This window comes from Nonomuraea sp. MTCD27 (assembly GCF_041950495.1).
In the GTDB taxonomy this organism is placed as follows: domain Bacteria; phylum Actinomycetota; class Actinomycetes; order Streptosporangiales; family Streptosporangiaceae; genus Nonomuraea.
This window is the reverse complement of sequence record NZ_JBGNUW010000036.1, coordinates 1-54,875: the sequence shown is the minus strand read 5'-3', so window position 1 is coordinate 54,875 and position 54,875 is coordinate 1. Positions and strand designations below refer to the sequence as shown.

The 54,875-nt window shown below is 68.3% G+C and carries 55 protein-coding genes and 4 pseudogenes (1 of these 59 running past the window's edge); 30 read left to right on the top strand and 29 right to left on the bottom strand.

Annotated features, from left to right (window positions below; all coding sequences use genetic code 11):
- Positions 1-569: the 5' portion of a sigma-70 family RNA polymerase sigma factor gene (locus tag ACBJ59_RS57620; RefSeq protein ID WP_375118467.1), read on the bottom strand. It extends 313 nt beyond the left edge of the window; only the first 569 of its 882 coding nucleotides appear in the window; its start codon is at positions 567-569; its stop codon lies off the left edge, out of view.
- 312 nt (positions 570-881) lie between these two features.
- Here ACBJ59_RS57620 and ACBJ59_RS57615 point away from each other — a divergent pair, with 312 nt between their 5' ends.
- From ACBJ59_RS57615 to ACBJ59_RS57570, 10 genes and pseudogenes are all read left to right on the top strand, one after another.
- Complete coding sequence (locus ACBJ59_RS57615; RefSeq protein ID WP_375118466.1) at positions 882-1,244, top strand: DUF2089 domain-containing protein; 363 nt, start codon at positions 882-884, stop codon at positions 1,242-1,244.
- On the top strand, positions 1,241-1,501 hold the full coding sequence (locus ACBJ59_RS57610) for a hypothetical protein (RefSeq protein ID WP_375118465.1): 261 nt from the start codon (positions 1,241-1,243) through the stop codon (positions 1,499-1,501). Before ACBJ59_RS57615 ends, ACBJ59_RS57610 begins: the two co-directional genes overlap by 4 nt.
- 11 nt (positions 1,502-1,512) lie before the next feature.
- Positions 1,513-1,935 carry a hypothetical protein gene (locus ACBJ59_RS57605; protein ID WP_375118464.1) on the top strand — a complete coding sequence of 141 codons (423 nt, stop codon included), beginning with the start codon at positions 1,513-1,515 and terminating at the stop codon, positions 1,933-1,935.
- Positions 1,936-1,944: 9 nt separating this feature from the next.
- Positions 1,945-2,250: an alpha/beta fold hydrolase gene (locus tag ACBJ59_RS57600; RefSeq protein WP_375118463.1), complete on the top strand. Its 306-nt coding sequence runs from the start codon at positions 1,945-1,947 to the stop codon at positions 2,248-2,250.
- Positions 2,247-3,050 (top strand): alpha/beta fold hydrolase, encoded by an 804-nt coding sequence (locus ACBJ59_RS57595; RefSeq protein ID WP_375118462.1) that lies wholly within the window; start codon positions 2,247-2,249, stop codon positions 3,048-3,050. The genes ACBJ59_RS57600 and ACBJ59_RS57595 overlap by 4 nt, the downstream gene beginning before the upstream one ends.
- 640 nt (positions 3,051-3,690) lie before the next feature.
- Entirely contained in the window at positions 3,691-4,533 is an 843-nt protein-coding gene (locus ACBJ59_RS57590; RefSeq protein WP_375118461.1) for a hypothetical protein, read from the top strand.
- Positions 4,530-5,495: a TRM11 family SAM-dependent methyltransferase gene (locus tag ACBJ59_RS57585; RefSeq protein WP_375118460.1), complete on the top strand. Its 966-nt coding sequence runs from the start codon at positions 4,530-4,532 to the stop codon at positions 5,493-5,495. The genes ACBJ59_RS57590 and ACBJ59_RS57585 overlap by 4 nt, the downstream gene beginning before the upstream one ends.
- Positions 5,492-5,782, top strand: coding sequence for a helix-turn-helix transcriptional regulator (locus tag ACBJ59_RS57580; protein WP_375118459.1), 291 nt, complete (start codon positions 5,492-5,494; stop codon positions 5,780-5,782). The genes ACBJ59_RS57585 and ACBJ59_RS57580 overlap by 4 nt, the downstream gene beginning before the upstream one ends.
- Before the next feature lie 821 nt (positions 5,783-6,603).
- A pseudogene (locus ACBJ59_RS57575) lies at positions 6,604-7,011 on the top strand (helix-turn-helix transcriptional regulator); the annotation flags it as partial.
- Between the two features lie 1,316 nt (positions 7,012-8,327).
- The gene (locus tag ACBJ59_RS57570; RefSeq protein WP_375118458.1) at positions 8,328-9,104 is read left to right on the top strand and encodes a phosphotransferase; all 777 of its coding nucleotides are present in this window, start codon (positions 8,328-8,330) and stop codon (positions 9,102-9,104) included.
- Positions 9,105-9,122: 18 nt separating this feature from the next.
- Here the strand turns inward: ACBJ59_RS57570 and ACBJ59_RS57565 are convergent, their stop codons facing one another.
- The 3 genes from ACBJ59_RS57565 to ACBJ59_RS57555 all read right to left on the bottom strand — a co-directional run bounded on the left by ACBJ59_RS57565 (position 9,123) and on the right by ACBJ59_RS57555 (position 10,049).
- On the bottom strand, positions 9,123-9,485 hold the full coding sequence (locus ACBJ59_RS57565) for a hypothetical protein (protein ID WP_375118457.1): 363 nt from the start codon (positions 9,483-9,485) through the stop codon (positions 9,123-9,125).
- A 49-nt stretch (positions 9,486-9,534) separates the two neighbouring features.
- Positions 9,535-9,783: a hypothetical protein gene (locus tag ACBJ59_RS57560; RefSeq protein WP_375118456.1), complete on the bottom strand. Its 249-nt coding sequence runs from the start codon at positions 9,781-9,783 to the stop codon at positions 9,535-9,537.
- A 68-nt stretch (positions 9,784-9,851) separates the two neighbouring features.
- Positions 9,852-10,049: an integrase core domain-containing protein gene (locus tag ACBJ59_RS57555; protein ID WP_375118455.1), complete on the bottom strand. Its 198-nt coding sequence runs from the start codon at positions 10,047-10,049 to the stop codon at positions 9,852-9,854.
- Here ACBJ59_RS57555 and ACBJ59_RS57550 point away from each other — a divergent pair.
- Positions 10,048-10,692, top strand: coding sequence for a hypothetical protein (locus ACBJ59_RS57550; protein ID WP_375118454.1), 645 nt, complete (start codon positions 10,048-10,050; stop codon positions 10,690-10,692). The two genes, ACBJ59_RS57555 and ACBJ59_RS57550, sit on opposite strands and share 2 nt — an antisense overlap.
- Before the next feature lie 955 nt (positions 10,693-11,647).
- Positions 11,648-11,956 carry a hypothetical protein gene (locus ACBJ59_RS57545; RefSeq protein WP_375118453.1) on the top strand — a complete coding sequence of 103 codons (309 nt, stop codon included), beginning with the start codon at positions 11,648-11,650 and terminating at the stop codon, positions 11,954-11,956.
- A 186-nt stretch (positions 11,957-12,142) separates the two neighbouring features.
- Here the strand turns inward: ACBJ59_RS57545 and ACBJ59_RS57540 are convergent, their stop codons facing one another.
- From ACBJ59_RS57540 to ACBJ59_RS57510, 7 genes are all read right to left on the bottom strand, one after another.
- Entirely contained in the window at positions 12,143-12,403 is a 261-nt protein-coding gene (locus ACBJ59_RS57540; protein ID WP_375118452.1) for a WhiB family transcriptional regulator, read from the bottom strand.
- 9 nt (positions 12,404-12,412) lie between these two features.
- Positions 12,413-12,865, bottom strand: coding sequence for a DNA starvation/stationary phase protection protein (locus ACBJ59_RS57535; protein ID WP_375118451.1), 453 nt, complete (start codon positions 12,863-12,865; stop codon positions 12,413-12,415).
- Positions 12,866-13,040: 175 nt separating this feature from the next.
- The gene (locus tag ACBJ59_RS57530) at positions 13,041-13,832 is read right to left on the bottom strand and encodes an MBL fold metallo-hydrolase (protein ID WP_375118450.1); all 792 of its coding nucleotides are present in this window, start codon (positions 13,830-13,832) and stop codon (positions 13,041-13,043) included.
- A gap of 23 nt (positions 13,833-13,855) precedes the next feature.
- A complete protein-coding gene (locus tag ACBJ59_RS57525) occupies positions 13,856-14,650 on the bottom strand; it encodes an alpha/beta hydrolase (protein ID WP_375118449.1) in 795 nt (264 codons plus the stop codon).
- A gap of 10 nt (positions 14,651-14,660) precedes the next feature.
- Entirely contained in the window at positions 14,661-15,488 is an 828-nt protein-coding gene (locus ACBJ59_RS57520; RefSeq protein WP_375118448.1) for an alpha/beta fold hydrolase, read from the bottom strand.
- Positions 15,489-15,500: 12 nt separating this feature from the next.
- Entirely contained in the window at positions 15,501-16,325 is an 825-nt protein-coding gene (locus ACBJ59_RS57515; RefSeq protein ID WP_375118447.1) for an alpha/beta fold hydrolase, read from the bottom strand.
- A 599-nt stretch (positions 16,326-16,924) separates the two neighbouring features.
- On the bottom strand, positions 16,925-19,714 hold the full coding sequence (locus ACBJ59_RS57510; protein ID WP_375118446.1) for an AAA family ATPase: 2,790 nt from the start codon (positions 19,712-19,714) through the stop codon (positions 16,925-16,927).
- Between the two features lie 134 nt (positions 19,715-19,848).
- Here ACBJ59_RS57510 and ACBJ59_RS57505 point away from each other — a divergent pair, with 134 nt between their 5' ends.
- The 3 genes from ACBJ59_RS57505 to ACBJ59_RS57495 all read left to right on the top strand — a co-directional run bounded on the left by ACBJ59_RS57505 (position 19,849) and on the right by ACBJ59_RS57495 (position 24,965).
- The gene (locus ACBJ59_RS57505) at positions 19,849-20,823 is read left to right on the top strand and encodes an alpha/beta hydrolase (protein WP_375118445.1); all 975 of its coding nucleotides are present in this window, start codon (positions 19,849-19,851) and stop codon (positions 20,821-20,823) included.
- A 90-nt stretch (positions 20,824-20,913) separates the two neighbouring features.
- Positions 20,914-22,203 carry an MFS transporter gene (locus tag ACBJ59_RS57500; RefSeq protein ID WP_375118444.1) on the top strand — a complete coding sequence of 430 codons (1,290 nt, stop codon included), beginning with the start codon at positions 20,914-20,916 and terminating at the stop codon, positions 22,201-22,203.
- A 494-nt stretch (positions 22,204-22,697) separates the two neighbouring features.
- Positions 22,698-24,965 carry a tetratricopeptide repeat protein gene (locus ACBJ59_RS57495; protein WP_375118443.1) on the top strand — a complete coding sequence of 756 codons (2,268 nt, stop codon included), beginning with the start codon at positions 22,698-22,700 and terminating at the stop codon, positions 24,963-24,965.
- Positions 24,966-25,246: 281 nt separating this feature from the next.
- Here ACBJ59_RS57495 and ACBJ59_RS57490 read toward each other — a convergent pair whose 3' ends face one another.
- The gene (locus tag ACBJ59_RS57490) at positions 25,247-26,023 is read right to left on the bottom strand and encodes an alpha/beta fold hydrolase (protein WP_375118442.1); all 777 of its coding nucleotides are present in this window, start codon (positions 26,021-26,023) and stop codon (positions 25,247-25,249) included.
- Positions 26,024-26,093: 70 nt separating this feature from the next.
- Between ACBJ59_RS57490 and ACBJ59_RS57485 the strand changes: the two genes are divergently transcribed.
- Together ACBJ59_RS57485 and ACBJ59_RS57480 are read left to right on the top strand one after the other, a co-directional pair.
- Positions 26,094-28,730, top strand: a complete 2,637-nt coding sequence (locus ACBJ59_RS57485; protein ID WP_375118441.1) for an AAA family ATPase — start codon at positions 26,094-26,096, stop codon at positions 28,728-28,730.
- Positions 28,731-28,811: 81 nt separating this feature from the next.
- A complete protein-coding gene (locus ACBJ59_RS57480) occupies positions 28,812-29,579 on the top strand; it encodes an alpha/beta fold hydrolase (RefSeq protein ID WP_375118440.1) in 768 nt (255 codons plus the stop codon).
- A 325-nt stretch (positions 29,580-29,904) separates the two neighbouring features.
- Here ACBJ59_RS57480 and ACBJ59_RS57475 read toward each other — a convergent pair whose 3' ends face one another.
- Both ACBJ59_RS57475 and ACBJ59_RS57470 read right to left on the bottom strand, forming a co-directional pair.
- Positions 29,905-30,090, bottom strand: a complete 186-nt coding sequence (locus tag ACBJ59_RS57475) for a hypothetical protein (RefSeq protein ID WP_375118439.1) — start codon at positions 30,088-30,090, stop codon at positions 29,905-29,907.
- The gene (locus ACBJ59_RS57470) at positions 30,057-30,233 is read right to left on the bottom strand and encodes a hypothetical protein (protein ID WP_375118505.1); all 177 of its coding nucleotides are present in this window, start codon (positions 30,231-30,233) and stop codon (positions 30,057-30,059) included. Before ACBJ59_RS57470 ends, ACBJ59_RS57475 begins: the two co-directional genes overlap by 34 nt.
- Before the next feature lie 111 nt (positions 30,234-30,344).
- Between ACBJ59_RS57470 and ACBJ59_RS57465 the strand changes: the two genes are divergently transcribed.
- Positions 30,345-30,569, top strand: a complete 225-nt coding sequence (locus ACBJ59_RS57465) for a Tn3 family transposase (RefSeq protein WP_375118504.1) — start codon at positions 30,345-30,347, stop codon at positions 30,567-30,569.
- Between the two features lie 70 nt (positions 30,570-30,639).
- On the opposite strand, the gene ACBJ59_RS57460 is transcribed toward ACBJ59_RS57465, so the two are convergent.
- The gene (locus tag ACBJ59_RS57460; RefSeq protein WP_375118438.1) at positions 30,640-30,771 is read right to left on the bottom strand and encodes a hypothetical protein; all 132 of its coding nucleotides are present in this window, start codon (positions 30,769-30,771) and stop codon (positions 30,640-30,642) included.
- A 725-nt stretch (positions 30,772-31,496) separates the two neighbouring features.
- Here ACBJ59_RS57460 and ACBJ59_RS57455 point away from each other — a divergent pair.
- Both ACBJ59_RS57455 and ACBJ59_RS57450 read left to right on the top strand, forming a co-directional pair.
- On the top strand, positions 31,497-33,431 hold the full coding sequence (locus tag ACBJ59_RS57455) for a PQQ-binding-like beta-propeller repeat protein (RefSeq protein WP_375118437.1): 1,935 nt from the start codon (positions 31,497-31,499) through the stop codon (positions 33,429-33,431).
- Between the two features lie 500 nt (positions 33,432-33,931).
- Positions 33,932-34,096 carry a hypothetical protein gene (locus ACBJ59_RS57450; protein ID WP_375118436.1) on the top strand — a complete coding sequence of 55 codons (165 nt, stop codon included), beginning with the start codon at positions 33,932-33,934 and terminating at the stop codon, positions 34,094-34,096.
- Positions 34,097-34,108: 12 nt separating this feature from the next.
- Here the strand turns inward: ACBJ59_RS57450 and ACBJ59_RS57445 are convergent, their stop codons facing one another.
- The 4 genes and pseudogenes from ACBJ59_RS57445 to ACBJ59_RS57430 all read right to left on the bottom strand — a co-directional run bounded on the left by ACBJ59_RS57445 (position 34,109) and on the right by ACBJ59_RS57430 (position 37,977).
- Entirely contained in the window at positions 34,109-34,753 is a 645-nt protein-coding gene (locus ACBJ59_RS57445) for a Tn3 family transposase (RefSeq protein WP_375118503.1), read from the bottom strand.
- Positions 34,654-35,384, bottom strand: a pseudogene (locus tag ACBJ59_RS57440) (Tn3 family transposase). Before ACBJ59_RS57440 ends, ACBJ59_RS57445 begins: the two are co-directional and overlap by 100 nt.
- Before the next feature lie 43 nt (positions 35,385-35,427).
- On the bottom strand, positions 35,428-37,170 hold the full coding sequence (locus ACBJ59_RS57435; protein WP_375118435.1) for a DUF4158 domain-containing protein: 1,743 nt from the start codon (positions 37,168-37,170) through the stop codon (positions 35,428-35,430).
- A gap of 411 nt (positions 37,171-37,581) precedes the next feature.
- Positions 37,582-37,977, bottom strand: a complete 396-nt coding sequence (locus tag ACBJ59_RS57430) for a winged helix-turn-helix transcriptional regulator (protein ID WP_375118434.1) — start codon at positions 37,975-37,977, stop codon at positions 37,582-37,584.
- 119 nt (positions 37,978-38,096) lie between these two features.
- Between ACBJ59_RS57430 and ACBJ59_RS57425 the strand changes: the two genes are divergently transcribed.
- Entirely contained in the window at positions 38,097-38,924 is an 828-nt protein-coding gene (locus ACBJ59_RS57425; protein WP_375118433.1) for an enoyl-CoA hydratase/isomerase family protein, read from the top strand.
- Positions 38,925-39,134: 210 nt separating this feature from the next.
- Here the strand turns inward: ACBJ59_RS57425 and ACBJ59_RS57420 are convergent, their stop codons facing one another.
- Positions 39,135-39,302 carry a hypothetical protein gene (locus ACBJ59_RS57420; RefSeq protein ID WP_375118432.1) on the bottom strand — a complete coding sequence of 56 codons (168 nt, stop codon included), beginning with the start codon at positions 39,300-39,302 and terminating at the stop codon, positions 39,135-39,137.
- Complete coding sequence (locus ACBJ59_RS57415; protein WP_375118431.1) at positions 39,299-39,601, bottom strand: hypothetical protein; 303 nt, start codon at positions 39,599-39,601, stop codon at positions 39,299-39,301. Before ACBJ59_RS57415 ends, ACBJ59_RS57420 begins: the two co-directional genes overlap by 4 nt.
- A gap of 103 nt (positions 39,602-39,704) precedes the next feature.
- Between ACBJ59_RS57415 and ACBJ59_RS57410 the strand changes: the two genes are divergently transcribed.
- Entirely contained in the window at positions 39,705-40,823 is a 1,119-nt protein-coding gene (locus ACBJ59_RS57410; RefSeq protein ID WP_375118430.1) for an IS630 family transposase, read from the top strand.
- A gap of 187 nt (positions 40,824-41,010) precedes the next feature.
- On the opposite strand, the gene ACBJ59_RS57405 is transcribed toward ACBJ59_RS57410, so the two are convergent.
- Positions 41,011-41,400, bottom strand: coding sequence for a MerR family transcriptional regulator (locus ACBJ59_RS57405; protein WP_375118429.1), 390 nt, complete (start codon positions 41,398-41,400; stop codon positions 41,011-41,013).
- Between the two features lie 78 nt (positions 41,401-41,478).
- Between ACBJ59_RS57405 and ACBJ59_RS57400 the strand changes: the two genes are divergently transcribed.
- From ACBJ59_RS57400 to ACBJ59_RS57385, 4 genes are all read left to right on the top strand, one after another.
- Positions 41,479-42,663, top strand: coding sequence for an MFS transporter (locus ACBJ59_RS57400; RefSeq protein WP_375118428.1), 1,185 nt, complete (start codon positions 41,479-41,481; stop codon positions 42,661-42,663).
- Between the two features lie 40 nt (positions 42,664-42,703).
- A complete protein-coding gene (locus ACBJ59_RS57395) occupies positions 42,704-43,582 on the top strand; it encodes an NADP-dependent oxidoreductase (RefSeq protein WP_375118427.1) in 879 nt (292 codons plus the stop codon).
- Between the two features lie 305 nt (positions 43,583-43,887).
- The gene (locus ACBJ59_RS57390; protein ID WP_375118426.1) at positions 43,888-45,390 is read left to right on the top strand and encodes an ISL3 family transposase; all 1,503 of its coding nucleotides are present in this window, start codon (positions 43,888-43,890) and stop codon (positions 45,388-45,390) included.
- Positions 45,391-46,140: 750 nt separating this feature from the next.
- On the top strand, positions 46,141-46,803 hold the full coding sequence (locus ACBJ59_RS57385) for a reverse transcriptase N-terminal domain-containing protein (protein WP_375118425.1): 663 nt from the start codon (positions 46,141-46,143) through the stop codon (positions 46,801-46,803).
- A gap of 139 nt (positions 46,804-46,942) precedes the next feature.
- Here the strand turns inward: ACBJ59_RS57385 and ACBJ59_RS57380 are convergent, their stop codons facing one another.
- Genes ACBJ59_RS57380 through ACBJ59_RS57365 form a run of 4 tightly spaced genes read right to left on the bottom strand, consistent with a single transcriptional unit; the run spans position 46,943 to position 48,862 of the window.
- Complete coding sequence (locus tag ACBJ59_RS57380; RefSeq protein WP_375118424.1) at positions 46,943-47,383, bottom strand: anthrone oxygenase family protein; 441 nt, start codon at positions 47,381-47,383, stop codon at positions 46,943-46,945.
- Positions 47,380-48,018, bottom strand: coding sequence for a TetR/AcrR family transcriptional regulator (locus tag ACBJ59_RS57375; protein WP_375118423.1), 639 nt, complete (start codon positions 48,016-48,018; stop codon positions 47,380-47,382). The genes ACBJ59_RS57380 and ACBJ59_RS57375 overlap by 4 nt, the downstream gene beginning before the upstream one ends.
- Entirely contained in the window at positions 48,015-48,464 is a 450-nt protein-coding gene (locus ACBJ59_RS57370; RefSeq protein WP_375118422.1) for a hypothetical protein, read from the bottom strand. The genes ACBJ59_RS57375 and ACBJ59_RS57370 overlap by 4 nt, the downstream gene beginning before the upstream one ends.
- Positions 48,464-48,862: a hypothetical protein gene (locus ACBJ59_RS57365; RefSeq protein ID WP_375118421.1), complete on the bottom strand. Its 399-nt coding sequence runs from the start codon at positions 48,860-48,862 to the stop codon at positions 48,464-48,466. The genes ACBJ59_RS57370 and ACBJ59_RS57365 overlap by 1 nt, the downstream gene beginning before the upstream one ends.
- A 294-nt stretch (positions 48,863-49,156) precedes the next feature.
- Here ACBJ59_RS57365 and ACBJ59_RS57360 point away from each other — a divergent pair, with 294 nt between their 5' ends.
- Positions 49,157-49,666 (top strand): integrase core domain-containing protein, encoded by a 510-nt coding sequence (locus tag ACBJ59_RS57360; protein WP_375118420.1) that lies wholly within the window; start codon positions 49,157-49,159, stop codon positions 49,664-49,666.
- Between the two features lie 225 nt (positions 49,667-49,891).
- On the top strand, positions 49,892-50,062 hold the full coding sequence (locus tag ACBJ59_RS57355; RefSeq protein WP_375118419.1) for a hypothetical protein: 171 nt from the start codon (positions 49,892-49,894) through the stop codon (positions 50,060-50,062).
- A 234-nt stretch (positions 50,063-50,296) separates the two neighbouring features.
- Here the strand turns inward: ACBJ59_RS57355 and ACBJ59_RS57350 are convergent, their stop codons facing one another.
- Together ACBJ59_RS57350 and ACBJ59_RS57345 are read right to left on the bottom strand one after the other, a co-directional pair.
- Complete coding sequence (locus ACBJ59_RS57350) at positions 50,297-51,202, bottom strand: NADP-dependent oxidoreductase (protein ID WP_375118418.1); 906 nt, start codon at positions 51,200-51,202, stop codon at positions 50,297-50,299.
- A gap of 116 nt (positions 51,203-51,318) precedes the next feature.
- Positions 51,319-51,760: pseudogene (locus ACBJ59_RS57345) on the bottom strand (transposase).
- A 26-nt stretch (positions 51,761-51,786) separates the two neighbouring features.
- Between ACBJ59_RS57345 and ACBJ59_RS57340 the strand changes: the two are divergent.
- A complete protein-coding gene (locus tag ACBJ59_RS57340; protein WP_375118417.1) occupies positions 51,787-51,957 on the top strand; it encodes a hypothetical protein in 171 nt (56 codons plus the stop codon).
- Between the two features lie 150 nt (positions 51,958-52,107).
- Here ACBJ59_RS57340 and ACBJ59_RS57335 read toward each other — a convergent pair.
- Positions 52,108-52,266: pseudogene (locus tag ACBJ59_RS57335) on the bottom strand (transposase); the annotation flags it as partial.
- 418 nt (positions 52,267-52,684) lie between these two features.
- Between ACBJ59_RS57335 and ACBJ59_RS57330 the strand changes: the two are divergent.
- Entirely contained in the window at positions 52,685-54,631 is a 1,947-nt protein-coding gene (locus ACBJ59_RS57330) for a hypothetical protein (RefSeq protein ID WP_375118416.1), read from the top strand.
- Positions 54,632-54,875 lie beyond the last annotated feature (244 nt).

Here is a 54,875-nt window from a genome sequence, read left to right as displayed (position 1 = left end):
CGCGCGGCGGCAAGAAATGCGTCGACCACGGCGCGCTGCCGCCGCGGCTCCTGCTCCGGCCGCGAGGTCCCCTGCACCTTGCGGCGGGCCCGGCTGGTGAGCATCTTGGTCGCGTCGGTGGACCGGCCGATGATCTCGCCGATCTCGGCGAAGGGCACCGCGAACATGTCATGCAGGACGAACGCCAGCCGTTCGGTGGGCGTGAGGGTGTCGAGCACCACCAGTAGTGCCAGCCCGACCGATTCGGCGAGCATCGCGTCGTCCTCGGGCGCTGGCCCGCCGTCCACCGTCACCACCAGCTCGGGCAGCCAGTCGTCGTACGACAGCTGAGCCCGGGTCGTGCGCGAGCGCAGCACGTCGATGCAGACCCGGCCGACCACCGTGGTCAGCCAGCCGGCCAGGTTGTCGATCGCGGCCGCGTCCTGCCGCGCCAGCCGGATCCACGCCTCCTGCACCGCGTCCTCGGCGTCCGCCCGCGACCCGAGCATCCGGTAGGCGACCGCCACCAGGCGCTCGCGCTGCTGTTCGAAGGCTCCCGCCAGTGCTTCGTGCGGACCTGACCCGGTCATGTCGTTACCTTTCTTGCGCAAACTCCGTCATGGTCATGACGGTCCCGAAGGCGCCGAGGTAACCGTTTGGGGTGCGACGGCCCAGGTGATCAGCTGCGGCCAACCTACTTGCCTTACGTGACTGACACGCGTCCAAGCGGCTGACCAGTTAGTTCGCTTGGCAACCCTAGATAACCATCGCAGCCCGCTCACCGACCCCTCCGTTCGTAGTTGTCGACCCTCGCGCGATTTGGTCGAGATCAAACAGGCTCCATCTTAAGAAAATTAAGATCAACATTGAAATAGTGAAGGTTCGTAGGGTATATCTTTGGAATGGATTGGCAGGAACTTACAAACCTGACCCAGGGCCAACCCTTCGTCGTCGAGCGGGTGCGCCTGGCAGGCAGCAGCGTCGCGATCGAGGGCGACTTCGAGCTACCGCAACTGGCTCAGCTCAACGTCGAGGATCAGGTCTTCATCACGGCGTTCGTACGGTGCCACGGCTCCATCAAGGAGATGGAACGCATCTTCGGGGTGAGCTATCCGACGATCAAGGCGCGGCTGAACCGGATCACACAGATGCTTGACTTCGTCGAGACCGATCCGGCGCCGTCGCGGGCCGACATCATCGAGCGGTTGCGCCGCGGCGAGATCACCGCACAGCAGGCACTGTCGGAGTTGGAAGGGCCCACATGATGCCGCAGTTGGTGACCGTACGGGTCAAACGCCCAGACCATCGTGCCATCCGGATCTGGGTGCCGATCCTGCCCGTGGTGCTCGTCCTGTCACCGGTCATGGTCCTAGCCGTTCTGGGCGCGGCCGTGGCCTGCCTCGTGTTCGGCATCAGCTTGGTGCACGCGCTCGACACCGGCTGGCGCATCGTCTCGGCGTTGCCCGGCACCCGGGTCGACGTCGAATACAGCCGTACGGCGGTGCTCGTATCCATCCAGTAGGAGAGGTTTCGATGAACGAACCGCGCAAGGACGTCCTCGACATGCTGGTCGAGGGCAAGATCACTGCAGAGGAGGCGGAGCGGCTCCTCGTCGCGCTCGAACGAGACCAGTCGCCGGCGGCTTCGCGCCTCGAGCCCCGGCCGAAAGGCAGGGCGAAGTACCTCCGGCTGGAGATGGAGTTCCTCGAGGACGGCGAGTCAGGGCGGCTCAACGTGCGGGTGCCGCTGCAACTGCTGCGAGCCGGTGTACAGCTCGTCGCCCTGATCCCGCCGCGGGCGCTGGATCGGGCCAACGCCGAGCTGGTCAAGGCAGGCGTTCCGATCGACCTGACCCAGCTCAAGCCCGCACAGCTCGAGGCGCTCGTGGAGCACCTCGACGAGACGACCGTGGAAATGGAGGCGCCCGATGGCCACCTGCGTGTCTTCTGCGAGTAAGGGGAAACCATGACCAGCCGGCAATCCACCTGGACCGACACGGTGCCGGTCGATGACACCGCGCTGTACGTGCGCGACACCGGCGGGCCCGGCCATCCCGTGGTCTCCCTCAACGGCGCCTATGCCGACCAGTCGCACTGGCGGTGCGTCATCGCTGACCTCGGCAGCGACTACCGGCACATCATCACCTACGACGAGCGCGCCCGCGGCAAGTCGAAGCGCTCGGCGGACTATTCATTCGAGGGCGCCGTCCGGGATCTGGCCACCGGCACCAGCCACCGTTCCCGATTCACTTCTGCGAAAGGCAGACCATGACCATCGAGCGATCCCCCTGGACCGGCATGGTGCCAGTAGACGATACGGCCTTAGCCGTCACCGACACCGACACCGGTGGCGGCGGTGTCCCCGTGATCTACCTCAACGGCCACGCCGCCGTTCAGTGGCAATGGCGGAGGGTCCTCGCCGAGTTGGGGACGCAGTGGCGGCACATCACCTACGACATGCGGGGGCGTGGTAAGTCGAAGCGTTCGGCGGACTATTCGTTCGAGACGAACATCCGAGATGTCGATGCTGTCCTCGCAGCCCGGGGTGTGGCCCGGGCGGTGGTGGTGGGATGGTCCTATGGAGCGTTTGTCGCGGCGCACTGGGCCAGCCGGAATCCGGCCCGTACCGTGGGCGCGGTCTTGGTTGAGGGCGCGCAGCCCTACGACTGGTTCGAGGAGTCCATGGAACCGGGGATGCGCAAGATATGGAAGCGGATCTGGTGGCCCATGCAACTGCTGCGCCCGTTCGGTATGGCTCCACGGATGACCAGCGACCAGCTGGCAGACAGCAACATCGAGGTCGGCAAGATCGCCCGCGAGCGTGACCTGGGCCCCGTGCTGGACAACATCACCGTCCCGGCGCGCTACGTGGTCGCTTCGGGGGAGTCGTTCGGAAGCCAGGGCGGGCACGAACAGGTACGCGCCAGCCTCCCTGCGGTGACTGCCCGCAATCCGAACATCCAAATCAGCGCGAAAGTCGCCAGCAACCACGGTTCGATCCTGCGTAAGGACTATCGCGCCATCGCCGAGGCCGTACGCGAGGTCGCCGCCCTCGACCACGAGGGGAACTGAAGACGCCGCCGTCACGGTGAATCCCGCACCGGAGCCAGCGGTCTACACGCCCTCTCCCTCCACCGTTTCCCCCGCCATTGGGCAGGTCGGGGATCTCGCCGAGCTGGCGCAGGCCTTCGGCCGGTGCGGAGAGGGAGATGGCATAGCGGCCCAGGACGTTGGGGTGGGCGTGGCCGAGCGCCGCCACATCCAGATCGGTGTTTGCCTCGGCGACTGCGTGCTGGCGGGACCGCTACAGCCTCAACCTCCATTAGCAATTTCGGTGGCGGATGCCGATGGACGGTTTCTGTCCGGGTCTTGTCCGGAGTGTGTACGGAAACCCAGCGGCCCGGACGCGCAGGCCCAGGAGCGGACGAAGGAGACAGCGCAGGCCCAGAGGTAGTCGGGCGTGCGACAACGCGGACCCGTTGCTCTGCCCGGATGCGCGGTGGGGCGGCCTTCCGCGCCAAGCTTTGAGTCCGAGAGCGACGGAATCTTTGCCTGTCGTCGTGTCCCAACTCGGTCCTCAGCGCCGGTATTTAGACAGGTGACAGGGACCAGGTGACCCGGATGATCGGGCCACACCATCGTGACAGCACCCACGCACTCCGACCGCTCCATCATTGTCCGCTCACGCGTTTCCGCCCGAACCGCTCATGAGGTGGACGCACGCCATCTGCCGTTGAGCGTCTGGCCGGCAGCCGCCGACACCGAAACCGTTTCCACTTGCCGCAGCGGTTGTTGCGTCCCGGTGAGCGGGCCGCTGGCCCGCCACCTGATCACTGCATGCACCCGGCTCGGCGACCTGGTGATCGACCTGGATGCCGCCGACCACCACGTCATCTCCACCGCCCTCGCTATGGGCTGCCAGGCCGCCGCTACCATCACCGACCCCGTCCGGGCCCGGGTTATCGGCAGGGCCCTGGCCATCAGCCACCCCGAGCACGATCTGGAGGTGGCCGACCTCCGGTTCACCCGCCCTGACACCTTGCTCACCGGCATCAGAGACCTGATCGGGGCTGCCGCCTTGGTCGTGCTCACTTACGCCTGCCCGTCTCGGAGAAACGAACTGGCGGAAACGTCGGACACGGCGGCCCAGCCGGCCCAGTCGGCCGACACACGCGGACATGAGCCGCTCGATCTGGCCGGATCGGCGGCGCTGCTGAAGCCCGGAGGACACCTCGTCGTCGTCACCGGCCTGCACCGCGGCGAGCAGAATCTCACCGACCCGGGCCCGGCCCTGATCGCAGAGACCCAACGGGTGGGACTGCTGTACCTGCAGCACATCGTCGCGCTGCGTACACCGATCAATGGCCAGCAGATGGAGCCACCCCTGACCTGGGGTGTATCGAGAGCGGGTGCCGCTGTTCCCGGCGTGCCCGTCAGCGCCCGCGTGCACAGCGACGTGTTCATCTTCACCAAACCGCGAACCGAGGACGCCGGCGTTCGAGGACATCATCCGATGCTGGGCGATCAGGCATGGCTGGAAGGAGAGCAGGCATGACCAAGGTGACGACATCGGTGTGGGCGACTGGCCAGCAGCCGTCCCGCTCCCAGCGGCAGAACCGGTACCTGCCGGAATCCATGAAGCACCCGGGCAAGATGCTGCCCGCCATCGCCGCCCAGGTAATCGGCACCTACACCCAGCCAGGCGACTTGGTGATCGACCCGATGTGCGGGATCGGCACCACCCTGGTCGAAGCCGTCCACCTGGGCCGCAACGCGGCCGGGGTGGAGTACGAGCAGGGCTGGGCCAAGCTCGCGCTCGCCAACCTCGCCCACGCCCGCCGCCAGGGCGCCACCGGTTCCGGCACCGTGCTCGTCGGAGACGCGCGCGGCATCGCCGGCCTGCTGCACGGCCTGGCCGGCTGGGCGGCGCTGGTGCTCACCTCGCCGCCGTACGGGTCGGCCACGCACGGCCACATCCGCTCCACCCGCGACAGCGGCGAGCCCGGCATCCGCAAGCACAACCAGCGCTACTCCCGCGACCGCGCCAACCTCGCCCACCAGCCTCTGCCGGTGCTCCTGGACGGCTTCGCCCAGATCCTCGCCGGCTGCACCGAGCTGCTGCGGCCCGGCGGCGTAGTCGCGGTGACGGTGCGCCCGTACCGGCAGCAGGGCGAGCTGGTCGACCTGCCCGGCCACGTACAGAAGGTCGCCGCGCGTGCCGGATTGGCGTTCGCCGACCGGATCGTCTGCCTGCTGTGCGGGCTGGGACGCGGCAGGCTGCTGAACCGCGCGTCGTTCTTCCAGATGCACGAGGCCCGCAAGGGTTGGGCCCGCGGGCTGCCTATCCACGCCACCGCTCACGAAGACTTGCTCATCTTCACCAAGCCGTTGAAGCCCGGGGGTTCACGGAAACTGAAGGATCTTCAGCAGGAGCCCAAGGGGTCATCGGGGGACACAGCACGAAACCCGTTTGGCCAAGGCCGGCACCTACCTGCCTGTCCTGAGGGCGGCCGATGAACGACCAGACGCGCACGATGGAGACTGGTCCTGAGGTGCTGCATCGGCCGGATCCGCGTGCGGTAGGGGCGGCGCCGAGCCAGCAACTCGTGGTGGGGCTGATGGAGGCCGCTCGGCTGCTCGGTATGGGCCGGACCACGGCATATCGGCTGGCCAAGACCGGCACGTTCCCCTGTCCCGTACTCCGCATCGGTGGCCGGTACGCGGTGCCGCTATCTGGGCTGCGGGCGCTGCTGGGCTATGACACCCAGCACAACCGAGAACCCCACGACGATTCGAAAGGATAAGTCGTGGAGCATCCAATTCCGTCTGCATCGCGCAGTGGAAGGCACGGCCGCCGGTAGGTGGTGAGCTCTTCGTCACCTACCGCCGGTCAACGTGGAGATCGCGCGCCAGAACCCGCGCGCGGAGTGGACCCCGGGGCATAGTTCCGGGGTCCACCGCACATGGGCCTCGTCTACTCCTGCCAGAGACCCAGAGTCTCGTTGTCATGCCTGCCGCAGTCCTCGGCGTGCTTGAGGAGCAGTTGAACCCAGATGGCACGGGCACGGTGATGAGGGCCTCGGGCGGTCTCCTCCCGCTCACCGACGTTGTTGTAGCGCAAAACCACATATTGGCCGCCTTGACAGGCGAACTCGTAGGCGTCGCAGCAGCAGACGCCGCGGATTCGAGGGGGTTGCCCCGTGGTGCTCTGATACGGCTCCCATGTGATCAAGAAGCCCCGCCAGGAACGTTGGCGCGCTGTTCGACACGGCTGGCCTGGATCTTCCCGAGCCGGTGGAGCAGTCGCGAAGCCGCTGGCAGAGAAGAGGCGGGCCAGCGCGGACGCACACCGCACGCGCCCTTGTCACGTGGTTGCGTGCCCTGATCGCGCTGTGTCCGTCCGCGTGGGGGAGGCGGGTGGCTGGGAAGGTCATCCACCCGCCTCCCGTGGCGCTGGCCAGCCGCGGGCGGCATCCGGTGCTCCTTTCATCTTGTGTCCCGAGTGAGCGCGGATGCCGCCCGTCGTCGGACCCTTCTTCACGGGGCAGGGAGCTCGCCCGGCCGGGTCGTCCGGCAACGGCCGGGCGAGGATTCCCGTTGGTCACAGTGCGGCGGGTGGCAGCCCATGTGGTCACGCACTGTGACGTCATCCATGCAACCGGACGCCGGGGGCTGTTGTGAACGTCGTGACCTGCGCGTTTGCCGTACCGGACGCGGCGTGCTGCGTGCGGGTGGTCGTTTGCTGGTCGTTTCGGCCGTGGACTGGAGTCATGGGTGTTGGCGATGCACACTGTGTGGTCCCCTAGACGCTGAGGGAGCGTGGCACGCGGTGAACCAGCCCCAACGGCACCACCAGGACGGCCGTCCAGAACTGGTGCGCGCCCGCAAGCGGCAAGGCCTCACCCAGGAGCAAGCCGCCGAACTGATCGGGGTGGCTACAACGACGTGGGCCCGGTGGGAGCGCGGCGAGCAACGCATGCGCCCCGTCTACCGCGCCCGCCTGGCCCAGGCATGGCAGGCCGAGCCGGCCGAGGTGGAGCGCTGGCTGGAGGCCATGCCACCAGCGCGCGACGTTCCCGACGAGGACCGCATCGATGACGTCGATCCGGCGGTCTTCGACAGGGCAGACGCCACGGATCGACTGTGGAGGTGGGAGATGGATGCCTCGCGGCGTCACCTGCTCGCGACACTGCCGTTCGTGCCCGCGCTGCTGGGGGAGTGGCTACTGGCCTGGCGCTACGACGCCACCCCCGGATCGGCCCACGGCAAGGCGGCCACGGCCGACAGTGCCCGGGTGGGCTGGTCCGACATCCGGCGGGTGCATGAGGCACACCGGGCCTTCATCCAGATGGACCACCAGTTCGGTGCCGGTCTCGTCCGCCCGGCCGTCATCGACTTCATGAACACCACGCTCGCCCCGCTGCTACGCGCCCGCTACAGCGAAGACGTCGGCCGCGCCCTGATGAGCGCCGCCGCGCGTCTGTCACGCACGGCCGGGTGGATGGCCTTCGACCTCGGCGCCAACGGCCAGGCCCAGCAGCACCTCGGCCAAGCACTCGAACTCGCCAAACAAGCCGACGACGACCTGACCAGCGCATGGATCCTGGCCGCCCTCGCCCAACAGGCCTGCGACCTGGACCACGGCCGCTGGGCCATCCGCCTGGCCGGCGCCGCCACCGAGGCAGGTCAACGCGGCCATGCCTCACCGCGGGTGATGTCGCTGCTGCACCTGCGCCGAGCCCGAGCCTTTGCCGTAGCCGCCGGTACCGAGCAACCCGACCAGTATGCCTGTCGCCAAGTGAGCACCTTGATCGCCGAAGCCGAAGACACCTACACGGCCACCACCGGTGATAACGACCCGGCTTGGATCGCGGCCTTTGGCCCCGCTGAACTGGCCGCCGAGGCGGGTTATTGCTGGCAGCGCATCGGCGAGCACCAGCGCGGCGCCGATCACGCTGAGCAAGCTCTGGCTGGCTTCGCCGACGGTTTTCTCCGCTCCATCCAGTTCAATCGCGTTCACGCCGCCCAAGCCCGGCTCGACTTGGGCGACCTCGATGGCGCCCTGGCCCACGCCCGCCCGGCCGTCCGTGCGGCTAAGGAACTCATCTCCGAGCGCGCTGTGGTGCAGGTGCGAGATTTCGCCACCCGGCTAGCCCAACGTCACCATCACGATTCCGAGGCGCGAGAGTTCGCCGACGGCGCCGCGAACTCGGCACCTGACCGAAGGCCGTTCGTCATGTCTTCCCTCCGCTCGCCCGCGCCTGCCCCCTGCTCGGCCTGGACACGCGCGATGCACGGCTCCTTCACCTGCGCGCGAACGCCGTCTACCACCTCCCACGCCCCAACCTCGTGGTGCGACTGCGCCACGCCCCCGGCAACGCGGCCGTCCTCGAGCGGGTCCGCGCCGCCCTACGGATCACCGCATGGCTGGGCAAGCACGGCTTCCCCACCGTCAAGCCGGCCGCCCTCGACCAGCCCCTCAGCATCGACGGCTGGGTCGCCACCGCCTGGCACTACGTCACCAGCACCACAGAAACCCGGCCACGCCCTCAACACCTCGCTCAGATCCTGCGCCACTTGCATCGAATGGATGCGCCGCTGACCGCACCCAAAATCCAGCCCCTTGGCACCCTCCGCGCTGACCTCGCCGCCGATGGCCACCACGGCCCGGCCGAGAGCGTGCTCACCGCAGCGCAGCAGGCCTGGCTGTTGGACCGCTGCTCCTCCGTCGAGGCCGCGTACGCCGAGCTGGATCCGCCGCTCGGGTACGGGCTGATCCACGGTGACGCCCACACCGGCAACCTGTTCGCCGACGGCACTCGCTGGCTGTTGGGAGACTGGGACTCCATCGCCAACGGCCCCCGCCTTCAGGACCTCGTCCCCACGATGATCGGGCACCGCCGCTTCGGCCGCCCCCACACCTTTTGTACCTCGTTCTGCCTGATCTACGGCATCGACCCCGACGTGGAACATCACCCCGCCGCACACATCCTGAGAGCCGCTCGCGAGATCCGATCCCTGGCCGCCTACATACGCTCCGGCGACCGACCCGACATCCGCACAGAACTCCAACATCGCCTGGGATCACTGATCGACGGAACCCCAACCCGGTGGCGCCCCATATGACTCACCCACTCCAACACGTCATCCCAGGTATCCAGCGTGTGAGACCCAGACTGATGGGCGGCAAGAGCCGTATTTCGCACCCTCACACAATTTGAAGACGGTGATGCGGCTGAAGAACGCCGAGTCCGAACCACAGCCCGAGCGCGCGCCGTTCGAATCGACCACGGTCCACTGCTGCAGGTACGTGGTGGCGTACTCCACCCGAACGGCACGACCGTCGTCACTCAAGTCGCACACCGTGATGCTCTTGCGGTCAGCCGACACCGTCACCGATCCCCAACCGGCATGGTCATGCCAGCCGTCCACAGATTGGGCGGCGGCGGATGCGGGCATCAGCATGACAGTGAGGGCGGCGGCCAGGATGGCGCGGCGAGCGAACATGGGCAATCCGTTCGGGTGAGAAGGTCAGAACGGTGCCACTGTGAACCTGTCACGTCTTCTGACCGCGCAGGTGAGAACCGTAATGTTGTGGCTTGGTGAACATTTGGCGGACCTCACACGAGGTTCGCGAACCGAGCACCGAGCCCCGGCGAGTGCGGAGGAACTCCGCCATTTCGTGACCGATGGGCTGGCAGGGTTCGTGCTCGCGCGACGCGACCGTCCGCTCGCCCTCCAGCACCATGCGGACCCCTTCTTCCTTGAACTCCGGCGAGAACTGTGCGCCTGCCGATAATTCCATCCGTGCAGGTCAAGCGGCATGTGAGTACTCGTGGAGGACGCCGCCGAGCCGGTCTCGTCGGCGTATGTTCAGGTCGGTGATTCGCTCGGGATCTGTGATCGTTTCCGGGACGGTGTCAGTGGGGCTGCTTGGTTCAGGGCTTGGTGGGCTCGGTGCTGGTTGTAGAAGTGTTCGTACTCGCGTAGGGCGTGCCGTAGGTGGTGTTCGTTCCAGAGGAGGCAGCGGTCGAGGAGTTCGTGGCGGCAGGACTGCACCCATCGCTCCATGATGGAGTTCATGCGCGGCATCCGGATGCCGGTGAGTACGGTGGATGCCTGCGTCGGCGAGGATTCCGTCCATGAGGGTGGGGAACTTCCCATCCCTGTCTCGGATCAGAAAGCGTGCTCGGCAGCCTGCGTCTTCCAGGTCCATCACGAGGTTCCTGATCGTCTGGATCACCCAGTCGGCGGTCGGGTGAGCGGTGGTGCCCAATACGCGAATGCGCCTGCTGGCGTGCTCGATGACGGCCAGGATGTACTGGCGTTGCCCGTCCAAGGTGACGGCCTCGATGAAATCGCAGGCGAGCAGAGCGTGGGCTTGGGAGCGCAGGAAGTCGGCCCATGTGGTGGATGCCCGCTGGGGTGCTGGATCAATGCCTTCTTGCTTGAGGATCTCCCAGACTGTGGACGGCGCGACCTTGATGCCGAGTGTGGCGAGCTCACCATGTACCCGCCGATAGCCCCAGCCGGGGTTCTCCCGAATCAGGCGCAGGATGAGGGCGCGGATGGAGCGGACCGTGGGTCGGCGCCCACGTCGGTTCGGCTGGCAGGTACGGGGGTGACGCCGTCGCATCAGGTCGCGGTGCCAGCGCAAGACGGTGTCCGGACGGACGAGAAGCCGCAGCCGGCGCGGAACCTCACGCGACAGTGAGGTCAGGAGAGCGGCGAGAAAGGCCCGGTCCTCGGGTGCGAATTTCACTCGGGTGTCGGCGCCGAGTTGGCGTTGGAGGACGGTGATCTGGTGGCGCAGGGCGAGTATCTCCACGTCCTTGTCCCGATCGCCCATGGGCAGCAACCGCAGCGCGGCGAACGTGTTCGTGACGGTGAGGTAGGCCAGGCGAAGGAGCACGACTGATCATCCTGCCGCACGCGTTTCCGTCTCCCGGGGTGGCCCTGAGTTCGCGCCGCCACGCGAAGGCCTCACATGGTCATGACCTGGGTGGATGTAATTGTCGGCAGGCGCAGTCTTGTGGGTCCGCAGCCTACGACCGACCTGAAGATCCGAACTCCGTACAGGCTCTAGAACGGCCTGTCGTTAAGGAAGCTGTCACCAGGTACACCCGAGCGCGTTGAGCCTGGTCAGTGAGGTCTTCATCGCCTACTTACGGATCTTTCCTGGAATCCGAGACGAGCGTGGTCGTCTACGGCCAGTATTGATCCGGTTTCGGGGGATTGTCCGCAGCGGTCAGGTGACCGCCAGCCCGCGAGAAAGCCGGATGCGCCGTGGTGCGTGTCGTCGATGAAGGCGAGTTGGTCGGGAACTGGACGCTCCTCGATGAGGAGATGCAACTGCTGGCAGGGCGGCGAGGGCCGACGAAATTAACTTTTGCGCTGATGCTCAAGTTCCACCAGCTGCACGGTCGGTTCCCCCCGCGGTCGGGCCGAACTGCCCGACGACGCGGTGGACTACGTCGCCAGGGCGGTGAAGGTCCCGGCCTTGGACCTGGCCTTCTACGAGTGGGACGGGCGCACCAGCGAGGATCATCGCACTGACATCCGTAAGTTCACCGGCTTCCGCGACTGCGGAGTGGAGGACGTCGGAGAAGGCTGCGGAGTGGCTGGCTGGCAACGTCTGTAAGGCCGAGCGGCGCCCTGACCGAATTCGGGTGGCGCTGTTGAACCACCTGAAGGAAGAGCAGATCGAGCCTCCGTCCAAACTCCGACTGCAGCGGATCATCGGCTCGGCGCTGGAGCAGGCGGAGAAGACCCTGACCTTGCGGATCGCCTCGCGACTCGAGACGGAGGTGGTCGAGCGCATGCTCACGTTGGTCGCCCCGCGCACCGGCCGAAGCGGTGATGACGCGAGCGATGATGACGCGGACGACTCCGATAGGGCAGGGTCCGACACTGTGGGTGCCGAAAATTGCATCATCGCTCTGACCGGGTACTTTCTCGATCCTTCGATCACTACCTGAGCGATCGCTCAAATGTGGTTGAGCAAACGCTTAAGCGGCTTGAGCGATTGCTCAAACTCGGTCTGCCGCTCGCCTAGACTTCGCAGCTCAGACGGGCGAACGGGATATTGGCACCCCACAGGCCACCGCCGGTCGAGGCAGCTCCCGTCCGGATGTGGTCGTTCAGCTGAGCTGCCGCGGCGAGGCTCAAGGTGGCAATGGTGCTTCACGGCGCTGATTCAACCGTGGTGGCTGACGGAGTCGTCGGCGTTCGCCTGGAGTCGTTCCGCCCCATACGCCTTCCGGCTCGCCGGCCTCCAGCGCCCACTCGAGGCAGCACCGCCGGACGAGGCAGCTGGAGCAGATGTGCATGGCTGCGTGGTGCTGGCCCTCCCAGGTGAGTGGGAAGAACAGGTCGGGGTCGGTGTCTCGGCAGGCGGCGCGGCTGGTCCAGCGCAGGTCAGCCATGATTGCCGCCTACCGCTGGGCGCGGGCGAACCACTGCTGGGCCTGGATGTCCCGGCAGAGGCTGGTGAGCAGATCAGCGGTCACCGGGTCATCTCCCATGGCCGGGCTCTGCAGCCACGACGTGGCGGCAGCGGCGATACGCTCCAGGTCGGCGTCCATGGCGGTGAGCGCCTGGCTCGTGGTGAGCCGGCCGAAGGGAAGCGACTCCAGGGTGTTGCGTTCGCTCAGCGTCTCGCTGCAGGCGTCCGGCCAGCCGCCCAGCGTGGCGATGCGCTCAGCCAGGGTGTCGGTGTAGGCCCGCAGCGTTTCGGCGAGTTCGTCCAGCCATCGGTGCACGGGCAGGAATGTCGTGCCGCGGACGTTCCAGTGTGCCTGCCTGGCCTGGGAGGCCAGCTCGGTGACGTCGATGAGCGCATCCTGTAACGCAGCGGTCGCCAGGTGGTCGAGTTGGGTGCTGGTCATGGTGTCGTCATTCCTCTCGATGGTGTCAGGGCGGTCGGCGGGGTACGAGCTGTCCGCCATTGCTTTGGGTGACGGGTAGCCGGCCTGAGGATCCCCGAGCCCCAGGCCGGAAAGTGATGTCACTCGGTGGCTACCGGAGCCGCAGAGGGCTGCCTGCCACAGGGGAGGGTCATATCTAGAGCTGCAGGTGTTCCGTCGATCCGGTGGGCAGCCAGCGAAAGCAGCTGCGGATCTGCTTCGGTGCCCGCCGCAGGTCGCGCTCGATGCCGTCGCGGTCCTGCCGGAAGTGCTGCCAGCCCTCGTAGTGGACCGGCAGGATCGTGTGCGGGGTGATGGCCTCGCACAGTCGTACGGCTTGCCTGGCGGTCATGGTGTAGCGCAGTGGTCCGGTGCGGGGGAAGCCGACGCCGCCCAGGTGAAGCAGGACCGTGCCCGGCTGTATCGCGGCGGCGGCCCGGCGCAGCGCTCGGTGGTAGACGGTGTCGCCGGTGATCCACAGCGGGCCGTGCAGCTGGTTGGGCCAGGTCAGGGCGAAGCCGATCACTTCGCCGGTGATCGGCCGGCTCAGCGGCGGCCCGTGCCGGCAGGGGGTGGCGGTGATCTCGATCGCCGGCCGGCCGGGCGCCTCCAGCCGCATGCTCTGCCCGGGCTTGAGCCCGCGGGCGGCGCCGCCGAGGCGGCGGGCGCCCGAGGAGGTGGTGATCGTGGCCGGGGCGATGGCCAGCAGGAGCCGTCCGGCCTCGTCGAGGTTGTCGCCGTGATGGTCGTGGGTGAGCAGGACGGCGTCCAGCGGCCCGAGCTTGGCCATGGGGAGAGCCGGGCCGGCGAGTTTGCGGGAGGAGGTCCCCCAGCCGAACGCGTAGGTCCGGCCGGGAGGGTCGAAAGTCGGGTCCGTCAGCAGCCGCCAGCCGCCGAACTCGATGAGGACGGTGGGACCGCCGATGTGGGTGAACCTGACATCCGACATGGAACACGCTCCCTTCGAGGGCGTCAGCTGTGGTGCAGTGCCCACGCCAGCGCGCGATCGGCGATCTCTTCCCAGCCCTGCTGGGCGGGCATCAGGTGAGAGCGGCCGGGGTATTCGATGACTTCGGTGATCGTGTTCGGCGCCTTGTAGTGCTTGGCGTTGGAGCGCTGGATCTTGGGCGGCATGAGGTTGTCGTGCTCGCCGGCGATGAACAGCAGGGGCTTGCGGTCGTCATTGTGGTAGTTGACGTAGTTGTCGTCCTTGCCGGGGTGGATGTTGGCCAGGGCGCTGCCCCAGAAGATGTGGCCGGAGGCGGGGATGTGGTAGCGCTCGTAGGCGGCCCGCGCCTCCACCTCCGGGAAGGTGTTGGTGAAGGCGTAGCGCCAGTGCTCGTAGTCGAGACCGACGGCCTTGTGTCGGTTGGCGGGGTTCTTCAGCACGGGGAAGGTGGCTTTGAGCTGCGACAGAGGGATGATCTTGACGCCTTCGGTGGGGGCGGAGTTGATCGCCACCCCGGCTGCGCCGTAGCCGTGGTCGAGCAGGATCTGGGTGAACACCCCGCCGGCTGAATGCCCGATGAGGATCGGCGGCTTGTCCAGGCCGCTGATCAGCTTTTCCAGGGAGTCGATGATCTGGGGGACGGTGACTTGCTCGATGGGGGTGGTGTCGGCGTTGAGCGACTCGACCTCCACTTCGAAGCCGGGGTAGGCGGGGGACAGGACGTTGAAGCCCTGGGCCTGGTAGTGGGTGATCCAGTGTTCCCAGCTGCGGGGTGTCACCCAGAAGCCGTGGATCAGGATGATCGTGTCGGGTTTCATGTCGGCTCCCCTATCGCGTGGTGGCGTAGGCGGACAGGACCACCGCGGTCGCGGCGGCGGGGTGGGACATCATCACGACGTGCGAGGAGTTGATCTCGCGGACTTTGCTGCCGGCGCGTTCGGCCATGAAGCGCTGGGCGGCGGGCGGGATCACGTTGTCCTGGGCGGGGATCAGGTACCAGGAGGGGATGGTCTTCCAGGCGGGCTCGCCGCTGCCGTCGGACAGGCCGGTGACGCTGCCGGGCCGCTGGGTGGCGGCCATCTGCCGGGTCTTGTACGCGGGCAGGTCGGCGGCGAACACCTCGCGAAACTTGTCGGCGGTGATGTAGCCGTCGACGCCGTTCTTGGTGCCGTCGGGCAGCGGGTAGTGCCGTGCCAGCAGCGCTTCGCCGAGCTTGCTGCCGGGGAACTGGCCGGTCAGCTGCAGGGCGCTTTCCCCTTGGTCGGGTGCGAACGCGCCGAGGTAGACCAGGGCCTTGACGTTGTCGTGGCCGCGGGCGGCGTTGGTGATGACGATGCCGCCGTAGGAGTGGCCGACCAGGATGACCGGGCCGGTGATGGTGTCCAGGACGCTGGAGACGTACGCGGCGTCACCGGCCACGTCACGCAGCGGGTTGGCCGGCGCGATCACCGGGAACCCGGCCGCCCCCAACATGGTGATCATGTCGTTGAAGCCAGAGGCGTCGGCGAACGCGCCGTGCACCAGGACTACGGTCGGCTTGGCACCGGAGGTTGTGGTGGCGGAGGCGGGGACGGTCGCTCCGCTCAGGCTGAGGATCAGGGCACAGCTCGTGACGAGGGTGCCCAGCAGGTGGCCGACTCGGCGTAAGGGGGTCATGCGCGATGCTCCTTAGGAGTTCAGGAAGGCGAGGAGGTCGGCGTGCAGGCGGTCGCGGTCGGTGTCGGGCAGGGCGTGTCCGCTGCCCTCGTAGACCTTCAGGACGGCGCCGTTGATCATTTCGGCCGATCGCTTACCCCCGACCTCGAACGGCACGATCTGGTCGTCGTCGCCGTGAATGACCAGGGTGGGGACATCGATCTTCGCCAGGTCCGGCCGGAAGTCGGTGGCGGAGAAGGCGGCGATGCACTCGTAGGCGCCTCGGTGCCCGCATGCCATGCTCTGCAGCCAGAACGCGTCACGGAAGCCCTGGGCGACGTCCTGCCTGCGGTTGTGCCCGAAGAACGGGCCGTCGGCCAGGTCGCGGTAGAGCTGGGACCGGTTGGCGACCTCGCCCGCGCGGATCGCGTCGAAGACCTCGATCGGCAGGCCCTCGGGGTTGTCCTCGCTGCGCAGCATCAGCGGCGGTACAGCGGACACCAGGACCATCTTCGAGACGCGGTCGCTACCGTGCCGGCCGAGGTAGTGGGCGACCTCCCCGCCACCGGTCGAGTGCCCGACCAGGGTGAGGTCTCGCAAATCGAGCTGCTCGATCAGGCAGGCCAGGTCGTCGGCGTAGGTATCCATCTCGTTGCCGTGCCAGGTCTGCGCCGAGCGGCCGTGGCCGCGCCGGTCGTGGGCGATGGCGCGGTGCCCGTGCTCGGCGAGGAAGAGGGCGGCCGCCTCCCAGGCATCGGAGTTGAGCGGCCAGCCGTGGCTGAGCAGAACCGGCGAACCGTCGGCGCCCCAGTCCTTGTAGAAGATCTGGGCGCCGTCGTTGGCGGTGATGTAGGGCATTTCCACTCCCTTACTGATGCGGACTCGATGTGCCTCGAAGCTAGGCTTGCGACCCCCGGCCGGTAATCGGTCAGATGACTGCACCGCAACGGAGGAGTGACGGTACTTACGGCGGTGAACGCGTAGACCCCGGTGACCGCGCGGGCCGTGAGCGACACCGCGACACCCATGACGATCACTGGGGGCGCGGGCGTCGAGCAGGCAGAACAGGGGGAAGGCGAAGGACCAGAAGACAAGCCGTCCAGCCGGACCGGGGTTCTGAGCCAACGCGGCCGACGAGTATGCCGGTGCCAACCAGCGCGGCCGTCAACGACGCCGACGTACTTCGCATGGCGGGGCAGAAGGCCCAACGGTCGCCGCCTGGGCCTGTCGATAAGCCCGGTCCCACCGGATGCATGGAATCGCACCTGGGACCTGGGACCTGGGATTGGTCCGGGTCGGTGCCGTTGGTATCAGCTTCGCTGGTCGCCGTGCGTGGTGGCGCGTCCTGGCCGACCGCTCGGCTGCTGACCGAATGCGCCACGGCCTGCCTGGTGGGGATTCTGTTCGCGCCCGAGGGACGTTGGTTCCCGCCGGTCGGCGTCCTCTGTCTTCCCTTCTCAGGACCCCCGTCTCGGTTGGTCAGTGATCTGGTTGGACTCTTCCAGCGGCTGGGCCGCTCCGTTGAGCTGGGGTGCTGCTCCGTCCAGAGCATCGCGTAACTGGCCTCGGGACGAGATGCCGAGTTTGGGAAAGATCCGGTAGAGGTGGGTGCTGATGGTCCGGTGGGAAAGGTAGAGCTGCTGGCCGATTTCACGGTTGGAGAGTCCCGCGGCGGCCAGCCGGGCGATCTGCAGTTCCTGGGCGGACAGGTGGTCGGCGGTCGAGGGGGTGCGCCTGCTGCTGGCCTCGCCTGATGCGCGCAGTTCCTGGCGTGCCCGCTCGCCCCAGGCCAGCAGGCCGAGGGTGTCGAAGAGGTCACGGGCCGTGCGGAGCGAAACGCGCGCCTCGCGGACGCGCCGCTGACGGCGCAGCCAGATGCCGTGGGCCAGCAGCAGCCGTGCCCGTGCGGTCGGCCAGCGGGAGAGATCGGCGTCCAGGGCTTGCTGGTAGAGCGAGTCGGCGTCCGTGTCGTCGGCGAGCAGCGCCCGCGCGTACTGCATTCCCACGTGCAGGAGCGGGGCAGGGGTCTGGGCCGCCGCTCCTTCCAGCTCCGACATCACCGCTTTGACGGTCTCCACCTTGCCGCTGCCGACTGCGGCCTCGGCCAGCTCGCTGATCAGCCATAGACGCCAGATGGGATGGTGGGCGGCGTCATGGGGGTCGAAGACCTTCCACAGGTGATCGAAGGCCTCGGCGTACTGCCCGGCGCACAGCGCGATCACGCCTTTGGCCTGCTGCAGCAGTGCCACGTTCGAGCTGATGGCCACGGTGCCGAGGACCCGCTCGCCCTCTGCGGCCAGGGCGTAGCCGGGCTCCGTCTCTCCACGCAGTCCGGCCAGGAGCGCGAGCCCGGCGTGCGCGGCCGAGTGCCAGCGCGCTTGTGCGGTCTCGCGGGCCAGCCGCTCGCATTCCTCCGCCAGGAGCTTGGCGGTGGCCCAGTCACCGCAGTAGATCTGCGCCCACATCTGCGATGTCAGCGACTGGACGAGCAGGCCGAGCCGCCCCTGCGCGCGCAGGGCGGCGATGGAGGCGTCCAAGAAGCCGCCGGCCAGGTCGAAGGCTCCTACCGTGGTCGCCGCCACCCCCAAGATCCGGGCCATCGCCCCGTCCAGAGGGGTGTCGTGCAGCCTGGTCAGGCGCTCCATGACGGTCGCCCCGTGCTCCAGCGGGCTCGCGGTGGCCAGTGTGAGCACCAGTTCCGGGTCATCCTCGGAGGATGCAAGCCGCTCAGCCAAGGCGATGAGCTGCCGGCGAATCTCCATGCCCGGATCGGCCCACCAGCAGCGGAGGGCCGCCGCGCGAACGAAGTTCAGGGCGAGCGCGCGATCGCCGGCCGCCTCGACAGCCTCCACTGTGGAGATCAACCGTCGTACCCGCGCCGGCCCCTCGTTGCGGCCCTCCTCCAGGACCTCGTTCAACCAGGCCAGCCTGGCCCGTTGCGGCGGGCCCAGGTCGGCCGGTTCCGTCTGCCGGAGCAGGTCGGCCACCAGATCGCCGCGGCCCAGTTCGAAGGCAAGTTCGGCGGCACGCAGCAGGCGTTCGGCGCGAACCGCAGGGTCCACGCTGATCTGGGCCGAGCGCTGCAGCGCCGTCACCGCGACCGTGATCGCGCCACGTCGACGCGCCCGGGCGGCCACGCCCTCCAGGTCGGCCGCCACGGACTCGTCCTGGTGGCCGATCGCCGCCCGGTGCCAGGCCCGGCGATCGGGGTCATCGGCGTGCACCTCGGCGAGCGCGGCGTGGGCCGCGAGGCGTTCGCCGGGCCCTGCCCGATGGTAGATCGCCGAGCGGACGAGAGGATGGCGGAAGCGGATGAACTGCTCGTGAAATTCCACCAGCCCCGCCTCGACGGCCGGAGCCAGCGTCGCCAGGCTCGTCCCGGCTCCGGTCAAGGCGGCGCCGGCGGCCAGCGTGCTCGCCAGGTCGTGGCCGTCGTCGGCGGCCGCGACCAGCAGGAGCGAGCGTGTGGGCGCGGGCAGCTCGGTCAGGCGCACGGCGAACGCGCGTTCCAGCCGCGCGGTGAGCGGAAGGATGCCCGTCTCCGTCGTCGACTGTTCTCTGCTGAGCGCCAGCGGCAGCTCGACCAGGGCGAGCGGGTTGCCCGCCGCCTCGGCCAGCACCCGCCAGCGCATGCCGATGCTGAGCTTGGGCTCCTGGGCGTCCAGCAGCGACTCGGCCGCTGCGGGGTCCAGCCCGCTCAGCGGCAGCTCCGCCAGCCCGCAGTCGTCGAGGCTGGTGGGATGTCCGTCGCGCACCGCCAGTAACAGCACGATGGGCTCGGAACGCACGCGTCTGGCCACGAATCCCAGCACCTCCATACTGGGCCGGTCCAGCCACTGCGCGTCGTCGACGACCACCAGGAGCGGCCGGTGCGTGGCCGTCTCGCTGAGGAGGTTGAGGACGGCCAACGCGATCAGGAAGGGTTCCGGTGTGGGCGCCTCACCCATCCCGAACGCGCTCAGCAGCGCCTCACGCTGGCGTACGGGGAGCTCGCCGGCGGTGTCGAGCATCGGCAGCAGCATGAGGTGCAGTCCCGCGAAGGGCAGATGCGTCTCACTTTGCACCCCCGATGCGCCCGCCACCGTCATGTCACGCGCCTGCGCCGTGGCGGTGGCGGCTCCGAGGACGGCGGACTTGCCGATTCCCGCCGCGCCTCGCACGATGAGCGCGTCACCGCGCTGGTGGATGTCGTCGAGGAGTTTCTCGACCGTGGCCAGCTCGCGCTCACGCCCGACCAGGGTGATCAACGGCGCGCTCCCCCCGGACTATTGGCCGTTTACGTGCTCGCAGTGTCTCAGAAAGCACGTCATCGGATGAATATCTGGCTTGCAACCGTCATGCAACGACACCGATGCCGTCAGATGACGAATGCCCGACAGTGATGCCCAGGCTTAGCGTCGGGGCGCCCCCGCACCTGTCGCCACGGAGAACATTCATGGTCAAGCCCGCGCTGGAACCGTACGCAAAAGCATTCGCGGACGCGACCGCGAATCCGCCTTATCTGTACGGCATGCCACCCGCCGAGGGTCGCCAGGCCATCCGAGATGCACAGAGCCCGCAGATCGAGGTCCCGGGGACCACGCGCGAGGAACCACCCGGGGCAGGAGTGATCATCTTCAGGCCCGAGGGGGCGCGGGGCCGGCTTCCGGTGATCCTGTTCATCCACGGCATGGGCTGGGTGCTCGGCGATGAGAGCACCCACGGCCGGCTGGCCCGCGAACTGGCCCTCGGGGTGCGGGCGGCGGTGGTGTTCGTCGGCCTCAGCCTCGCGCCTGAAGCCCGCTATCCGATCGCTGTCAACGAGAGCCGCGCCGCGCTGGAGTGGGTTCGCGCCCACGGCGAGGCGTACGGCTTGGACGCCTCCAGGGTCGCCGTGGTGGGCGACTCCACCGGCGCGAACCTGGCCGCTGCGCTCACCCTCACGACCGGGCGAGACCTTGCCGGGCAGGTCCTGTTCTGTCCGGTCACCGACGCCAACTTCGACACCGGCTCCTACCACGACTTCGCCGAAGGCTACTTCCTGCGCCGCGACGGGATGCGCTGGTGCTGGGACCAGTACGTCACCAGCGAGGCGCAGCGCACCGAGATCACCGCCTCCCCGCTGCGGGCCAGCACCCACGACCTGGCCGGGTTGCCGCCCGCGCTGATCATCACCGCCGAGGCCGACGTCCTGCGCGATGAGGGTGAGGCGTACGCCGCCAAGCTCCGCCAGGCGGGGGTCCCGGTCACCGCCGTGCGCTACCAGGGCGTCATCCACGGTTTCGTCATACTGAACGCCCTGCGCGGCACCCAGGCCGCAGAAGCGGCCATCGCTCAGGCCGTCACCTTTCTGACCAAGGTCCTCATCCGTCCCTGACCTGCCCACGTTCCACGCCAGTGAACCGCCTACGAGCCGTGACCACACGCCGGCAGCCATCCTGGCCTGTCCAAGGAGACTGGAGCACTCATGAGCAGTACGCGCGTCGCCAAGGCGGCCGTGACCGGCAGCATCATCGAGTTCTACGACTTCACCCTCTTCGGGCTGGCCGCGGCACTGATCTTCAACGATCAGTTCTTCCCCGCCGGCAGCCCCGTGGCCGGCACGCTGGGGGCGTTCGCCACATTCGCGGTCGGCTTCTTCGCGCGGCCGGTCGGCGGCTTCGTCTTCAGCCACTTCGGCGACCGGGTCGGCCGCAAACAGATGCTCGTCATCACGCTCATGCTGATGGGCCTGTCGACGGCGGGCATCGGCCTGCTGCCGACCTACGACTCGGTGGGCATGCTGGCCCCGGCCCTGCTGGTGCTGCTGCGGATCGCCCAGGGCTTCGGCGCGGGCGCGGAGTACGTCGGCGCGCTGGTGATGGTGAGCGAGGCCAGCGACGCCAAGAGACGCGGCCTGTGGGCCTCGCTGCCGGGAGCCGGCATCTTCACCGGCATCCTGCTGGCCACGCTGGTGTTCACCGGCGTGTCGGCCCTGCCGGGGTTCGAGACGTGGGCCTGGCGCGTGCCGTTCCTGCTCAGCCTCGTCGGGGTTGGCGTGGGCCTGTTCTTCAGGTTCCGGGTCGGAGAGTCGGAGGTGTTCGAGCGGGAGAAGGCTCGTGGCCTCAGCCGCTTCCCGATGCTGGAGGTCTTCAGGAAGCAGCCCAAGCATCTGCTGATCGCCTTCATGGCCAACGTGCCCAACGCCGCGATCGCGTACATCATCCAGGTCTTCGTGCTCTCCTACGTAACCAAAACCCTGGGCCTGCCCGCCACGATCGGTCTGGTCGCCAACGTGGCCGCCTCCCTGGTGTCGATCGTGGTCACTCCCTTGTTCGGCGCGCTGACCGACCGCGTCGGCAGGCGTCCCGTCTGGTTCGGCGGCGCGGCCTTCATGACGGTCTTCGCCTTCCCCATGTTCTGGCTGGTGGAGACGAAAATGCCGGTCCTGGTGATCGTTGCGGTCACGCTCGGCCAAAGCCTCGGGATCGCCTCCATGTTCGCCGCCCAGGCCTCGCTGTACGCCGAGCTCTTTGAGACCCGGTACCGCTACAGCGGCATCGCCATCGCCCGGGAGTGGACCGCGGCGCTGAGCGGGGGGCCCGCCCCCTTCATAGCCGCCGCTCTGCTGGCCGGCTCGGGCGGCCAGTCCTGGCCGATCGCACTGCTGCTGATGATCTGCGGCGCTATCTCCTTCATCGTCATCCTGTGTGCGCCGGAGACTCGCCACAAGGAGCTGGGCGAGCCTGTCCGCGTCGCCGAACCCGCGATGAAGTAACGCCTGAGCGACGGGGACGTCATCTGACGGACTCCCAGCACAGCAGGCCGGCCTGGGCGTCGGAGCACCACAGATCGGGAAAGGGCCGCCATGAGCGTCATCACCACGGGGAACACGGGCGCTCGTCAAAGGGGCCGGTCGGCGGGCTCGCCGTCGCCCAAGCCCCCGTAGAAGAGGCTCACGTCTGTCCCACCCGCAGTCGCGGCACCTGGCCGAAGGCCGTGGCGGCCGAGCGGAGCCATCGGTTACATGACCGCACTCGAGGAGTTGAGAGCACGTGGACATCGTCGGACATGAGCGGAAGCCGGCCGCGCTGCGGCAGGCGCTCGCCAGGCAGGCGGCGCAAGCCGCACCTGTCGTGGCGATATCTGGGCGTGCTCGCGCTTCAGCGCCCTGCACCCGAGGTTCCCGGCATGTGAGACAGCCGGACCAGCCGCGCCGCCGCCGTGTGATGATCACAGCTTCGTCGGGTCGTCGTCGTGAGGATGGGCGAAGTGGCTGAGCGTGAGTTCGGTTCCCTGCTGCGGGAGCTGCGGGCGGCTGCGCGGATGACGCTCGAGGAGCTGTCGGACGCTTCAGGGGTGAGCGGGCGGGCGATCGGCAACATGGAGCGGGGCAAGGTCGGCTCACCTCAGCGCCGCACTGCTGAGGCGCTGGCCGATGGCCTGAAACTAAGCGACCAGGACCGGGCACGATTGCTCGCCACGGTTAAGACACGGCCGAGAGCGGGAGCCTTGGCCCAGCTTCCGGCTGATCTGCCGGTGTTCACCGGCCGCCGCGCCGAGCTCCAGCAGGCCCTCGCTCTCTTGGACGAGCAAGGACGGCAGGCACGAGCGGTGGTCATCGGCGCCATCGGCGGGATGGCCGGGGTCGGCAAGACGACGCTGGCCCTGCACTGGGCCCATCAGATCACCGACTCCTACCCCGACGGGCAACTGTGGGCAGACCTACGCGGGTTCGACCGCAGCGGCCAGGTGCTCGACCCCGGACAGGCCCTGGGCGGATTCCTGCGCGCGCTGGGCGTCACCGACAGCCGCATGCCGGCCGGCATCGACGACCGGGCGGCGCTGTTTCGCAGCAAGCTGGCCGGCCGCCGCGTGCTGATCGTCTTGGACAACGCCCGTGACAGCGAGCAGGTCCGCCCGCTGCTGCCCGCCACACCAGGGTGCCTGGCGATCGTGACCAGCCGCAACCAGCTCACCGGCCTGACCGCCACCCATGGCGCGCGCACCCTCACCTTGGACGTGTGGACCCCCGCCGAGGCGACAGAAGCGCTCGCCCTCCGGCTCGGTGCGGCGCGGGTGGCGGCCGAGCCGGAGGCGGTGGCCCAGATCCTGCAGCTGTGCGGGCATCTACCGCTGGCGGTGGCGATCGTGGCCGCCCGGGCCGCCGCCCGGCCGTCGTTCGCGCTCGCCGACATCGCCACCGAACTGCGCGAGGCGTACGGCACGCTCGACGCCTTCCACACCCTTGACGGCGCCGACGCGCGTGCCACCTTCTTCTGGTCCTACCAGACGCTCAGCCCGGCAGCCGCTCGCCTGTTCCGTCTGTTAGGGCTGCATCCGGGCCCCGACATCACGTTGCCGGCCGCCGCCTCCCTCATCGCGTTGCCCACCCGCCGGGTGCGTGCCCTGCTGGAGGAGTGCGGCGCCGCTCATCTGGTCACCGAGCACGCGCCCGGCCGCTGGCGCCTGCACGACCTGCTGCGCGCCTTCGCCGCCGAGATCGCTGAGGAATATGACGGGCCCGCCGAGTGCAGGCATGCCTTCCACCGCCTCCTCGATCATCTGCTGCACACTGCGCACGCCGCCGACCAGGTCCTCTACCCCGTGGTCTCCACACCCATCGAGTTGGCGCCAGCGCAGCCAGGTGCGGTCATCGAGGTCTTTGCCGACAGTGAGCAGGCGGTCGCGTGGCCTGCCCGTGAGCTGCAGGTGGTCTGGGCAGCTCAGCGGCAGGCCGAGACTCTGGGCGGGTTCGACCGCCAGGTGTGGCAGCTCGCCTGGACGATCGTGGAAGCCTTCGTCGATCACGAGTGGACCCTCGGCCGGGAATCGCTCGCGTTCCTCACCCGCGCCGCCGAAGCCGTGCAGCGCGATCCCGCTGGACAGAGCTACGCCAGCGCCGTCGTGGGCTGGGTAGCCAGGCAGGAACATCGGCTCGGCCGGTCGCAGGAGGCCAAGGGGCGGCTCCTGGCATTTGTGCGACAGCCCGGCATGCGCGCCCGGCCGCTGGATCAGGCCCGCGTCCATCACGATCTCGGCTGGCTGCACGGCGTGCTCGGCGAGCACGACGAGGCGTTGCATCACGCTCTCGCCGCGCTCGTCCTCTACCAGGACGCCGGAAACCTGGTCGGCCATGCCCGGGCACAGGCCTCCGTCGCCTGGTACCACGCCCTTCTCGGGCACTACGACGACGCCATCGCCGTCGGCGAACAGGCCATCGCGTACTTCGCCGAGCAGAAGATCGCGGCCCAGGAGGCCCCGGCATGGGACACCTTGGGTTACGTCCACCACCACCTGGGCGACCACCACCGCGCGATCGTCTGCTACCAGCGTTCCCTCGACCTCTACCGTGGTACCGGTCGCACCCACCTGGAGGCCGAAGTCCTGGAGCACCTCGGCGACACCCACCACGCTCTCGGAGACGCCGCAGCCGCTGCCGCCGCCTGGCAGCAGGCCCTCGACCTGCTCATCCCGCTCGATCACATCGGCACCGACAAGCTACAGGGGAAACTCTCCAGCTCTCCGGCAGCCGGCTGATCAGGCAGCGGTCCAGCCGCCCGCCTCATCGCCGGTCCGTGGCGAGGCCGGAGATCCCTCCGGACCAGGGCATCGCGCGCCCGGGCGTGAGCCGCGTTGACGATGGCGGCAGGCGGCCGGATCAGGCGCGCCTGTCGTGCGGTTTTCTTCCTCCGATGTTCCTGGAGTACGGCGTGGCCTGCTGCTTGGCTGGTCACAGCTGCCTGCGGTGACCTCGCAGGCAGGCGTCGAAGGGAGAGCCGGTGAATCCGGTGCCGATCGGGTGTTCCTCGCCGGGGTTCTCATCCGGCGATGAACTCCAGCACGACCTGGTTCCACTGCTCGTGGTGGGTGAGCGGCGCGGCGTGCGGCGCGGCAGGAATGGTGGAGAGCACGCTGCCCGCCACCGCTCGCGCCACACGCCGGCCGCTGTCCTCGGGCGGCACGAACGCGTCGGCCTCGCCCTGGACGATCAGAAGGGGTACGGAGATCCGGGCCAGATCGAGGCTCAGATCCGCGGACTCCCAGACGCTCAGGGACTCCACGGTGGCCCTGGCAGAGGCGTCGGCGGCCAGCCGCAGCAGGTACAGGCGCGTCTGCTCATCGAGCGCACTGTGCCCGTTGACGGCGACGAACCTGCGCAGCACGTCGTCGAGCATGTGGATGCGGTGACCGGCCGCGGCCCTCCTGAGCTCGCGGGCGATCGGGTCGGGGTACACCACCGGGCTGCCCAGCACCAGCCGTGCCACCCGATCCGATCGGGCGGTGTAGCTGACGGCCTCGGCACAGCCGGTGGAAAAACCCACCAGCGTCACCCCGCTCAACCCGAGACTCTCCACCAGCGCAGCCAGATCGCCGGTGAAGGTGTCGTGGTCGTAGCCGTTCCAGGGCTGCGCCGAGCGGCCGAAGCCGCGCCGGTCGTAGGAGACCACCCGGCGACCGGCTGCCACGAACGCGCCGACCTGCGCCTCCCAGAACCGCTGCGACAGGGGCCAGCCGTGCACGAGCACGACCGGCTCGCCATCGCCGAAGTCCTCATAGAAGAGGCTGACTTCCGTTTCCACCTGCAGTCGTGCCACCCGTTCAGCATGTCGGGCCGCGCGATCACGGCAATCGGTCAAATGACTGCACCCGAGGAGTTGAGATCACGTGGACATCATCGGACGTGAGCGGGAATTGGCCGCACTGCGGCAGGCGATCGACCGCGCGCCCGGCGTGCTGCCGAACGTCGTGCTGCACGGCGACCCGGGCGTCGGCAAGTCCGTGCTGCTGCAAGCCAGCATCGCCTACGCCGGACAGCGGGGCATGCGGGTAGTGGGCGGCAGCGGCTTCGAAACCGAGGCGCAACTCGCCTACGCCGGGCTGCACCAGCTCTTCGCACCCATCATGGAGTACCTGGACCGGGTGGAGCCCTTCCACCGGGACGTGCTGCGCCGGGTGCTGGGCCTGCAGGACGGGCCGGCACCCGACCGGCTGGCGATCTCGGTAGCCTCCCTGGTCGTGCTGGCCACCGTGGCGAAGGACGGACCGGTACTGCTCGCCGTGGAGGACGCGCACTGGGTGGACCACCCCACGCGCGAGGTGATGATGTTCATCCTGATGCGGCTCAGGCCGTACGACCTGCGGGCCGTCTTCGCCCGCCGGCCACTGACCGCCACCGAGCGCGTCACGCCCGGCATCCACATGCTGGAGGTCGGGCCGCTCGACGACGAAGCGGCCGGGCAGCTGCTGGACCTGCTCCATCCGAATCTGCCGCCGCCGGTGCGCGAACGCGTGCTCGCCGAGGCCGCGGGCAATCCCCTGGCGATCACAGAGCTGCCACAGACGTCCGTCGGCGTGGAGCTGCTGCCCGCCGGCGCGTCCCTGCGCACCCGTCTGGAGACCGGCTTCGCGAGCCGGCTGCTGGAGCTGCCGCCGCGCATTCGTACGACGCTGCTGGTGGCCGCCCTAGACGGTGACCGGCTCCACCATCGGGCCGAGCTGTCGCCGTACGAGCTACTGGAGGCCGAGCGCGCGGGCCTGGTCACCCGCGACTCGACTCCGTCGGGTCTGCGTTTCCGCCATCCGCTGGTCAGGTCGGCGATCATCAAGACAGCCTCACCGGAGGAGATACGCGGAGCGCACGCTGTGCTGGCCGAGCAGCACCAGGCCAACCCGGAGCTGCGCATGTGGCACCTGGCGGCCGCCACGGTCGAGCCGGACGAGCAGGTGGCCGCAGAGATCGAGAAGGCCGCCCGCGCAGTGAGCCTGCGGGGTGGCAGCGGGCTGGCGGTCAAGGCGCTGCAGCGCGCGGCCGACCTCACCCCAGATGCCGCGGCCCGCGCCGCCCGGCTGGAGCACGCCGCTGAACTGGCCGGCGAATCCGGGCAGCTCGACCTGGCCCAGCAGCTGCTGGACGAGGCGCGCCGCGACCTGGACGATCCGGCCAGAGCCCTGGCCGTCCGGGCGCAGATCCTCATGCTGCGCGACGGCGACCTGGACGCCGCCCGCCGCCTGCTGCGCGGCACCCCCGGCGCCGGCCCGCTGGTCCGGGTGATGGCCGCCTCCTACGCCCAAGACTCCCAGGAGTGGGCGGAGGTCACCGACGTTGTCGCCGGCTGCGACGACGAGCACGTACACCTGCTGCACGACGTCTTCACCGGCACCGGCACAGCGGAGCGCGTGCGCACCGCGCTCGACGAGCTGCCCGGCGACGCCCCGCCCGGCCGGGTGGCCGCGTTGTGCCGGGCGGCTACCTGGATGGACCTGCTGCCCGACTATCGCGAGCGCATCCGCGCGCTGACCGAGGGCGAGGCCGGCCAAGGCGCGGTGACGCACGCAGCCAGCGGCTACTGGCTCGCCGCACACGACCACTTCCTGGCCGGGCAGTGGGAGGCCGCCGAGAACTCCGCCAACGCCGGGCTCGATCTGTGCGTCCGCCACGACCTGGAACTGCTGGCCCACGACCTGCGCTGCAGCCTGGGCTGGATCGCCGCCGCCCGAGGCGACGCCGACAGCGCCCGCGCCTACAGCAGGACCGTCGAGCAGTGGGCCGCACCGCGCGGCAGCGGCCTGCATCTGTCCCTGTCGGCCCGCAACCTCGCGCTGGCCGCGATGGCGCACGGCGACTACGAGACCGCCTACGCGTACTGGACGAGTATCAGCCCGCCCGGCGTCATCCCCCCGTACGTGGCCTTCGCGCCGTGGGCGGTCTTCGAACTGGTGGAGTCGGCGGTGCGCACCGGCCGGACCACCGAGGCCAGGGCGCACGCCGCTGCCGCGGCCGACCTGGCCGACCGCGCGCCCCGGCTGCGTCTGCACGTCATGGCCGCCCAAGCGCTGGTGGCGCCCGAGGAGGAGGCGGTGCCGCTGTTCAAGGCCGCGCTCGCCCTGCCCAGAACCGAACGCTGGCCCTTCGACCACGCCCGGGTCCGGCTCGCGCTCGGAGAATTGCAGCGCCGCCGCCTGCAACCGGGCGAGGCGCGGCCCGAGCTGCGCCGGGCCGGTGACCTGTTCGCCTCGATCGGCGCGACCGCCTGGCAGCAGCGGGCCGAACAGGAACTGCGGGCCACCGGCGTGGCCGTGACCCAGCGCCTCAACGCCGCCCACGGCCTGACCGCCCAGCAACTGGAGGTGGCCCGCCTGGCCGCCTCCGGGCTGAGCAACAAGGAGATCGGCGAACGGCTGTTCCTGTCCTCGCGGACCGTCAGCGCCCACCTGTACCGGATCTTCCCCAAGCTCGGCATCACCTCCCGTGCCGCCTTACGCGACGCTTTGGAGGGCGTGGAGGGCGATGCAGTCAACTGACCGATTCGCGTCCGCGCCCCGGCGGCCGATGCTCGTGCCGTGATCAACGCCTCACCGGCACGAACCCGAGGAGAGCCCGTCATGACCATCCGCTCCCAGCGCCGCGGCCTGAGCCTGCTGCTCGCCGCGCTGACCCTGACGCTCGGCCTGACCGGAACCGTCGCCCCCGCCTCGGCGGATCAATCGGCGACGGCAGCCACCGCGGGTACGAGGGCCAAACCCACCGTGGTCCTGGTGCACGGGGTGTTCGCCGATTCCTCCGGCTGGAACGCCACCATCGCCGCGCTGCAGAAGGCGGGTTTCCCGGTGATCGCCGCCGCCAACCCGCTACGCGACCTGGAAGGCGACGCGGCCTACGTCTCCAGCATCATCGACACCATCCCCGGCCCGGTCATCATGGTCGGCCACTCCTACGGCGGCGCGGCCATCACCAACGCCGCCCGCGGCCACGACAACGTCAAGGCCCTGGTCTACGTCGCCGCCTTCGCCCCCGACGAGGGCGAGACCCCGTTGGAGCTGGCCGGGAAGTACCCCGGCAGCAAACTGCCCGCCGCCCTTGTCGTGCGGCCATACCCGGGCGGAAAGGACGGCTACATCGATCCCGCCAAATTCCGGGACGTGTTCGCCGCCGACCTGCCCGCCTCGCAGACCCGCCTGATGGCCGCAACCCAGCGGCCCAGCAGCGTGGGCGGACTGTTCGGGCACAGCGGCGTCCCTGCCTGGAAGAGCGTGCCGTCCTGGTTCGTCATCCCCACTCAGGACAACGTGATTCCGCCGGCCGTGCAGCGCTTCATGGCAAAGCGGCCGGCGGCAAGGTCAAGGAGGTTTCCGGTGCCTCGCACGTGGTGATGATGTCCCGCCCCGACACGGTCGTCCGGCAGATCCTCTCCGCCTACGCCGCCACCCGCTGAAGTTGCGCTCGAAGGCCCAGCCCTGCGCCCGGGCTGGGCCTTCCCGATCGGCTACCGTCCCTGTCGGCGGCTTCTGGCTCGTCCCTCTTCCTCGGTCTGTAGGCCGCCAGCGCTTCACAAGCGACCACTTATGAAACGCCTCGCGCGGGCCGTGTCCCGGAAGAAGTCGCCTCGGCGGCCGACGTGATCGGGCGCATGCCCACGGTGCCGCCGGGCTGGAGGGGTTGGTGTGGCTCATCGAGGCGGCCGAGCGGGCTCGGCGTTCAGCCGGGGCGGCTGGCCGGGGCGGGCGCCGCGGTGGCTTGCTCCTCGCGTCCTGGGCGGCTGCGGCGCAGGGCATACCAGCAGGCCGTGGCTGTCGCTGTGGCGCCGCACAGGATCCACGCGGTGACCTGGTTGCTCACCTCCAGCAGCTTCAGGGCGGAGGCGAGCAGGACCACGGCGAGCATGGCGCGGATGATGGCGGCGGGGCGCGGGAGGAGATGCGGGCGCCGAGGTAGACGCCGGGGATGGAGCCGAAGATGAGAGAGGCGGTGAGGTGGAGCTGGAAGTCACCATAGAGAAGGTGGCCGAGGGCGGCGGCGGCGACCAGGGGGACGGCCTGGACCAGGTCGGTGCCGACGAGCTGGTTGGCCCTTCAGCGTGGGATAGAGGGCGAGCAGTGCGACGATGATCAGGGAGCCGGCGCCGACCGAGGAGATGCCTGGCGCTGGCGCTGCACCCCCTCGCCGCCGCCATCACCTACCTCAACACGCACCTGATCCAGATGGTGTTGCGCGATCCTGCCTGGAACAAGCAGTTGAGCGCGGCCGACCGGCGGGGGCTGACCGCCCTGTTCTGGTCGCATCTGAACCTGTACGGGCGCTTCGAGCTCGACATGAACCGCCATCTGGAACTGGACACCGCGGTCGCCGGTCCACCCCAGTGACCGGCGCGACGGGCGTACGCCACCGACCGGCCAGGCTCCGGCCGGTGAGCCCACCGCCGGCGCCGGGCAGTCAGAAGCAGAACTTCAGGTAGCTCTGCAGGTCGCCGAGGATGCGGGCGACGCCGTCGCGATCGCCCCGATACAGCACCTTCTTGCCGCCGCGGCGGGAGGTGACGATGCCGACGCGGCGTGGCGCTGGCACGGGCGGGGCCCACATCTCCACCCCATCGGTCTCCGTCGGCGCCAGAATTCGAAATTCTTCCGGGACCGACAAGCATCTCCAGCCACATGAGGTGGGATTGCACATGTCACGCGACCCCTTCAACAGCTTGAGCAGCAAAATTCGTGTTCGCCATTCAAGCCACAAGTCAGGGCGAATACTCCATCGGCTGAGGCGTCCAGCCAGGGTAGGGGGTCGCGGACGTCGTGCACCTCGGGATGACTGGCAGACCCGCCTCGTCAGCAGACTCGCGCAGCTGATCCACGCCAGCGTTGGCCAGGTGGCGGCGAGCCCGAGGGGGCTGCATCCCACACTCCTACCGGCGGCGGCGCGTCCCGCCGGGCCGCATCTACTTGCCTCACGTGCCTGACACGGTTTCAACCGGCTGACCTGCAGGTTTGCTCGACAACCCAAGATAACCATCGCCCGGTCACGTCGTGGGGCGTGGAGCCGGAGCAGGTCTTCCACTGTCAAGTTGGAGCTGCGAGTGCACTCATGGGGCCGGCGGTGCGGAATGTGGGCAATGATGCTCCCCCCACGGGTTCGACTGGCATGGGGGTGCCGGACGGCCGGTGTTGACGGTGGCACGCTCACAAGATTACGGTCTGGACCAAAACTTTGCAGCTTTGAACATCATGGAGGTGCGGCCCGTGCCGCGAACCTGTCTTGCGTTGCTCATGGTCATGTCCGCCTTATCGATACCGGCCTTGCCGACAGCGGCCGCCGCACAGGCGACGGCCGCACCGAGCTGCGGCACCCCGGCCGTCACCACGTACGGCCCTGCCTCCGTCACCGGCGCGATCGTCGGCGCCACCGTCCACGAGGGCAACGCTTACGTGGTCTCCCGCGGGCCGAAGCCTCCGGTCGTCGCCGAGATCGACCTGGCCACCCGCAAGGTGACGCGTACCGCGACGCTGCCGGACGGCCCCAAGGCAGGCGAGCCGGAAGGCGGCTGGGCCACCGCCGTCGCCGGCGGCAAGCTGTACATCGGCACCTACCCCGTACCCGACCTGTACAGCTACGACCTGGCCACGGGCCAGGTGGCGCACCTGCACTCCTTCGGCGCGAACGGCGGCTTCGTCTGGAGCATGGCCGCCGCGCCGGACGGCACCCTCTACCTCGGCACCTCCTCCGACGGCCGACTCTGGGAGTACGTCCCCTCGACGGGCGCAGTCCGCAGGTACGGTGTGCTGGCCCAGGGCGAGCACTACGTCAGGGCGGTCGCCGTCGATGAGACCACCGCCTACGTCGGCCTGCTGGAGAAGGCCAAGCTGATGGCCGTCGACCGGGTCAGCGGCGCGGTCAGGGAGCTGGCCCAGGGGCCCCAGGCCGTCGGCACGGTCTTCCTCTATGGCGACCGGGTGCTCGCGGCGAGCGGGAGCACGCTGATCGACGTGCGCAAGGACGGCACGGACCGGCGGCAGTTCGAGGCCGGGGTGGGCGTCATCGACGCGTTCGAGGTGGCCCCCGACGGCACGGTCTACCTCACCTCGCGCCCCGACGGAGCCGTCTACAGCTACCGCACCGGGCAGGACGCGGTGACCAAGGTCGCCGACCCGCCTTCGCCGGGCGAAGAGACCCGGGCACTGAAGTTGGACGGGCAGCGGCTCATCGGCTTCGCCGGCAGTGGCGGCATGTGGTGGCTGGACCTGCCGAGCAAGATCTCCGAGTTCGTCGACCTCATCGACGCGGGCTTCCCGACCGGCGCCGAGCGCACCCAGAGCATGCTGCTGGTGCCGAACCGGGCCCTGTACATCGGCGGCCACTTCGCCGTGGAGGTGCGTGACCTGCGGACCGGGCAGGAACGCAGAATCCGCGTGGTCGGCGAGCCGAAGGCCATGGTGCGGCGGGGGAACAAGGTCTACGCCGCGCTGTATCCGAGTGGCCAGATCATCTCCATCGACCTACACACCGACGAGGTACGCGGCCTCGGCTACATCGGGCATGACCAGTCGCGGCCGTGGGACATCGAGCACGACCCCGTCACCGACACCATCCTGGTGGCTTCCGCCCCGACCGGCGCGAAGCTGCAGGGCGCCCTGACGGTGCTCGACCCCGACACGGGGACGATGGACGTCTACCCGAATGTCATCCCCGACCAGAGTCTGATGAGCCTGAGCGTCGACCCCGAGCGCGGCATCGTCTACCTCGGTGGCGACGTGCTTGGCGGAGGCGGCACGCCGCCGACCAGGACGACGGCCTCGATCGCCGCCTTCGACCTGAAGCAGCGCAAGGTGGTATGGCAGCTCGATCCGCTTCCCGACCACCGCACCTTCCAGGACCTCAAGGTCCACGAAGGGCTGCTGTACGCGGTGTACAAGCGCGTGGTGGGCGCCTGGATCGCCCTGGACCCCGCCACCGGGACCATCAAGCACCAGGGCCTGCTGTCGGGACACGGCGAACTGCAGGTCCACAACGGCCGGGTGTTCACCTCCACCTTCTTCGGCGGCGGCAACGCCTACGAACTCGGATCGGAGGCCAGGCTACTCGCGACCGGGCTGGGCGACGAGTGGCACACCGATCCGCACCTGCAGTTCGAGCCCGGCTCCTTCGACGCCTGGACGATCGTCGGCCGGGATCTGGCGAAGGTGCGGCTCGACCCGCGCTGCCCGCCTGTGACGATCCCGGAGTCGCAAAACTAGTTCCGGCCTGCACCGGAATCCGATCAATCCGCATACGTACGCAACGGATGAGGGAGTTGGCGCGGCAAGGCGGATTTTCGGTCAAGGCAAGGCAAAGGGCGCCAGCCCGGTTGGCGGGCGCCCTTCGTCGTGGGTCGCTAGTAAGGCGGATGGCGTGTTCGACCTTGGAGGTGATCCGGGCCTGCCGATCACGGTGAGCCCAAACCCGGCTCGATCATCTCGGCCGGGTCGGGCTCGGTGTGCTCGTCCGCGAGGATCTGGGCGGCGTCGTTGACCACGTGCGTCTCGTAGTCGGTGAGGATGGCCTGCCAGTAGGAGTGGAACGGCCAACCGGGCTTAGTGTCACATGTTTTGACACCATGGGCCTGACCAGGGCAGGCTTGCCTGATGGCGGGTTCTGAGGGTGTGGCGTTCCTGCGTGCTGATGTTGATCGTTTTGCCGGGAGATCGTTGATCTCGCGCCCGCGCTGCGGCTGCGGCGGCTGTCGGAGCTGCGCGCGATGCTGGAAGAGGTGACCGGCGCGGCATTGATCGCGGCGATGGCGGACGCACGGGGCGAGGGATGGGGCCTGCGCAAGATCGGTACGAGCGCCGGGATCTCGCATGAGCAGGTACGCCGGATGCTCGCCGATGGCCTTCCGGTTCGGGAGCATCCGGCGCACTGAACGCGAGGGGGGTTACCCGGCGGGCGGAGGGGTGCGCAACGGCCGCAGCTGCCCGTCGCGGACCAGTTCGGGCAGAGAGAAACTGTAACGGCCGAGCATGTTGAAATGCTCAAAGCCCAGAGGCGATAGCCGGACGATGTCGGCGGCGGAGATTTTCTTACCCTCGGCTCGCATTTCTTCCAGGGCTCGGGCCGTATAGACCGTGTTCCACAGAATGCAGACGTTGGTCATAAATCCCAGCGCGCCGAGTTGATCTTCCTGGCCTTCTTTATATTTCTGCCGGAGTTCGCCTTTTTGGCCGTGGAAGATTTTGCGGGCCAGGGTGTGGCGGGATTCTTGCCGGTTGAGCTGGGTGTTGACCCGGCGGCGTAGCAGCTCGTCGTCGTAGTAGCTGGCCAGGTAGGTGGAGCGATCGAGCTTGCCCAGCTCCATCAGGGCGCGCCCGATGGGGGTGGGGGTGCCGCCGCCGGCGAAGTAGCGAAACAGCTCGCTGGCCTTGACCGCGCCGGTGAGCAGCGATCCAGTTACTCGTAGCAGATCATCCCAGGAGTCGTTGATCAGCTTGATGTTGACCCGGCTGCGGACCAGGGCGTCGATGGACCCGTAGCGGGCGGCCGGGTCGGCGCGGAACAGGGTGGCGCTGCCGACATCGGCCAGGCGCGCGGGGAGAATTGCCAGCCCATCAGCCGGAAGATGCCGAACGCGATTTCGGAGGCGCCCTCGGTGTCGGAGGTGATCTCGGTGGGCTTCAGCGACGTTTCCTGATCCAGGAGCCCTTCCAGGATGTAGTACCAGTCCTTGGGGGTGCCTGGGATGACGATGCCGTGAAAGCCGGTGAATTGGTCGGAGGTGAAATTGTAGTAAGTGACGCCCTTGGCGCCCTTTCCTTTTCCGAAGTATTTGGTGTTGGGTCCGGCGTTGATGGTTTAACCGGGACCACGAACCGCAGCCCGTCGGCGGAGGCGAGTTCGCCGCCGCCCCAGGCTTGGGCCAGTTCCAGGCCGGCGTGGTGGTCGACCAGGGCGGCGTTGGCGGCGGTGAGGGTGGCGGCGCGCAGGTAGTTCTGTTCCACCCAGTACAGCCGGTCCAGGGCGAGGGCCGGTTCGCCTTCGGCGGCCATCGGCCGCATGCCGACGTTCATGGCTTGGCTGACCAGGACGGCGGCGATCGAGGTGGTCATGTCCCTTTTGCGGGAGGGCGCGTCCCCCGACACGTGGGTGAAGTGGTCGAGGCAGCCGGTCCAGGAGTGCACCTCCAGCAGAGCTTCGGGCAGGTCCACGATGGGCATGCGGGCGTCGATGTCGGCGCGCAGCGTGGTCAGGGAGGCGGGCTCATTCAGGCGGTCCAGGCCGGTGAGCACCAGGGGGTCCTTGCCGGTCTCGTCTTTGGCCAGGCGTACCCAGTCGTTGCGGCCGTCGTCTTCGCCGTACAGGCCGGCGGCGAGCTGGCGGTACGAAGTCGAGGGTGGCGGCCCAGCGCTCCACGTCGGTGCCGGGCTCCGGAGACAGGTTCAGCTCATCGCAGATGCGGGGGCGTGCCCGCTCCCACTCGGCGCCCTTCAGCAGCCCGGCGGTGGGGTCGCCCCACTTGCGCAGGCCCGGCACGAACACCTCGTGGCGGCGTAGCGACTCGCGTAGCCGCTCGACGGCCGCCACGGTGTACGCGCTCTTGTTGAAGGTGCCGGCCAGCTCGCCGCGCTTGGGGAAGACGCGCCGGTGCCAGGCTGAGGACAGCAAGTCCGCGGGAACCTCGCTGGGGTCGATGTCGGTGCGGCGGCGCTCGATCGCTTTGAGGAAGTCCAGTGCCTGCAGCACCTCATGGCCGCGCCGCACTCCTTGCCCGGGCGTCTCGGCGGCGCCGGCGTCGAAGTCGAGGTGCTTGAGCAGCTTGGGCAGGAAGCGTCGGATGGTGGCGTAGCGATCCAGCAGTTCTTCTTGGAAATCTTCATCCGGTTCGCGAGCGATGTCGCCGATGACGTCGGCGGCGGCGTGGATGGCGGCCAGATCCATCTCATCGAGGGCGGCGCGGATGCCGCCGTCGGGGATCTCGGCGACGGAGCGGATCTTCAGCCACACCTCACGCAGCACGATCGCCGCGGTGTCGAGGTCTTTGAGGGTGCGCATCCGCTCTTTGGTCGCTTTGAACGCCGAGGTGCGCAGCAGGTCTCCGACCGCCAGGTCGAACACTTCGATCGCCTCGTCGGCCGACTGGGGGGCCATGGTCGCGGCGAAGGCCACCAGGGTGGCGAGTTTGCGGTCGCCGGCCAGTTCGTCGACGGCCTGGGCGCGGGCGGCGTGGGCAAAGCGGGCCAGTGCGGCGATCTTGCCGGGCGGCACCGCGCTCAGGTCCCAGCCGGCCGCGCCCAGGCCGCGCAGTTCCACATGCCGATCCAGGGCTTTGACCAGGCCGGTGCTGCTGACGTCGGTGGGGCTTTTGCGTAATCGGTCCAGCCGGGAGACGCGCCGGCCCTCCTCGACCTTGACCAGGTTCTCCAGCACGGCGGCCTGATTCGGGCTGGGGGCGGTGGCCATCAGCGCGTGCTGGCGGGCGGCGACGCGTTCGCGCAGCGCGGCGATCAGCCGCTCCAGGGTGGTGACGCCGGGCAGCAGGATCTTGGCCTCCACCAGGCGGTGGGTGGCCAGGTCGAACAGCACGATCGGGCGTTCGTTGGTGGTCCAGGCGCGTTTGTAGAGCCAGCAGGCCAGCGCGAACCACTGCTCGCCCGCAAAGGCGGTGTAGCCGTAGCCGGTGCGGATCTGCTCCTGATGAGCCCAACGGGCCTCCTTCTCGCCGTACCCCTTCAGGTCGGCTGCCTGCAGGCCGAGCTGCTCGGCGACGTAGTCGACCACCGCGGCGGGAACGTCCTCGGGATCGTCCAGGAAGCAGTTCAAGAACCGTGCGGTGCCGAGTTGCAGGGACCAGCCGAGCCGGTTGCGGGCGCCGTTGGCGGCCATCGCCCGGCGCCGGTCATCGGCATCGAGGTGGAAGAAGGCGCCAAGTTGGGCGATGTCGGGGACGGCGTTGAAGACGCCGTATCGGCTGCGTTGCTCGGCGGACAGGAAACTGACCGGCAAGGGGGGCCTCCAGGCATGCGAGGGCGCCCCCACCTCGCACAGCGCGGCGGGGGCGCCCTCGGATATCAGCAGCGGTCAGGTCAGATGATCAACGTGACCGATTACGTGCTGAATTGTGTCAGTCTCACGCCTATCGTGATCATCGCCGTCATGCCCGCGCAGGCCGGGTGAGACGCAGGAAGATGCGCTCGTCGGCGCCGGGCTGGATGCGGGAGTGAACGCCGAAGACGACTCACAGGTCGATCGGGGCGCCGGCGTCACCGACCTCGAACCCGGCTCGCCGGTAGAAGCGTCCACCCCGAGTGTGGGGGGCATCTGCCCGTAGAGCAGCGGGTAGCCGCACCGGTCGTAGATCTGCGTGCAGGCCTTGAGCAGGGCGGCGCTCGCTCCGGCCTGGCTTCGGCTCCGGTGTCAGCGCTGAGCGCGCTGGTCGAAATCGCGCTGGCGTGCTTGGATCTCGGGCGCGTTGGCGACTGTCCAGTCGTAGAGGCGGCCGAACGGCTCGCGCAGGGTCTCGCCGAGCGGGGTCAAAGAGTATTCGACGCCGACTGGTGAGGTCGGCAGCACCCGGCGCTCGACCATCCCGTTGCGTTCGAGCCGGCGCAGGGTCTGCGTGAGCACGCGCTGAGTCACGCCCTCGAGGCGGCGCTTGATCTCGTTGAACCGGCGCGGCTCGGCCAAGACCGCCATCACCATCATCGACCACTTGTCGGCGATCTGATCGAGGATCGGCCGGCTCGCACAATCGGACCGGAACACAAGGTCCTGCTCGGCGATAGCCCGGTAAACGGTCTCAGAAGTGGCCATGGCGGTATCCTCCACGATCCCTGGGATGCCTGAAGTGCGTTATTGACGCAGCTCATCATCGGTTTCACAGTAGGTATACAACAGGAACCAAGATCCTGCCAGATACCTACGGAGACAAGATGAACCACGACGCCTACCGGACTCTGCGGGTCAGCCGGAACGACGGGGTCGCGCACGTCACGATCGACAACCCACCGATCAACGTCCTCGGCGTCGCCGTCATGACCGACCTGCGGCGCCTGCTCACCACGCTGGCCGGTGACGACACCGTACGCGTGATCGTGTTCGACAGCGCCGACCCAGACTTCTTCCTTGCCCACGTCGACATGACCCTCACCCCGGAGGATCTCGCCGGGCTCATGGCCGACCTGCCGGAACACGTCAATGTCTTCCAGGCCGTAGGGGAGCAACTACGCCACCAGCCCCAGGTGACCATCGTCAAGCTCGCCGGCAAGGCGCGCGGCGGCGGAGCCGAGTTCGTCGTGGCCGCCGACATGGCGTTCGCAGCGATCGGCAGGGCCGGGCTCGGCCAGATCGAAGCCCTCATGGGCATCGTCCCCGGCGGAGGCGCCACGCAGTACCTCACTGAGCGCGTCGGCCGCAACCGCGCCCTGGAAGTCGTGCTCGGCGCCGACCTACTCGACGCCGAGACCGCCGAGCGGTACGGCTGGGTCAACCGCGCCCTCCCCGCGCACGAGCTCGACGAGTTCGTCGACCGCCTCGCCCGCAACATTGCCGCGCTACCGGACGGCGTCGTCGCGGCGGCCAAGCACGCCATCATCCCCAGCGATCATGCCGATGGCTTGGCACGGGAGAACGATGCCTGGGCCGGGCTCGTATTCCGCTCCGCCACGGCGCAGCTCATGGGCGCAGGGCTGGCCCGCGGCGCCCAGACCCGTGACGGCGAACAGGACTTCGAGGGCCTGTTGCGCGGCCTAGCCGGGTAGTCAGATCCGCTCGGCTGCCGAGACAGTGGCGTTCGCGGAGAAGCGCCGTGGCCCCGATGATCTGGAGCCCCAGCAGGAGTCCGTCCGCGTCGAAGTCGAGCACGATGTCGCCTCGGCCCGCACGCTCCACGACGACTTGCTCCACGGCAGCGCCACCACCCTCGTGGCCGGCCACGTAGACCACCTCGATGATCCGCTGCAGGGACAGACTCACCTCGAGATGATCCGTCGCGCGCGGGCGAGGTTGGCCATCAGTTCGGCACGGGTCTGGTGCTCGTGCGCGACCCACGCGGGTTGACCGGGACCGCTGCGCCACGACTCGCTGAGCGGGCTGTTGTCGACGGTGTCGAACCCGAACTGGTCATACAGTCGCGTCACGAGTTCCAGGCTTCGGGAAGGTCGCTCGAGGCCGACAACGCCACACGGCCGGGGGTGCCCGCCGCTTTGCCCGCGGTGGTGATGCGGGGAGCTTGGATGTGGGTGAAGGCCTTGACGACGCCGCAGCTCGACGCGCGTAGCTGCACGTCGGCCTCGGCGAAGCCGGCGAAGGCCGTCCACGGGTCGGGCTCCTGGCGGGCGCGGATCGCCAGGTCGGTCATCTTCGTCAGGGTGTCGATGAGGATGGCGGCCAGCAGCGCCTGGAGCGACGGAACGCGTGTGACTAGTGCGGTGACCACATAGGTTCACCGGGCCGCGGACACACCCGACGGCTTGCGCAGGCTTCGCCGGATTCTGCTTCAGTGTCGTATCGACATGCACGATGACGGCAGGAGGATCCGTATGGCCGAACCTGTGCGAGCACGGCGGTTGTCCGATCAGGAGGGACAGACGCTGCAACGACTTGTCCGGCGAGGCCGGCACGAGTCGATCCGGGTCCGGCGAGCGCTGATCATCATGGCCTCGGCCAGTGGCACGCCGGTTGCGGCGATCGCGCAGTTGGTCGCGGCCGATGAGGACACCGTGCGAGACGTCATCCATGCCTTCAACGAGCGGGGGCTGTCCGCGCTGGACCCTAAGTGGGCGGGTGGCCGTCCCCGCCGCATCACCTCGGGCGATGAGGACTTCATCGTCGCGATGGCCAGGACGCGCCCGGAGAAGCTGGGCCGGCCCTTCACCCGGTGGAGCATCCGCAAACTCGTCGACTACCTGGCCGACAACCCGGTGCGGACCGTGCTGGTCGGGCGTGAGCGGCTGCGGCAGTACTTACGCGAGCACAAGGTCTCCTTCCAGCGCACCCGGACCTGGAAGGAGTCCACCGACCCCGACCGGGACGCCAAGCTGGACCGGATCGAGGAGGTCACCACGCGCTTCCCGCAGCGGTGCTTCGCCTTCGACCAGTTCGGGCCACTGTCCATCCGGCCTCAGCCCGGCTCCGGCTGGGCGCCCGAGGGCAAACCCGAACGACAACCGGCCACCTACACGCGCACCCATGGCGTGCGCTACTTCCACGGCTGCTACAGCCTGGGCGATGACCAGTTGTGGGGAGTCAACCGTGAGCGCAAGAGCGGCGCCAACACCCTGGCCGCGCTCAAGAGCATCCGCCACGCCCGCCCGGACGGCGCACCGATCTACGTCATTCTGGACAACCTGTCGGCCAACAAGACCCCCGCCATCCGCGCCTGGGCCGCCGCGCACAAGGTCGAGCTGTGCTTCACCCCGACCAGCGCCTCCTGGGCCAACCCGATCGAAGCGCAGTTCGGACCGCTGCGCACCTTCGTGATGAGCAACTCCGACCATCCCAATCACACGGTGCAGACCCGAAAGCTCCAGGCCTACCTGCGCTGGCGCAACGCCAACGCCCGCCACCCCGACGTCCTGGCCTCCCAACGCCGCGAACGCGCACGCATCCGCAGCGAAAAACAGCGCCGCTGGGGACGACCTGCCGCCCAAGCCGCGTGATCAACCACCACTCCGGTGAACGTTCGTGGCCACCCCACTAGGCGAACTCGCGGTGTTCGGCGACGTATGCCGCGTAGTCCTTCGCGATGATGGCCTGGGCCAGGCTGAGCCTTGTCCGGGGCCGTCTGGTTGGCGCCGCAGAGATCGGATCGCTGGGGCGCGAGATGACCGATGACGGGCACGTCATTCAGCGATCGAGCGTGGCGAGTGCACGGCGTGTGACATCGGGCGGGGCTGCCGCGATGACCCTGTCGAGTGCGCCCAGGGACGTCTGCAGGTCTGTGATCGACTGTGTGATCCTTTCCCGCTCTCGGTGAAGATCGGCGAGAAGATCGGAGCACGTGGGGATCAGCCGGTCGCCGTCATCGCGTAGGCAAGGGAGGATCGTGGCGATGGTGGAGGTGTTCAAACCGGCGGCCAAGAGGCTACGGATGCGGCGGACGGTGTCGATGTCTTCGTCGCTGTATTCCCGGTAACCGCTGGGGCGCCGCGCTGGGTGAAGCAGGCCCTGCTCTTCGTAGTAGCGCAGCAGGCGCTCGTGAACGCCGGTCCGTCGTGACAGGTCACCGATACGCATAGCGCCTCCTTTGTGTGCCGCGGGAGATCGTCGCACGACTTGACTCTCACATCCATGTGAGACTCTAGCGTCCTCGCTATGAGAAAGACCTTCGCGACACTCGCTGCCCTGTGCGTGAGCGTCTTCGTCGTCGGAACGTCGGAATACCTGATCTCCGGGCTGTTGCCTCTGGTGGGAGCAGACCTGCGCATATCCGTGGGTATGGCAGGCCAAGCCGTCACCGTCTACGCGCTGGGTGTCGTGGTCGGTGGGCCCCTTGTGGCCGCACTGACCGCCAAGATGCCTCGTAAGGGGCTGGCGCTCGGTCTGATGCTGCTGTTCGCGGCGGGCAGCGCAATCAGCGCTCTGGCCCCCTCCTACGAACTGCTGCTGGCAGGACGCCTGGTCTCTTCCTTCAGCCACGCCGCTTTCCTCGCCCTGGCGCTGGTGATGGCGACCAGCGTGGTGCCGCCGGACAAGACGGGGACGGCGATCTCCACGGTCGCCTCCGGCTTCACCGTGGCGACCCTGCTCGGTGTGCCTTTGGGCGCGCTGCTGGGGGAGAGCGCCGGATGGCGCACCCCGTTCGCTGTCCTGACCGCCCTGGCGCTGGCAGGCGTCGTGCTGCTCGCGGCCGTCCTTCCCAAGCAGCCGGCCCCGGCCGCGCGGCTGCGAGACGAGGTCCGCGTGGTAACCCGCCGGCCGGTCCTGCTGGCCATCGCCACCACCGCGGTCGGATTCTCCGGCGTCGCTACGGTGTTCACCTACATCGCCCCGCTGATGACGCGCGTGTCGGGTTTCTCTTCCACGGCGGTCTCCGGGCTGCTGCTCGCCTACGGAGCAGGCAGCTTTGTCGGCAACCTCCTTGCCGGCCGGCTCACCGACAAGTCCATGAGCGCCACCGTGCGCGGCGTCTTCGGCGGGCTGGCCGGCGTGCTCGTGCTCATTCCGTTCGCCGCCGTCTGGCAACCATCCGCAGTGGCGGCGGTCTTGGCGCTTGGCCTGCTCTCCACCGCCACCATCGCGCCGCTGCAGGGGCTGATCCTTCGCCACGCCGGCGATGCCCCCACGCTGGCCGTCTCCGCCAACGTCGGCGCCTTCAACCTTGGTGCGGCCGCCGGTTCGGCCATGGGCGGCGTCATCGTCTCGGCAGGCGCCCTGCGCTGGACCGGTCTGGTCGGCGCGGTGCTGAGCCTAGCGGGCCTGGCCCTGACCTACCTCGTCCTGCCCCGAACTCGCGCGACAACGCAGACGGCCGAAGACGACGTCCCGGCCACCATCTGACTCGCCACCGGCCGACCCCGTAACCACAAGGGAGGTAACCATGCTTGCCATTCAGATCGACCGCCACGGCGGTCCAGAAGTCCTCACCGTCCGGGAGGTTCCCGAACCCGTTCCCGAGCCCGGTGAGGTACTCATCCGTTCGACGGCCAGCAGCTTGAACCCGGTGGACTGGAAAACCCGGGCGTGGGACGTCGGCCCCGAACTCCCCGCCACCCTCGGCTGGGACCTGGCCGGAGTCGTCGTCGATGGCGGCGGCACCGCGTTCCGCCCCGGAGATCACGTCATCGCGATGTCCGCGCAGATCGCCACAGGACGCGGCACCTGGGCCGAGCGAGTCGCCCTTCCCACCAGACTGCTGGCGAAAGCTCCCACCACCGTGCCCTTGGCCGACGCCGCGGCACTGCCACTGGCCGGCGTGACGGCCGTGCAAGCGCTGGACAAGGCCGCGGTCACCACCGGCACACGCATGCTCGTCATCGGCGCGGCCGGTGCCGTGGGAGGCATCGCGGTGCAGCTCGCCCGCCGGGCGGGGGCCGTCATCGACGCACTGGTGTCTCGGCCCGACCACCACGATGAGGCCAGAGCCCTGGGCGCCGACAAAGTCGGGCACACTCTTGGCGACCTGCCCGACGGCGCCTACGACGCTGTACTCGACACCGCCGGCCTCGACGCGGGCCGCGCCCTCGCACCCGGTGGCCGGTACGTCTCCATCGCCGACCACCCCCTCCCGGATGTGCCGGGCGCGGTCAAAAGCTACGTTCAAGAAGATCAGGAACAGCTCGCCAGCCTCGCCGCGCTGGTAGAACGAGGTGAGCTTCGCCTGCGGGTCGCGCACCGCTACCCGTTTCACCAGGCCCGCGCCGCACATGAACGTTTCGAAGCCGGCGGCAATGTCGGCAAGTTCCTGCTCACCTTCTGAAGCCGAACGCAAGGCCTCGCTGTCCGGGCAGCCAAGAGTCCAGGCAGCGGGCGGCCAGCCCGTCGTCCCCGGCTACGCTAAGCTCCGACCGTCTCCAAAACGAACACGATTAAGCAGAAACCCCCTACAACCAGCCGCATTCACCTCTCCGTGACGACCACGAACCGCAATCGTGGGGGGCTCTGGCCCACTTTCGGTGGTCACGGAACGTGATAGCTCGTGTCGGTCCATGGTTATCTCGGCGTGTTGTGTCAGCGTGACGCCGGTGTGACTTAAAGGATCTTCCAGGGCTGCTGTTCCCACAGATGGCCGACCTGGTCATCGGCAGCGTTCAAGCCGAGGTCGGAGCTGGGGCCGGGGCAATCGTGGTGCATGTCGCGTCCCGGGGCGCGCCGATAGCGTGCCCTGACTGCGGGGCAGTCGGACGGGTGCACGGCTACGTGGATCGACAGCTGGCCGACCTTCCTGTTGGCGGGCAGCGAGTGCTGGTGCGGCTACGGTTTCGGCGGCTGAGGTGCCCGACGGTCGGGTGCGCGCGGCAGACGTTCCGGGAGCCGCTGCCTGGGCTGGCCGAGCCGTATCAGCGCCGCACGATCGCCTTGGCCACGCAGGTGGGGGCGGTGGTGCGGGAGCTGGCCGGGCGGGCGGGATCGCGGCTGCTGGCCGTGCTGGGAGTCAGGATGTCGCGGCAGAGCGCCGTCCGGTCGTTGCTGCGCCTGCCCCTGCCGGTCCGTCCGGTGCCGGAGGTGATCGGGGTGGACGACTTCGCACTGCGCAAACGGCACCGCTACGCCACGGTGATCATCGACGCGGTGACGCGGGAGCGGGTCGATGTGCTCGCCGATCGTCAGGCCGACACCTTGGAGGCGTGGCTGCGTGCCCACCCCGGGGTGCGGATGGTGTGCCGGGACAGCAGCGGCGCCTATGCCGAGGCGATCCGTCGCGCTCTGCCGGATGCGGTGCAGGTCGGTGATCGCTGGCATATCTGGCACAACCTGGCCGAAGCCGTGGTCAAGGAGGTTGCCGCGCACTCGATCTGCTGGGGCAAGACCGGCCCGCCGCCGAAAGAAGGGGTGCGAGCAGCCACCACACGCGAGCGCTGGCGGCAGGTGCATGCCCTGCTCAGCCAGGGTGTCGGACTGCTGGAATGCGCCCGCCGCCTGGGCTTGGCGCTCAACACCGTCAAGCGCTACGCCCGGGTCAACGAACCCGAACGGCTGGTACGCGTGCCGAAGTACCGGCCCACGCTCGTCGACCCGTTCCGCGACCATCTGTGCCAACGCCGGGCCGAGGATCCCGCCGTCCCGGTCCAGCAACTCCTCGTCGAGATCAAGAAACTCGGCTACACCGGCAGTCAGAACCTGCTCTACCGATACATCAACCAAGGCCGCGTCGAATGCGACCGGCCCGCGATCTCACCCAAGCGTCTGGCCAGCCTTCTTCTTACCGAACCGAGCAAGCTCACCGGCCACCACGCCGAGCGGTTGGACGCCGCCATCACCGCCTGCCACGAGATGACCATGCTCGCCGGACTCGTCCGGGAATTCGCCGCTCTCCTCGACCCCAAGCAGGGCAACGACCAGCGACTGACCGCCTGGATCGAACAAGCACATCAGGTCGGCCTGCCCCACCTGCACGCCTTCACCCGCGGCCTGGACTACGACCGGGCCGCCGTCAACGCCGCCCTCACTCTCCCCTTCCACAACGGCGGCACCGAAGGCGTCAACACCAAAACGAAAATGATCAAAAGGCAGATGTACGGGCGCGCCGGCTTCGCACTCCTCCGTCATCGCATCCTGCTCGGCTAAACCACTTTCCGTCACCACCGAAAGTGGGCCAGAGCCGAAAACCGTACAGTCCCCTGGGGACAGCTTCGGTTGCGACATGAGGTCGCACGTTGTGAGTGGTCACGAGAAGGGAGGCCCGGCGATGCCGGGACCGTGATCCAGGTCAGTGTCTGAGATCTGTCCCTGCTCTGGCGTGCGCTGCGGGTAACCGTGGGGCGCGAAGCCCAGAGGAAAGCCCAAGGGTTCCCGTTCCGTCCGGGGATCACAGGCGAAGGGAAGGGTGGAAGGGCGAACGACCGTGAATCCTCGCTGATGCCTCGTCATGTCCACACTGCGGGACGGGATGCTGACCGTGGTGAACAGGGGCCGAGCCGTTGGAAGGCGGCGAACGGCGGCCGGGGACCGAACCCGGACCGTGCAGACACCGTTGCCCCCGGGGTACAGAGGACGCCCGATCCCAGCCGTGTCTCATGCGTGCGGAACATGGAAACCCCGTCAGGGTCCGCTCCAGGTCCCGACCAGAGCGGTAGGCCGACCGCGAGGAGAGCTGAACTCCCCGGCGGGAACAGGATGCCCAAGAAGCCAAGGCCGGCGGCCGAAAGGCAGCGGGAAACCGGGACGGCAAGGGTCGCTTCCTCCAGCGAGGGTCTCGGATAACCGGCCGGATACCGGGCACGGTGCCCGGGCCCGAAAGGGCGCTGACGTGGGCAGGTGAACCTTTGACGACGAAGCACCACTTCCGCTGGAACCGAGGGACAAGTTGGACGCCACATGGTGAACGGACCCGAGGATCTGCTGCGCCTGGACGCCGAGAAGTGGGAGACCATCGACTGGCGGCCGCAGGAAGAGCAGGTACGGCGGCTGCGGCGCAGGATCTTCAAGGCGGTTCAGGAAGAGGACTGGCCCAAGGCCAGAAACCTCCAGAAGCTGATGCTGCGAAGCCGGGCCAACACGCTGGTGAGTGTGCGGCAGGTGACGCAGCGCAACGCTGGCCGCAAGACCGCGGGCATCGACGGGGAGGTCGCGCTGGCCTCCGAGGCCAGGGCCGAGGTGGCGGTGCGTGTGCACACCACGATCGGTTCCTGGAAGCCGCGCGCGGTCAGGCGGGTGCACATCCCGAAAGCCAGCAACCCCGCCAAGCTCCGCCCGCTCGGCATCCCGGTGATCATGGACCGATGCCATCAGGCACGGGTCCGTAACGCGCTGGAACCCGAGTGGGAGGCCCGGTTCGAGCCCCGATCGTATGGCTTCCGCCCAGGCCGGAGCTGCCAAGACGCGATCCAGTCCATCTTCCAGGCCACCAGTCAGAAGCTGGCGAAACGGATGTGGGTACTGGATGCGGACCTGGCGGCGGCGTTCGACCGCATCGACCACACCCGGCTTCTGCAGACCATCGGGTCGTTCCCCGCCAGGGACATGATCCGGGACTGGTAGGGGCGAGTACCTGCCTTGAATTGCCGCAGGTCGGGACAACGGGCTGTGGTGCTGGCGGGGCCGGTACGGCGCGCTGGAACTCGGTGGGGCGTCTTCAGGCAGACCCGTACGCGCGCTCGTGGCTGCCGCGGCGCGCTGATCAGACGGTTCCTGCCGCGCAGACCAGGACGAAACCGATCAGCAGCAGCCAGGAGCGCACGCCCTGGAAGAACTCCCACCGGCGGCGGGTCCGTTCCCATCCGGCGGGCGGGTTCGCCGGGTCCCAGCGTCCGGTGGCGATGTTGATCGGGACGTTGACGGCGACTGTGAACCCCACCGCGACGGCGAACGCGGCCACCGCGGACCAGGCGAGCCACCCGGGCCCGCTGCCCTCGATCGCGACGGCCACCGCGAGCACCACGCACAGCGTCATCCCGACCGGCATGACCCGTCCGAACGTCTTGAGCAGGCCCTTCTCGACGGCGATGCGTTCGGTGCCGGGCAGGTGGCGCAACACAGGATGGACGAAGGCATAGGAGCCGAACTCGGAACAGGCGACGAAACCGGTGACGGCCAGCGTGACGAAGACGAGCAGGTTCACGGCGACTCCGCGGGTAGTGGCCCGGGCGACGACGCGGTCCGCACGGCGGTCAATGCCGTCTCGATCAGCGCATCGGGCTCGGGCCAGGGCATGTCGGGTTTGGTGATGCGCAGGTCGATGGCGCCGTGCAGGGAAGCCCACAGCTCGGTGGCCAGTACGAACGCCGCATCGCGGCGGGCGGGCGACAGGCACGCGCCGACGGCGTCGACCAGTACTTTGTAGGAGGCCGCGCCGGGATGCGCAGCGCCGGGTTCGAGCCCCAGCCCGGCCGGGCCCGCGTTCATGGCGCTGAACAGCACCCGGTAGTGCCCCGGCTGCTCCAGACCGCTCCGGACGTACGCCTTGGCGATCGCCTCGAGCCGCGCGACGGGGTCGCCGGCGGCGGACATGGCGGCGCTTTCGAGCTGTTCGGTGAACTCGGCGAACCGCTCGGCGATGACAACACGCAGCAACGTCTCCTTGTCCGGGAAGTGCCGGTATACCGAGGGTGCGGTGACGCCTGCGGCGGCGGCGACGGCCCGCATGGTGAGCGCGTCGGCGTCGCCGAGTTGCGCTAGCAGGTCGGCGGCCACTCTGATCACCACTTCACGCAGCTCGTGTCCGGTGCCACGGCGCCTGCGGTGCGTTGCGGTCATGGGGTGATGGTCTCGCCGTCTAGCAGCACGCGGATCAGGACCCGGCCGCTTGCGATAGCCGCGTGTACGTCTGCGGTGTCCGGGGTGCCGTCCGCGCCGACCCGGATCCGCGCCCAGCGCCCGTACGCGCGGTGGTCACGCACGAGTGCGGTGAGCGCCTCGGCCACAACGGTGGGCTCGCGCACCGCCTCGGCCACCGCTGCGATCCGGCGGCCCCGCAGCCGCAGCTCCACCGGCGCCCCGCCGTCGAAGTTGCGCCACCACGCCCTCCTGGTGGTGATCAGCAGCTCGCGGTCACGCTGGAGGTAGTTGACGGGGGTGACGTAGCGGACGCCGCTGCGGCGCCCGGTGAAGCTCAGCAGGAGACTCCTCCGGCTCATCACCGGGTGCAGCGGCGAGGACAGGATCGCGGCCGGGATCCAGTTGCGCAGCGATGGGGTGGCCATCAGACGACACCGCCGGGGCGCGGCACACCCAGCCGCCGTCCCATCTCGTCGGCCAGCGCTTGCAACGCCGCGAGCGGCCGGACGAACACCGTGAGATCCGAGATCCGCTCGTCCCGGTCCTGGCGGGCGACGAGTAGCCCGTCGGCCCGGCCGGGGTGGCCCGCGACCTGGGCGCTGAACATCAGAACCGAGGTGTCGCCGACGCCGCCGATGGTCGCCGACACCTCGATGTCGTGCAGCACCCCGTCGAGTACAGCCCCGATGACGTGAGAGGCGGCACCGGCCCCCTCGATCGGCTCGTCGTGCACCGCGACCCGCAGAGTGACGTCCTCGGCCAGCATCACGGACACGGCAGTGGCGTCCTCCGCGGCGAGCGCCCGTCCCAGTTGATCCAGCACTGCTCCCCCTCCAAGTAGGTTAACGGCCGTTATAGTAACGTACGTTAGCATACTTCTGCAGGTCCCATTGCCGCCCTCGTTCAACCGAATGCTGTCCCGCTCGGAAACACGGTTTCATACTGTGAGCTGGGGTTTTGCTGCGCGATCAAGACGGCGGCTGCGACTATGGCGAGGTGTTGTTGTCGCTTGTCTACCGGTTGGTGAGGGGCTTGTTCGGCCTGCTGGTGGTCCTGATCCGTGCCGATCTGTCCAAGGACGTTGAGGTGTCAATCCCCTCAAAGTGTGGAGACGGTCATGCTCGCGCGGCTGTACTGCTTCGCCGTGGTCGAGCACGCCACCCGGCGGGTCCACGTGCTGGGGGTCACGGCGCACCCCACCGCCGGCTGGGTCGCCCAGCAAGCCCGCAACCTGATATTCGACCTGGGCGATCGGACCGGCGACTTCCGGTTCTTGATCAGAGACCGGGACAGCAAGTTCACCGCTCTGTTCGATGAAGTGTTCACCTCCGAGGGCATCTGCGTGGTTCTCACCGCGCCACAGGCTCATCGGATGAACGCGATCATGGAGCGATGGGTCGGCAGCGTACGCCGCGAACTACTCGACCGAATCCTCATCATGTACGAACGCCACCTGCGCAAGGTCCTCGGCGAGTATGAGACCTACTTCAATAGGCATCGTCCGCACCGAGCCCTGAAGCAGGCCAGCCCGCTGCGGGCGCTACCCGATCCGGTCGACGCCGACATCAAGGTCTCCCGACGAGACCGGCTCGGCGGCCTCCTACACGAATACGCCCAGGTCGCATGAGGCGACACAATATTCGGCACCCACACCCGCCGACGACGTCGTGCTCACCCGCCTCGAAGAGGACGCCTACCGGCGTACCGTCGACCGGCTCAACGCCATGTAGGCGCTCGGCGACCCGCTCGCCCGGTTCATCTACGACGGCGGCCGCTGACCCGGGCCCGCGCCTGTACGTCAGTAGCAGCCACTGATTCACGTACAAGATCCCGACGCGAGAGCACGCGACCGATGGGACGCCGACTGGACCAGGACAGAGCCGAACTGCACGCCACGCAACGCCGCCTGGAGGTGGAAGAGGCCCGGCCGCTGGGCGACGCGGACGACGTCCGGAACGTGGTCGACAGGCTGGAGGCCGACGGGTTCGGGCCCGACGGGTACCCCTTGCGGAAGAGCTCATAGCTGATCATGAGAGCCCCCGGCCCCCTTGGAACTGCGAGACCCTGTTGGCGAAGTAGACAAGCAAAGAAGCGGCCCCGTGATCACAGGAGTGATCACGGGGGTGTCATGTGAAAGGAACACTCAGGCGTGGGTCTGTGGGTCGGTGTCTGCCCACGCGCTGCTTGAGACTGGTCCGACTCCCCACCAGTGCTGCTGCGTGCGGACGTGCGAGCTTCGGTTCCTGACCGGCCGCTTTCAGAGAATGAGGGCGATCTTTCCTGTCAACTGGCCCCGGAGGAAGTGCGCGTGCGCTTCTTGCACGTTTTCCAGGCTGTATTCGGAGTCAACTCGTACCTTGACCTGGCCCGCATCTACAATCTTGGCCAGTTCGGCGAGCCCTGCGCCGTCCTCGCGCACCTGGTTGACCGTGGTGCGGACCGCTCGGTGGGACAGATCCGGCACGGGTCCGGCTTGGGTAGCGATGGAGGCGTAGCGGCCTTCATCGGCCACGGCTTCGGTGACAAAGGCGCCGAAGGTGTCGAAGACGGCGTCATAGGCGGCTACGGGGAGCGTGGCGCGCTCCGTTGTGGCCCATTCGGCCCCCAACTCCTTGGCTACCTCGACCTGGGCTGGTCTGGAAACCAGCGCGTCTACCCGGGCGCCGCGCGCTCGGGCCAGTTGTACGGCAAGGCCTCCTACCGCGCCGACCGCACCTGCCACCAGAAGGCGTTCTCCTGCGCGGATGTCCAGCCAGTCCAGCGTCTGCAAGGCGGTGAGCCCGGGCAACGGCAGTGTCGCCGCCTCCACCAGACTGATCCTCGAGGGGGCGGCGGCAAGCGAGCCGACCGGTACAGCCACGAGATCGGCCCAGGTTCCTCGTCCGGTTCCAAGCTGGTGAGACATCCCGAAGACCCGTTCACCCACGGGCAGTCCACTGGTCGAGCTTTCTACGACGATACCCGCCAGTTCCCAGCCCAAGGTCATCGGCAGGGTCAGGGTGCCCTCTCCGATGGCCCCCTGACGGGTCTTGTCATCAACGGGATTGATGGCAGAGGCAGCAACGCGTACCAGCACCTCGCCCTCCAACGGGCCAGGTGCTGGCACCTCAGCAATGGTCAGGACGTCAGGGTCGCCAAAGCGGTCGATCCGCACAGCACGCATGTTCAACTCCCTTAGAGTTCGATCGGCATCTAACAATAGGAGAGACTCTTTAACGCGCTCCTCAGGGGTGGGGCTTTCGCACTCCCTGAAGATCGTTAGGGGATAGATGCACCCCCTCAAACCGCAGGCCGCAGGGCGGCGAAGTGCGATGTTCGGGTCGGGGCCAGTGGCGTTCCGAGCAGCCAAGCATCCAGCCTGGTGACGTTCATCGCGGCGGCGATGAGGAGGTGCCGAAGGTGAGTCTTGGCCGCCCCCCGGTGACGGGATCGCCACAGGCCGAAGACCTTGACCCCCTGGGCGATGGTGCCTTCGATGCCCTTGCCGGGCCTGGTAGCGGCTCTTCCACTGGTCGGTGTGCTGCTCGGTCCGTGCCCGGGCGAGAACCTCGTGCTCAGCCTGAGGGCGTAACGTCAGCCGCCGACGCCGGCCTCGGGTGCACTCGGCTGTGACGGGGCATCGGCTGCAGTCACGCTGGGAGAACTCGACCCGGATCTCGATCTTGTCTCCGTCGGGCTCGATCGCCCACCGAATGCTGGTCTTGCCGCTGGGACAGGTCACCTGGGAGTTCGGCCATCATGCTTGACGTGCCCGACAAGATCATCCAGATCGAAGACCTCGGCGCGCTGGTGCGTCGCCATCGCGTCGATGGCTCACTAGCCCGCGCGATGACCCGGCTGATCGACAGCGACCTGATCATCGTCGACCTATGCCGAGACCGCGACTATGCCGAGGACGGCCCGGCGGAAGCTTGTTGAGCAGCGCGTTCACCGCCTGGAGACTCGGCATAGTCACAGGCTTTCGAGGAACGTGAGGACCTGGTCGGTGGGGTGGTAACGGCCTGGCGGAGCCTCCTGGGGTGTGGTGAGCGCGAGGGCCTTTTCCTTGATGCTCATGTCAGCGTGCAGTTAGGCATCGGTGGAGCGGACGGCGGCGGGGCCCAGCCAGAGGGCGATCACGGAGGTGTCGTGCTGGCGTTGATGTCGAACTCGCGCGACCGCCGCGACCGTCCGATCGCCCTCCAGCACCATGCGGACGGCTTCTTCCTTGAACTTTGGCGAGAACCGCCTACGACGCCTCGTCGCGTATCTACCTCTTCCAGACTTCTCGTCAGCTTACGTAGCCGACCGTCCGGAATCTGCTGGGCATCTCAACCAGTCTGTCCTGTTAGAAAGTCCTTTCGGTACTGAGAACTCTGAGGCGCACGAACGCATCCGGCACGGGATTCTCGACACGCTCCTCCTTCCAGCTCAACACGTGCCTTCTTGTGTAGACGATCAAGCTCCGCGAAATTCCTGGTGGAAGCCCAAGGCTAATATGACACGTCCCATTCAATGGGCTCCCAGCATATGGTGGATCGTTTGCCATGTCGGTCAATCGATATCCGAGCGCCCCCGCCTACGTTGGGTGCCTGTGACGACACGACCTGCAATCACTCGCTCAACAGGAAACGAGCCCGGTCTGAAGCGGTGGGCTATATCCGGCGTGGCGCTTCTGGGCGCGTTGTCGGCCGCGCTCCTACCGGCCCAGCCAGCCGCGGCGCAGCCGGTGCCGCTGGTCGAGGAGGACTTCAGGGGGGCCACCGCGATCCCGGAGTTCCGGGCCGTGGGATCGGCCTGCCTGACCGGTGCGCCGGCCGCCGAGCCGCCGGGGCCGGGGAACCGTCCTCTTGCGGGATGCCCGGAGAACGCTGCGGGTCCCGTGCCGCCGACCGGAGCCGCCCCGTACGGCTACCTCCAGCTGACCAGCGCCGACAACGACCAGACCTCAGCCGTCCTGTACGACGAGCCGATCCCGGCCGAACAAGGCCTGCAGGTGACCTTCGAGCAGTGGCAGTACGGCACCACTACGCCAGAGTTCTCGCCCGCCGACGGCATCTCCTTCTTCCTCATCAACGGCGCCGGCACGCTCGACCGGCCCGGCGCCTTCGGTGGCAGCCTCGGATATGCCCAGAAGTTGCCCGACGACAACCCCGCCAACGCGTTCGAGCCCGGGGTCAACCAGGGCTACGTCGGTGTCGGCCTGGACGTCCTGGGCAACTACTTCGGCGATTGGGAGCAGCGCGGCCGCGGTTGTGCCGAGCGTTCACCGGCCGGCACGGGATTCCGGATCCCGGCTCCGGGGGCCAACATGGTGACGGTGCGAGGGCCGGGTGACGGAATGGAGGGCTACTGCTTTCTGACCGCGACCACCAGCAACTTCACCACCACCGGCCCGTGGCCCTCGACGTTGCCGGGCCGGCTGCACGGAGAAACGACGACGGTCCCCGATGACCCTCAGGCGGCGCAGGCCGCGCTCGAACCGTCGCGCCGCAGGGTGAACGTCCGGATCACCCCGGCGCCCGACCCTGTGCTGACCGTGTCGATCGATTTCAACGACGGCAACGGTATGCAGCAGGTGCTGTCCACGCCTGCGCCCACACCGGTGCCCTCGACGTACAAGTTCGGGTTCGCGGCCTCCACCGGTCTGTTCACTGACGTCCACCTGATCCGCAACGTTGTCGTCCGCCCGGTGGCAGAGCGGCCGGAACTGACACTCGACAAGCGGATCATGAACGACGCGCAGTTGCCCGACCCTGTGCCGGTCGGCACCGAGGTGCCCTACGAGTACGAAGTGACCAACAGCGGGAACATGAACATCACCGACCTGGCCGTGAACGACGACATGGCTGAGGAGGTCACCTGCCCGCAGACCACCTTGGACGTCGGCGAGACGATCATCTGCCGCGGCACCCACACCGTCACGCGGCAGGACGCCGAACGCGGCTCGATCACCAACACCGCCACCGCGAGCGGCATGGCCGACTCGACAGAGGTCACCTCGCCCGAGTCGCAGGTCACGATCCAGGTCGCGGATGAAGGTGAGGGAATGCTCGAACTGGACAAGAGCGTCGACAACTCCCGCTCGTACCGGCCGGGAGACACAGTCGTCTACCGCTACACCGTCACCAACAACTCCGGCAGCACGGTGGATGACCTGCGGATCGAGGACAGCCACGTCCAGGACATCACCTGCGAGGACACAACTCTTGCCCCGGGCGCCGTCACGACCTGTACGGGCAGCTTCACCGTGCCGAGCAGCACGGGCGGCAAGTCGACGTGCAAGGGGCAGGACTGCCGCCGATCCATCACCAACACCGCCGTGGCCAGAGCCGGAGACCTGACCTCCGCCCCGGCCACGGCCACCATCCAGGTGGTGCAGGGGCCGCACCACTGCCCGCCGGAGAAGCCGGGAAAGCCGGAGAAGCCGGGGAAGAAGCCGCACCATTCTTGGACACCTCACCACGGCACGAAATCAGAGTGTGGCTCGGTAGCTCCCAACGAGAGCTCGATGAACCTTGACGAGACCTGGATGTGGATCACAGACTCTCCTGACAGTCCCGGCGACGAGGAGATATCGATGGGTACGAGAACCGCCTCGGCACGCGGGTAACCAAGCCCCCGCGGTGAGCATCCGCGCCGACTGCTGCGGTCCGGCCGGTCCGCGACCACGATCGGCCCGGGTGCTCACCAACGCTCCTCAGACCGCCTACGGCCTCGTTGCGGATACCGTCTCCAACGAGGCCGCCCTGGTCAGGGGCCCCGCAACAATCAGCGGCTCAAGATAATGCTCGCCCGTGAAACACCGCTAGTGCTTTGCCTTGTGGGCGGATGAGCGGACAACGGCGGCATCGCGG

Excerpts from the sequence above, each read along its gene's own strand:
- ACBJ59_RS57500 (WP_375118444.1), top strand. The coding sequence starts at position 20,914 with ATGAGCAGTACGCGCGTCGCCAAGGCGGCCGTGACCGGCAGCATCATC.
- ACBJ59_RS57350 (WP_375118418.1), bottom strand. The coding sequence starts at position 51,202 with ATGCGTGCTGTGCGGATCGACCGCTTTGGCGACCCTGACGTCCTGACC.
- ACBJ59_RS57395 (WP_375118427.1), top strand. The coding sequence starts at position 42,704 with ATGCTTGCCATTCAGATCGACCGCCACGGCGGTCCAGAAGTCCTCACC.
- ACBJ59_RS57565 (WP_375118457.1), bottom strand. The coding sequence starts at position 9,485 with ATGTTCGCTCGCCGCGCCATCCTGGCCGCCGCCCTCACTGTCATGCTG.
- ACBJ59_RS57370 (WP_375118422.1), bottom strand. The coding sequence starts at position 48,464 with ATGGCCACCCCATCGCTGCGCAACTGGATCCCGGCCGCGATCCTGTCC.
- ACBJ59_RS57600 (WP_375118463.1), top strand. The coding sequence starts at position 1,945 with ATGACCAGCCGGCAATCCACCTGGACCGACACGGTGCCGGTCGATGAC.
- ACBJ59_RS57585 (WP_375118460.1), top strand. The coding sequence starts at position 4,530 with ATGACCAAGGTGACGACATCGGTGTGGGCGACTGGCCAGCAGCCGTCC.
- ACBJ59_RS57520 (WP_375118448.1), bottom strand. The coding sequence starts at position 15,488 with ATGACCCCCTTACGCCGAGTCGGCCACCTGCTGGGCACCCTCGTCACG.
- ACBJ59_RS57560 (WP_375118456.1), bottom strand. The coding sequence starts at position 9,783 with ATGGAATTATCGGCAGGCGCACAGTTCTCGCCGGAGTTCAAGGAAGAA.
- ACBJ59_RS57530 (WP_375118450.1), bottom strand. The coding sequence starts at position 13,832 with ATGTCGGATGTCAGGTTCACCCACATCGGCGGTCCCACCGTCCTCATC.
- ACBJ59_RS57450 (WP_375118436.1), top strand. The coding sequence starts at position 33,932 with ATGCTGGAAGAGGTGACCGGCGCGGCATTGATCGCGGCGATGGCGGAC.
- ACBJ59_RS57605 (WP_375118464.1), top strand. The coding sequence starts at position 1,513 with ATGAACGAACCGCGCAAGGACGTCCTCGACATGCTGGTCGAGGGCAAG.
- ACBJ59_RS57385 (WP_375118425.1), top strand. The coding sequence starts at position 46,141 with ATGGTGAACGGACCCGAGGATCTGCTGCGCCTGGACGCCGAGAAGTGG.
- ACBJ59_RS57430 (WP_375118434.1), bottom strand. The coding sequence starts at position 37,977 with ATGGCCACTTCTGAGACCGTTTACCGGGCTATCGCCGAGCAGGACCTT.
- ACBJ59_RS57525 (WP_375118449.1), bottom strand. The coding sequence starts at position 14,650 with ATGAAACCCGACACGATCATCCTGATCCACGGCTTCTGGGTGACACCC.
- ACBJ59_RS57535 (WP_375118451.1), bottom strand. The coding sequence starts at position 12,865 with ATGACCAGCACCCAACTCGACCACCTGGCGACCGCTGCGTTACAGGAT.
- ACBJ59_RS57515 (WP_375118447.1), bottom strand. The coding sequence starts at position 16,325 with ATGCCCTACATCACCGCCAACGACGGCGCCCAGATCTTCTACAAGGAC.
- ACBJ59_RS57390 (WP_375118426.1), top strand. The coding sequence starts at position 43,888 with ATGGCCGACCTGGTCATCGGCAGCGTTCAAGCCGAGGTCGGAGCTGGG.
- ACBJ59_RS57375 (WP_375118423.1), bottom strand. The coding sequence starts at position 48,018 with ATGACCGCAACGCACCGCAGGCGCCGTGGCACCGGACACGAGCTGCGT.
- ACBJ59_RS57550 (WP_375118454.1), top strand. The coding sequence starts at position 10,048 with ATGATGGAGTTCATGCGCGGCATCCGGATGCCGGTGAGTACGGTGGAT.
- ACBJ59_RS57540 (WP_375118452.1), bottom strand. The coding sequence starts at position 12,403 with ATGGCTGACCTGCGCTGGACCAGCCGCGCCGCCTGCCGAGACACCGAC.
- ACBJ59_RS57355 (WP_375118419.1), top strand. The coding sequence starts at position 49,892 with ATGGGACGCCGACTGGACCAGGACAGAGCCGAACTGCACGCCACGCAA.
- ACBJ59_RS57580 (WP_375118459.1), top strand. The coding sequence starts at position 5,492 with ATGAACGACCAGACGCGCACGATGGAGACTGGTCCTGAGGTGCTGCAT.
- ACBJ59_RS57480 (WP_375118440.1), top strand. The coding sequence starts at position 28,812 with ATGACCATCCGCTCCCAGCGCCGCGGCCTGAGCCTGCTGCTCGCCGCG.
- ACBJ59_RS57505 (WP_375118445.1), top strand. The coding sequence starts at position 19,849 with ATGCCCAGGCTTAGCGTCGGGGCGCCCCCGCACCTGTCGCCACGGAGA.
- ACBJ59_RS57360 (WP_375118420.1), top strand. The coding sequence starts at position 49,157 with ATGCTCGCGCGGCTGTACTGCTTCGCCGTGGTCGAGCACGCCACCCGG.
- ACBJ59_RS57615 (WP_375118466.1), top strand. The coding sequence starts at position 882 with ATGGATTGGCAGGAACTTACAAACCTGACCCAGGGCCAACCCTTCGTC.
- ACBJ59_RS57555 (WP_375118455.1), bottom strand. The coding sequence starts at position 10,049 with ATGGAGCGATGGGTGCAGTCCTGCCGCCACGAACTCCTCGACCGCTGC.
- ACBJ59_RS57405 (WP_375118429.1), bottom strand. The coding sequence starts at position 41,400 with ATGCGTATCGGTGACCTGTCACGACGGACCGGCGTTCACGAGCGCCTG.
- ACBJ59_RS57610 (WP_375118465.1), top strand. The coding sequence starts at position 1,241 with ATGATGCCGCAGTTGGTGACCGTACGGGTCAAACGCCCAGACCATCGT.
- ACBJ59_RS57410 (WP_375118430.1), top strand. The coding sequence starts at position 39,705 with ATGGCCGAACCTGTGCGAGCACGGCGGTTGTCCGATCAGGAGGGACAG.
- ACBJ59_RS57400 (WP_375118428.1), top strand. The coding sequence starts at position 41,479 with ATGAGAAAGACCTTCGCGACACTCGCTGCCCTGTGCGTGAGCGTCTTC.
- ACBJ59_RS57595 (WP_375118462.1), top strand. The coding sequence starts at position 2,247 with ATGACCATCGAGCGATCCCCCTGGACCGGCATGGTGCCAGTAGACGAT.
- ACBJ59_RS57425 (WP_375118433.1), top strand. The coding sequence starts at position 38,097 with ATGAACCACGACGCCTACCGGACTCTGCGGGTCAGCCGGAACGACGGG.
- ACBJ59_RS57475 (WP_375118439.1), bottom strand. The coding sequence starts at position 30,090 with ATGCTCGCCGTGGTCCTGCTCGCCTCCGCCCTGAAGCTGCTGGAGGTG.